Here is a 47,970-nt window from a genome sequence, read left to right on the forward strand (position 1 = left end):
TTTAGGGATATTCATTAAATCCTATAAAATTATCCAACTAATTCATACTTAAAGTATTGCGAATTAGTTGGCTTTTTGTATCTTTAGGTATTCCCCCCTAAAATACGGTTTGACGGCCAAAACGGGGGAAATATCCACACTGATATGGCGAAGATACAAAATATTTCAGAAATTCACCCTACTTTAGGGTTTACAGAATTCGATATTCTGGAAAAATATCGTAAGAGTTTTAATGCGAGTGAACTTGGCAGTCTTCATTCCGTGTTTCCGTTCGAGAGTATAGTCAAAGAGATAGGCCTTTCACAATCCCGCTTGGGTCGCAGGAACAGTTTCAGTCCTTCCGCGAAGATAGCCCTTATGGTACTGAAGGCTTACACCGGATTCTCTGACAGGTTATTGGTAGAACATCTTAACGGAAACATACACTATCAGTTGTTCTGTGGTATCATGATAGACCCGTCCTACCCTATAACGAACTACAAGATAATCAGCACTATCCGTAATGAGATAGCATCCCGTCTTGACATTGACTCCCTTCAGAAAATCCTTGCCTCACACTGGAAGCCTTATCTTGAGAACCTTCACGTATGTATGACCGATGCCACATGCTATGAAAGTCATATGCGTTTTCCTACGGACATGAAGCTCCTTTGGGAAAGCATCGAATGGCTCTACCGGCATATCTGCATACATTGTGAGCAACTCGGCATAAGGCGTCCCCGTAACAAATATACGGATGTTGCGGTATCCTATCTGTCCTATTGCAAGAAAAGAAAGAGGAAGGCTTCGAGGACGATGATGCTGAAGCGTCGCATGATCAGACTCCTGGAAAAACTCATCATACAACGGGATGACATTCACAGAAAATACAGCTCTTCACTCACATATACACAGGATTATCAGAAACGGCTTTCCATCATCAGAAAGGTCCTTGTACAGGAAAAGGAGCTCTTTGAAGACAGGAAGATCAGTGACCGTATTGTCAGTATTGACCGTCATTACGTACGCCCTATCGTAAGGGGCAAGGAGACAAAATCCGTCGAGTTCGGTGCAAAGGTTAATAACATACAGATAGACGGGATCTCGTTCATCGAGCACGTCTCTTTCAAGGCATTCAATGAAGGCATACGTCTGAAAGATTGTATCCGTATGCATCAGAAGTTGATGAATGTAAGGGCAGGGTGTGTGGCCGCCGATTCCATATACGCTAATAATGCCAACAGGAAGTTCTGTACAAAATATGGGATATCAACCTCCTTTGTACGCAAGGGAAGAGCTGCAAAGGACGAGCCGTTGAGGAAGGTTCTCAGAAGTGAACTCTCCAGGGAAAGAGCCACCAGGCTTGAAGGCAGTTTCGGTACGCAAAAACAGCATTATTCGCTATCGAAAGTCAAAGCACGGAACAGGAAAACAGAAATCCTGTGGATTTTCTTTGGGATACATACGGCAAACGCCATATTGATGATTGATGATTGATAAAATCAAAAACAGACAGAAGAAAGCTGCATAGTATAAGTATAAAGAATCTATTAGAAGAAGTCTCAGGTTTCTTCCGGAACATCGTGCCCAAAAGGAGAAGATTTTAGGTCAGAGAGAAAAAATAGGTAATAAAAATGGCATATGAGATGATATTAGCAAGTCATCTTCATATGCCATCTTACTGTTTAAAGACATTTACTGAATATCCCTGTTTATTTGGCTTCTTCGTTGCGTCTGAGGAACAGCCTCTTGAACTCTGCCGGATAAGGCGTTTCGAACTGCATCAGCTCTCCGGTCAGGGGATGATAGAAGCAAAGCTTAAAGGCGTGCAATGCCAACCGTCCGATAGGGTTGATTTCTTCCAGCCCGTACCGTCCGTCGCCTACAATGGGATGTCCCAAGTCCTGCATGTGCACGCGAATCTGGTTTTTACGTCCTGTTTCCAGGTTCAATTCCACAAGCGAGAAGCCGTTGGCACGTTTTATGGTACGGTAGTGAGTGATTGCCTCCTTGCCGCCGTCGTCCGTCGGGCTGGAATACACATACAGCTTGCGGTCGGTAAGCCACGACCTTACCATGCCGGTATTGTTTTCCATTTCACCTGCTACGACGGCTACGTAACGCCGGTCGGTAACGATGTCGTGCCAGTTGTCGCGCAATGTATTCTGTGTCTTTTCGTCTTTGGCAAACATCATCAGTCCCGAAGTATCGCGGTCCAGGCGGTGGACGATATACACACGGTGCTGCCTGCCCGAGCGCTGAACGTATTCGTTCAGTATGGTGTAGGCGGTACGCTCTTTCTGCCTTTCCGTATTGACGGACAATAGCCCCTGCATCTTTTCGACGATGATGATATAGGCATCTTCGTACACAATCTTCAGCAGTTTGTGGTTAAACTCCTTGCGCCCTTTTTCACGGCTGATTTGGACTTTCATCCCCGGTTTCAGGGGGAAATTATATTGCGTGGTGATAATGCTGTCTACATATACGATTCGCTTGCTCAATAACGATTTCAGTTTGGTACGGCTGGCATCCGGCATTTTGGTAGCCAGGAATTCCATTAGTTCCATTGGTTCGTTTACCTTATAGTCCGTATATTGCGTGCGGGCTTTTGTCTTATTTCTTTCTTTTGCCACGGGGATAATATTAACGGTTAATGATTGGTTTCAATTTTAGAACCTCAACTCCTGCTTCCCGAACACCGGCTTCAACTTCCCGGGTATCAATCCTCTGCTTTTAGTGTTCTATCTTGAAAAACTCGGTTTTCAAAACTTAGCCTTCAGCTTTTAGCTTTCGATTCTTAGTTTTCAGTTCTTATTCTCAGTCTTCAGCTCTCTGCTTTCAGCTCTTAATTTTCGGTTCTTATTCTCAGCCTTCAGTTCTCTGCTTTCGGCTCTCAGTTTTCAGTTCTTATTCTCAGCCTTCAGCTCTCTGCTTTTGGTTCTCAATTTTCAGTTCTTATTCTCAACCTTCAGTTCTCTGCTTTTGGCTCTTAATTTTCAGTTCTTATTTTTAGCCTTCCGTTTTCAGCTTTTAGTTTTTAACTCTTAGTTTTCAACTCTCAACTCAAGCAATACCACATTCTCCACATGATGCGTATGCGGGAACATATCCACCGGCTGAACGGCTTTTACTTTGTATTTTACATCGAGCAACTGCAAGTCCCTCGCCTGCGTAGCGGGGTTACAGCTCACATATACGATACGTTTCGGTTCGGCAAACAGGATAACATCAAGCACATCCTGATGCATACCTGCACGGGGCGGGTCGGTGATAATCACGTCCGGTCGTCCGTACTCGTTAATGAAATCCTGCGTCAGCATATCTTTCATATCGCCGGCAAAGAAAAGCGTATTCTCTATACCGTTGATTTCTGCATTGACTTTGGCATCCTCGATAGCCTCGGGCACATATTCGATTCCGATAACCCGGCGTGCCTGCCGGGAAACGAAATTGGCGATAGTCCCCGTACCGGTATAAAGGTCGTAAACGAGTTCGCTGCCGGTAAGCCCGGCAAAGTTGCGCGCCACCTTATATAAATTGTATGCCTGCTCGGAATTTGTCTGGTAGAACGACTTCGGACCTATCTTGAAGCGCAGCCCTTCCATTTCTTCGAAAATGTGGTCTTTGCCTTTGAAAGTATGCACATCGAGGTCTGTAATGGTGTCGTTGCATTTATTATTGATAATGTATAGCAGGGAAGTAATTTCGGGAAAAGTGTCGGCCACATACTGCAACAACTGCTTGAACAAAGCCATTTCCTCCTCTTTCTCAATCTTGCAGATAAGGATAACCATTAGTTCGCCGGTGCTGGAAGTGCGCACGATTAGATTGCGCAGCATCCCTTCCTGCGTGCGCAGGTTGATGAACGAATAATTGTGCTCGTAGGCATAGTCGCGTACCGCATTGCGGATACGGTTGGATATATCGTCCTGGAGCCAGCATTTCTCTATGGCCAGTACCTTGTCGAACGCATTAGGGATGTGGAAGCCCACCGCATTCATCTGCTCGTATACCACATTCTGCCGTACCTCCTCCGCCGTCAGCCAGCGTTTGTTGGAAAAAGTATATTCCAGTTTGTTCCGGTAGAACTCCGTTTTTGCGGAACCGAGTATCGGCGATATTTCCGGAAGCTCTACCTTCCCGATGCGGGTAAGGTTATCCGTAACCTGCTTCTGCTTGTATCTTATCTGCTCCGCATAAGGAAGTACCTGCCACTTGCAGCCGCCGCACACACCGTAGTGCTGGCAGAACGGAACCGCCCTTACCGGCGAGTATCGGTGGAACTTCACCGCTTCCGCTTCGGCATAATGATGCTTTTTTCTTTTGATTTGCAAGTCTACCACATCACCCGGAACGACATACGGTACGAAAACCACCAAATCATCGACCTTTGCAATGGCTTTTCCTTCGGCAGCCACATCCGTAATTTCCACCTTCTCCAATAGGGGAAGTTCTTTTCTCTTTCTTGCCACTTTTACACCAATATAATAAATTCAACGGCAAAAATAGGCATTTTTTCGGGATTTCTCCCTATGAATCCAAATATTAAATTTTGCAATGTCGAAATTGCATTTTACATTAAAGTTTTTTCTTGAAAAGTTTTATAGTCTGCGAAATATACTTAGATTTGCGAACAGAAAAAGAAAAAAATCACAATCAAAAACTTTAAATTTATATTATGGATAAAAAAAGAGTTTACACCTTTGGTAACGGCCAGGCAGAAGGAAAAGCCGGCATGCGAAATCTTTTAGGGGGTAAGGGAGCTAACTTGGCAGAGATGAACCTTATCGGAGTTCCGGTTCCTCCGGGCTTCACGATTACGACAGAAGTTTGTACAGAATATTACGAAATGGGGCAGGATAAAGTCGTTGCCCTGTTGAAGCAAGAAGTAGAAAATGCCATTGCACATGTAGAGACGCTGATGCGTTCCAAATTCGGCGATGTGGAGAACCCGCTGCTGGTTTCCGTACGTTCGGGTGCACGCGCATCCATGCCCGGCATGATGGATACTATCCTTAACCTGGGCTTGAACGACGAAGTGGTGGAAGGGCTGATATGTAAAACGGGCAATGCCCGCTTTGCATGGGACTCCTACCGCCGTTTCGTCCAGATGTACGGCGATGTGGTGTTGGGAATGAAGCCGGTGAACAAAGAAGATGTTGACCCGTTCGAAGCCATTATAGAAGAGGTGAAACATGCTAAAGGCGTAAAATTGGATAACGAGCTGGAAGTAGAAGACCTCAAGGAACTTGTAAAACGCTTCAAAGCCGCCGTGAAGGAACAGACCGGGAAAGACTTTCCGACCTGCGCCTACGAACAGTTGTGGGGAGCTATCTGCGCCGTGTTCAACTCTTGGATGAACGAGCGCGCTATCCTCTACCGCAAAATGGAAGGAATTCCCGACGAGTGGGGTACGGCTGTAAGCGTGCAGGCAATGGTGTTCGGCAATATGGGCGACACCTCCGCTACCGGAGTTTGTTTCAGCCGCGACGCGGCCACGGGCGAAGACCTTTTCAACGGCGAATACCTGATTAACGCACAGGGCGAAGATGTGGTAGCCGGTATCCGTACCCCGCAACAGATAACCATTATCGGCTCCAAGCGCTGGGCGGAACTTGCCGGTATAAGCGAGGAAGAACGCGCCTCCAAATATCCCTCCATGGAAGAAGCGATGCCCGAAATCTATAAGGAACTGGATGCTTTGCAGACAAAGCTGGAAAACCACTACAAAGATATGCAGGATATGGAGTTCACCGTACAAGAAGGCAAACTCTGGTTCCTCCAGACACGCAACGGCAAGCGTACCGGTGCAGCTATGGTGAAGATTGCCACAGACCTGCTGCATCAGGGTATGATTGACGAAAAAACAGCCTTGCTGCGTTGCGAGCCTAACAAGCTGGACGAATTGCTTCATCCCGTATTCGATAAGACAGCCTTGAAGCAGGCTAAAGTACTGACCCGCGGTCTTCCGGCCTCTCCGGGTGCAGCCTGCGGCCAGATTGTATTCTTTGCAGACGATGCCGCCGAGTGGCATGCTGCCGGCAAGCGCGTGGTAATGGTGCGTATCGAAACTTCTCCCGAAGATTTGGCAGGTATGGCCGTTGCCGAAGGCATTCTGACCGCCCGCGGAGGTATGACTTCGCACGCTGCCGTTGTAGCCCGCGGTATGGGTAAATGCTGCGTATCCGGGGCAGGCGCATTGAATATCGACTATAAAGCCCGCACGGTAGAAGTAGACGGTATCGTACTGAAAGAAGGCGATTTCATCTCCCTGAACGGCAGTACCGGTGAAGTCTATAAAGGAAAGGTAGAAACTAAGGCCGCCGAGCTTTCCGGCGAATTTGCCGAACTGATGCAGTTGGCCGATAAATATACGAAGTTACAGGTTCGTACCAATGCCGATACTCCGCACGATGCACAGGTGGCACGTAATTTCGGAGCGGTGGGCATCGGCCTTTGCCGCACGGAACACATGTTCTTCGAAGGTGAAAAAATCAAAGCCATGCGCGAAATGATTTTGGCAGAAGATGCAGAGGGACGCCGCAAAGCATTATCCAAGATTTTGCCGTACCAGCAGGCAGACTTCAAGGGTATTTTCAAAGCTATGGCAGGCTGTCCGGTGACCGTTCGCCTGCTCGACCCGCCTTTGCACGAGTTCGTTCCCCACGATTTGAAAGGCCAGCAGGAAATGGCGGAAACTATGGGTGTGAGCCTGCAATATATCCAGCAGCGTGTCGAGGCTCTTTGCGAACACAACCCGATGCTGGGACACCGCGGTTGCCGTTTGGGTAATACATATCCGGAAATCACGCAGATGCAGACACGGGCAATCCTCGGCGCAGCCTTGGAACTGAAGAAAGAAGGTGTTGAGACACATCCGGAAATCATGGTTCCGCTGACCGGTATCTTGTACGAGTTCAAGCAGCAGGAGGAAGTTATCCGTGCCGAAGCTGCCAAGCTGTTTGCCGAAGCCGGCGACAGCATCGAGTTCAAGGTAGGTACGATGATTGAAATTCCGCGTGCCGCCCTTACAGCCGACCGCATCGCTTCTTCCGCAGAATTCTTCTCATTCGGTACGAATGACCTGACGCAGATGACTTTCGGCTATTCACGCGACGACATCGCATCGTTCCTGCCGGTTTATCTGGAAAAGAAGATTTTAAAAGTAGACCCGTTCCAGGTACTCGACCAGAACGGAGTAGGGCAGTTGGTACGCATGGCTACTGAGAAAGGCCGTGCTATCCGTCCGGATTTGAAGTGTGGAATCTGCGGCGAGCATGGCGGCGAGCCCTCGTCCGTCAAATTCTGCCACAAGGTAGGGCTGAACTACGTAAGCTGCTCCCCGTTCCGCGTACCCATTGCAAGACTTGCAGCGGCGCAGGCTGCAATAGAGGAAGCATAAATAGTATAAGATAATCATTGATTTAGGCTGTAATGGACTGTTTTTCAGACATTACAGCCTAAGTTGTTTTTAGGCGGTTCGTGCATTTGTCCGCAAAAAATGAGCCAAATAAACGGTACTTGCTTACAAATAGCTTACAAAACTGAGAGGGTACGCTTACAAAGAACTTACAAAAGTAAAACAACTGTAAATCAATAAGGTATGGCAACATTTAAGACTATTGTAAGGTATAAGCGAGCTGATGGCTTTTACCAAGTGTACATTCGAGTACTTCATCGTTCAAAATCAGGGTATATTAAAACTGATAAATTCGTTACTGACAAACAGCTATCCAAATCTGGAGAGATTAAGGATGCTGTCATAAATAAATATTGTGCACAGGAAATACTTCGTTATACAGAATTGGTAAATCGTAAAGATGTGTCAGGATACTCTGTAACAGAATTAATAGAATACTTAATGAACTCTGATATGGAAGTATGCTTTAGTGACTATGCAACAAAGTTCATTAACCGTATGGCCTCTGAAGGACATGAACGTAATGCTAAGAACTATCGCCTGGCTGTAAACCACCTCGAAAGATATTTGGGAACAACCAGAGTTATGTTTACTCACTTGTCATCTTCTGTTTTGACAAGATGGATTAATAGCCTTTCGTTGACGAACAGGGCGAAAGAAATGTACCCTACTTGTTTAAGACAGATATTCAAAAGGGCACTTATAGAGCTGAACGATGAAGAACGTGGTATCGTGCGAATCAAATACAATCCTTGGTTAAAAGTATCTATTCCTAAATCTGACAGTACGGTTCAAAGAGCCATCAGTGCAGAGGCATGTAGGGAATTCTTCAATCGTCCCTTACCGGAAACCAAAATGATTTCCTCTCTTCCGGAACTGGGCAGAGACGTGGCACTCCTATCCTTGTGTTTGGGCGGAATAAACACTGTAGATATTTTTGAGCTTAAAAAAGAAAACTATAAGGATGGAGTTATTGGATATAAAAGAGCTAAGACAAAGCACAGTCGGAAAGACGAAGCCTATATTGAAATGCGCGTGGAACCGTTCATTCAGGCCACATTTGACAAGTATCTTTCAGACGAGAATGACGAATATCTTTTCAAATTCCATAAGCGTTACAGTAACCCGGACAGTTTCAATGCCAACGTAAACATTGGAATCAGAAAGATATGTGCCGATATGGGAATGAAGAAGGAGGATTACTACTGTTATTATACTTTCCGTCATACATGGGCTACAATTGCCCAAAATGACTGTGATGCCAATCTGTATGAAGTTGCTTTCGGCATGAACCACAGTCATGGATTGAATATAACAAGAGGTTATGTAAAGATAGATTTTACTCCAGCCTGGGAATTAAATGCCAAAGTGATTGACTTCATTTTCTTCAGCAGCAAGAAGAGCAAGCAAGGCAAGGCACGTGACTTCGAGACACCGGCAGACAAGATGTTCCGCATCACAAAGAAGATGATGATCTATGGCCGTGCATATTTCAAAGGTAACGTAATCGGTGAAATAACAGATATTGGTTTCAGTAATGTGGACCAGGTTATTGACAGACTGGTTGAACAGTTTCCTAAGGATATTCCTACCGGATGTATGGTTCAGTTCCGTCTTATGAATTGTGATTCCAAGAAAGAAGTTGTGTATGAAAGAAGCAAGGGAAAAGGTTTTATGTAATAGGAAAACCTGAACAAGCCATTAACGCAAAGGGAGGATTCTACTTATCTTTATCAGAACCGTACCATTTCTCATATTGGTGCGGTTCTTTCTATTTGTCCGGTTGATTCCAGGGCATGATATCACGACCTATAACTATAGCAAAAACAAGTAAGATAAACTTCCATATAAGTATGACAGTTTTCTTCAACAGCCATACAGCCAGACATATGGCAATCCTTAAAAGCCAGAATACCAGTTTCAGGAGCAGCATACCGATAATAAGTACCGGCAGCAGATATATAATCAACAGCAGTTCAAACATAATGTGTAATATTTATGAGTATAAGAGCTTATTAATTATATAAATATACTAAAAATCAATGAGATACAGAAATTTACGCAACACTATTTTCTTATTATTCGAGTAGATTTTCTACTGATTATCAGTGTTATATCATCATGATAACGAGGTATCCCTAGACTCTGAAAACAAGGTTATTCTGTCTGAATGTTTTTACAATACAAGTTCAGATAAAATAAGATTTCCCGATAGCCATTTCATCAGCTGGATTAGCTGAAAGATTATATTTTCCCTTTTATTGGGATTCCAATAACTTAGATAATCAGGTTACTTTTACCATGCTATCATGGTATCGGGACTACATATTATATTGGATATAGGTTTTATGAGAACAATAGCCATCTATCCCATATAACTATATCTTATGTGTTTTTGAAACTTTGGTTTATCCAACCATAGATAACGGAACATTGTTTACTGATTACTTCGATTTGTATGGTTCTATGATTGAATAATGCTTGTAGCATCTGTTTCAGAACACACTGATATTAGCTTGATAAGTTATAGGACTCTATACAACAATATTCCGCTATGTGGATATTCCAAGATAACCGGATGCTACAGCACATGGTTAACAGGAATATGCCTCCAAAGAATTGTGTTGCAGATTTCGGTTTGCAATGGCATTCTCCAGTAAATTTGGGTGTAATAATCATTCCTGGAAGGTATCTTTCTGCCGTGCAGAGTTTTCTAAGCAAGTTGTACTTTTGTGGCCACAAAACTCCGTTTCGTACTCACAAAAGTAACTTGCCGAATGCAGGTGCATCGGAGCGGCTGCCCGCTGTTTCGCATGGCGAAAGATGGTCTGGGAAACCTATCCACAAATGTATACAAGTATGAAGAATCAGAGAACCAAGTACATCAAGGTAAGGATGACACTGGAGGAAGTACAACAGTTTAAGGAGAAATCTGCCTCCTATTCATCCGTGAGCCATTATATACGCTCGGCACTGGCAGAGTATTCAAATATCGGAATCAAAAGGCAGCTCGAACTGATGAATGATCTCGGTCAGTTTTACCGGAAATATCAGAATGAACTTTCCTGGGCTGGAGGAAACCTTAATCAGTCGGTTAAACGTGCCAATGAACTTGCGGTAGCCGGATTACTCGCACCCGGCTATATTCAGGAAGTTCTGTTACCTGTTATCCTTGAAACACAAGATACATTGAACCGAATAAAGAAAGACCTTGATTCTCTGACACAGAAAGCTGTCAGAATCTGAATTACAGATTACACGGTATTCAATCATTTCAGATATTATTATTGTGTAACCGTAGATTAATGAACTTGAAGTATTTCGGTTTTTCAGTCACTTAAACCTTGATAAATAAAGATTCAATATGATAGCAACCATATTACCGGGAAGTACGAACTTCCATGCTGTCGGTTACAATGAACATAAAGTCTCGAAAGGTGTTGCACGGCTTATCGAGATTCAGAATTTCGGTCCACTCGGAACATTTCACAAACCTACCCAAAGTGAGCTGGTCGGTTATCTCCAGAAGTACAGTTCACAGAACAGCAGAATCAGGAAACCGCAGCTTCATGTGGCCATATCATGCAAGGGACACGAAATGTCGGAAGATGAGTTGCTGGATTTTGCACACCAGTATCTCAAGGAAATGGGATACGGAGAATCCGGTCAGCCGTTGCTTGTTTACTCCCATTATGACACGGAGAATACCCATCTTCATATTATCACTTCGAGAGTGGCACCTGATGGAAGAAAGATTCAGCACAGCCATGAACGCAGACGCTCCCAGGAAGTCATTGACCGTATTCTTGGGAATGACAGGAAAAAGAAAACGGAAGATGATATTGATGCTGCCAAACAATATATATTCTCTTCTTTTGCCCAGTTCAAGGCAATAATGGTTTCCATGGGATATGAGGTCTATCAGAAAGATGGGAATGTATTCGTCAAGCATGGTGGAAAGGTTCAGAAGGAAATTCCTTTTACTGAAATAGAAAGTCTTTTCAAGAGCGGTTATCGGGAAAGGGCTCGTTGCCGTCAGCTTAGAAGCATATTAAAGAAATACCGTGATGTAAGTTCAAACAAGGAGGAACTGCAGAAGGAATTGAAAACGAAGTTCGGTATTGACATTGTGTTCTTCGGCAAGAAGGATACACCATACGGATATATGCTCGTTGATCATGCAAACAAGACCGTCATTCATGGTGCAAGAGTGCTGGCTGTAGAGGAACTTCTGGACTTCGCTACTCCTGAAGAACGGTTCAATCGGATTGAGGACTATATTGACCGATTACTGACACTTAACCCGAAGATTACCCAGAGTGAAATATACAGTAAAATCAGGAAGCAGCGTGCCTATATCAAGAAAGGCATCATCTACTTTGATGGCCAAAGCCGTCCGTTGAAACCTTTTATGGCAGAGGCTATTGACCGTAATAACCGTATAGCCATGGTTGAAATGTTCAACCCGGCAACTGAGGCTGAACGTGATCTGCTCTGCAAAATCTTCAAGGTATCTCGGAAAGGTTTAGTAGATATATCTCTGGAAAGAACACACTACTACACAGATGCAGTAAACCGTCTGCGTGAGATATTCAATGATGAAACTGAAAATTCTATCAGAAGCCAACTTCGTGAAGAGGGCTTTATTATCCGTCAGGAAGAGGATGAAACTTATGCCATCAACTTCAAACAGCATATCATTATAAATCTTTCAGAAGAAAACTTTAATCTTGAACGGTTAAGGACACAGCCGATGAAGCAAATTGAACGATTTAAAATCCAGCAACCAACAAGGCCCACTTCACGTTTATCTAAGAAAGCCAAGTTACGTGATGCAGATGGTGGCAGTCATAGCGAGAAACGTGAGTGGGAAGTTGGACAGAAAGGTAACTATGATGATGTAGATGATGGCAATTCAATAAGAAGATGATTTTTGATTATGCCATTAGGCACTGTCCAGAATTTTTGTTCCTTGATTATCACATGTGACTTGCTGTAATCAATAGTGTTATTATAATTCAATAAAATTATTGACACAGCATTATGCCTACTTGTTTTTTATCCAAATTACATTTCCCCCCTCAACATATTTAGCGCAAAAAGAATAGGTCTTGTAATTATGTAGTGCTGTACCACCAACTATAAGTTGTCGTTCTGCAGAGATAAACCAATATAAGGTATAACCTTTTGTACGGAGAAATTCTTCCAGCACCGTCCTACGAAGATGCAATCCTTTGGGGATGCCTGCGCGATAATGTCCAGTAGAGGCGTAGAAAGAAGCCAATAGGTTGTCTATTCCGTAGGTAAAGCAAGCATGATTCCTGAAATGGAGGTCCATGGTGTTCATAAGTTCTGGGCAAGGCAATATATTCTCTTCTATATATTCATCGCCTAACCCAATAACATTTTCTTGAAGTTGGGTATAGTTACTCACCATCACACTGCATGGACAGTTACCGTCGCCAGCTGATACATCGGTCCAATTTTTATATTCCGTACTGAGATAATGCAACATCCAAGGATATTCAAAGAGACGAATGGCAGAGCTTTGTGTAGAAGTTGGCATATCTCTTCCATTGAAGTTTTGCTTTGAGATCCAATCCTCGAACTTTTGTGCATCTTCATTGCGTACAAAGAATGTTTCGTATGACAAATATGCATCCTTAGATTCCCCATTTGTGGGGAATTCAGAAAAAATACAAAATAGCAATACCCACTTGTTATCTTCGCCAACAAAAAAGTGTTGGCAATCGGTTGTTGTAACTGGTTGTTCTAACCATTCATGATCTTCCATTTGCTTGTCTATCACGAATTGTGATTGCTTATCCAGAACATCATCTATCTCAGCATCATCAATCAACTCCGTGGTCAAGGTGACATCAAAGTCATTTAACGTGGAACTGTACCACGGATAAGGAGGACGCAATATGCGCTTGTTGCCATCCACCTCCTTGTGCCACTTGTCTATTATAGCAAAATGATCCATTAGTTCAGCCTCTACTGCAAACAATGCTTTCCACTGATATTTTTTTCCTATTCGCTCGTATAGATTATCATACCGTCCTGTAGAATACACTTCGTTATCCAGTTCTCCCAATTTATCATTCCAGCCCGAGGATTTAATTTCTTGAGCCACCATAGATTGCAACTGGACTAAGGGCAGCATAGATGGACATCCTCTGTGATCATATGGCGTTAGGGTATAAATCTGACTCTCGATATGTGAGTTAAAGCCTAATATATAACGATGGAAATCAGAAAACTCGCACAAAGAAAACCTAAGTTTTTTGGAACCTTTGGTATGACCGAAGTATTCGTCCCCAACTTCTATCGCTTCATGGATAATTCCTTTTTTAAATGTGTAAGGCGGTAATGATTTAGAAAAAAGATCTATGCCATTTTTCTGCGTCTTAGTGAACAGCAGTATCTTCAATAACCATTCACGTACTCTGACGTCTTCTACCGGTTGTTTGTTCTTAAAATGATAATCATAGATAAGGAGTGATACATTATTGCAAAGAGCATCATCACGCAAGAGCATAAGAGCACCATATATTGAATTATAGAGTCCCTCTAAAACATAAGTGTCTTTGATGGAATGAAAATCGGGTATCAATACTTCTAGCAAATCGCCATGATCACATAGTATTCGGTATAATTTCCGTTTGGCGTGAGCTCTTATTACAGGATGCGATGATGCACAACACCAAACCAATAGATAGGCTTCTGTCTTATATTCTTGTTCGTTAACTCCTTCCGTATAGAGCACCGATTCTTCGTAATAATGATTTACAATATGAGTCCATTTAAGATCTAAATCAGCTTGGCTCAGTGCATTCAAAGACCGATGCAGTGTTTTCAGGAATCCACAAAGAGAATGTAAAGCCACACTGAAAATGAAACGATAGCCTAACGTATTCTCTGCTTCTTGCCAAAACTCATCTAACACTTTCTGTTCAACGGGGTATAAATGCCATTCCAATCCTTCGATGAAACACTGTTGCAAAAGAGTATTATTCTTTATCATCTTTTCTTCTATAATTTCTTCCTTTTCGAATTTTTCAGGCCAAAGGATGGTGAGATAAGTAAGGAATTGATAGAACCCCTCTTCATAAATCGTTTTCCGCTCATAAGACTTGATAAATTCCTTGAGTTGGGCAATTTTTGCTTGCTTATCAGATTTGGTACTCAGAAATACAATAGCTCGTATCACATCTTCCATCTGTTCATACTCAAACTTCACAACAGCCTTTTCATCTATGCTATTTGCTTTAACATTCCAATCTGCTAGCAGCAGACCTTGTGTTATCAAGTTATACAAAAGCGACTTGCTCCATGTGCGGAACCTACAAAGTTGATCAGAAACAGTTCTTGCTTTAGAACGTGTAATAGGATAAAATTTGTAAGTAAATACCGACAGGTGAGCTAATCGACAGAGGTAATGCCAAGTGACATTTCGTTCCGGATCCTCATCTACGGCTTCTGCTATGGCCATTTCACGCATATAGATGTATTGGCGATATAATACCCACAATGATTTTAAACATCTTCTATCGTAATATGGCATCGAAGTGTAAGTCTCACAAAAGATATTTAAGAAAAGCCCATTTTTGAATCCTGAAAGAGTTTTGTCGTAATTGATATGATAGGCCTCAAAATATTTATTTACAACTTCTTGGCTTTTTTCCAGTCCGGGAAGATGCTGCATTTTGTAACCCCATCTGTTCAATCCGTATTTTTCTTGAAATGGTTTCCTCACTGTTACTACCAATGATAAATTGGGGTATTTGTCGAATTCTTCTTTCAATACTTTCAAACTATTGTACCAATAGGAATCATCAAGCCCTTCATTAAGCGCATCAATGATGAATACATAGCGTCTCGTACCAATATATTTTGCATCCGTTTCTGATTTTTTTTGTAACTCCTCTAAATAGTTTTCATTTTCGAAGTTAAAAATTTTGCGAATTTCAGCAATAATGCCATTTTTATTCTTGTTGAACTGAATGCCAAAACACAGATATACATTCGTTTCTTTAATAAGTTGCGAGGCGATACTACAAACATTGTGTGTCTTGCCACATCCAGCAGGACCATAAATACAATAAACTTTTTCTTTTCTGTTCACAACGTATAAAATGCTCTCTTGTATTTGTTTCCAAGACAACGACTCTTCTTTCAAAGCAGCCTTTATCGTCTTCCAACTTATATCATTATGTCTTTTAAAATATTCTACGTTATGTTGTATCTCAATATTATAACTCAAATCCGGCAGTTCTGTATTAGTAGAAGTACCAAATAACTTGGGATTGGATTTTTGTAAGTCAAGAAATACTTGTTTGCTCTTGTGAAGTGTCTCTTCATGTTTTTTCAGATCCCGGATATCCCAAAGATTGGCAAATAATGTCGTTAAAGACTGATTGGGCACATCTAGATCTGGCTTATACCGATTTCCTGCCAATTTTATCTGTTCATGTAGTTTTTTCTCACTCTCATTTCGTCCGTAAGGAACCACTTGAAATTTTGCATAGTCTGATTCAAGAGTAACACCATGAGCTTTCAGTTCTTCTTCGACACTCTTAATGCTAATAAATCCAATATGGCTATCCAATATATTTGTCACAATTCCGATTATCTTATCACTATCGGTATAGACAGGTGAACCTGAGAAACCGGCATATTTTGTAAGATGCTTTTCGTCTTCAAATACGGCATAAGCATCAAAATCACCTCTCAATGGTGCATAAATTTCATCCACCCGTATCTTGATTGACACCCCAATATCTTCACCAATCAGAGTGTTGGGATAGCCCCAAAAACGGAAATGTGTTTTAGCTTCTATCGGCATACTGAGCAACGAGCCATATTGATAGCTTACAGTCTTGTCTTTCTGGATTAAAATGGCAATGTCTTTCCCTGGCTTTACTATTATAAGCTCACATTCATAATTTACCTCTTCGATTTCTACATAGATAGGGTTACCGTTCAGGGAAGAACCAACAACATGGTATGCCGTAAGTAGCCGATGGGCATCTATAAAAAAGGCTGTCCCCCTTTCTGTTCCACACTCTACTTTGTAGGTAATAAACGGTATTTTGCTGATATTGCTCATAATGTTATTTCATTGATTTGTTCTACTTCTATTTCTATTCCTTCTTTTTCTAGTACTGGAACTTTATTTTTCATTTTCTCGAAGATCTTGTTTTTATAATCAAATGAATTAAAACACAGTCTGCGTTTTTGTATGGTATCCAATAAAGGTTGATAGATGATATTGGCAAGAGTATGCAAGTGAGGAGCAGTGCTTGTACATCCACAGAATATCCAGTTCGGACTGTCGATATGTTTCAAAAGCTCTTTTGATAAATTGACATTACTTCCATGATGAGGAACTTTGATCGCATCAAAATAGATTTTCGTCTCTAAAGGGATTTTATTCTTTTTCTTATAAGCCTTAATTCCTTCTATTACCACTTCTGAAGTGGCATCTCCCAAGAGTAAAATTCTTTTATTTCCAGATTCCCAAACAAATGCAATGCTGGATCGGTTAGTCTCAGAGGTGTCTTCTCTATCTGATTTATTGTATTCAGCTTTCATTGTGCCGATAGAACTGGAAATTTTGTTTTCAAGAAGCAATTCCTTTTGATTATACACTAAAGAAAGTAGTTCAAATAATTCCGCTCCCTTTTCTTTTCCTTGCTCAAGCGGATATTTTTCATAAAAGTTCTGTGCAAATTTATCAAGGATATATTTGTTCAATTCATCAATAGCTGTTTGAGTGGGTGACACAATAAACATTCTCCCTAATCCACCCAATGAAAGGTATTCACCATCAATGAATGTCAATTTCTTGTTCCAAGCGTCTGCCCAATTCCTTTGAATCAATGTGGATAGTGCCAGAGCCTCCTTTTTAGCAACTTTATTTTCGGTATTTGGTTTCCATGTAGGGATACAAGCCTTCAGTGCTTCAATTTGTTTCCGTTGAAAATCGTTTAGTGGTTCTACTTGCGCGTCATCTTCTTTTGCAAAAAGGTTGTTGTAGATGATATGGTCTATTCTAAGTTCTGGCATTTGATAAAGCATATTACAAATGCCATTGATGTGGTCAGTGTCAATATGTGTTACTACCAAATAGTCGAGATGACAATGAAGCGTATCTGTAATGATAGCTTTTATTTCAGGGGTGAAACAATGGCAATCCACCATCATCGAATAGTATGTATCGTCTTCCTTATCTATAAGGCAGAATATACAATCTCCGTTACCAGAAGTGGGAAAAAGAAGTTTCATATTATAATTGAATGAGTTCAATATTATTCATTATAATTACATATCATTGGAACTCGGATCTTCCTTTACCAAAATATTTTGTAATATTTTATTCAAAGACAATTCAATGCATTGATTACCAATATCTAATTTACCAATGATTTATATATTCAGTTCTTACTTTTACATATTTAGCCAATTTATATCCTTTTTTTAATTCAATGTAATAGGTTTTCCCAGACAAATGCGCCTTTTCCTGTAATGTCATACAAAATGAATTTATTGAATAAAACTCTTTTTGGCATAATCGAGTTATTTCATCATAATAGATAATCATAAAAAGCTGTGTCATTGCATTTTTATTTTCACCAGAATTGAACATCTTTTCTAGTTTCTGAGCTAATTCATCTATATTCATATTTACTGTTTGTTTTATTGATCTATTCTTTTATTATTAATTTTCCATGAATCTAATGCTAATTCAAGTAAAATACTCTGACGTTTAGAGATTGTTTCAGAATTCCATTCAGAAAAACTATAACCTGTATTAACTTTAAATCTATTTATAGCAGTATTAACACCTATATAGAAATCATTATCTAACATCTGCGTAATAAGAATGGAGGATTTACAGTATTCTGCCTGCTTTTTCTCAAACCAATTATCAGAGAGATCATTACATTTGTTTAAAGCCTGATTGATTGTTCCTTCTATCAGTGTTACATTTCCCAATCTATAAACTTGAGTATAATAAGCTGTCGCATCTTCATAATTAATATAATTCCCATCCTTCGGACTTTGAGGCAAAATATGTTCTATTTGATAATCATAAAAACTATCCTTTAAAGGCAAATTACATTTTGCAGCAAGAGTATTTTCCATTTTTCCTAAAATATATTTTTGACGATATAAAGGATTATATTGATAATGATTAATGTTTAAAAATGCCGTTTTAAAATCAACAAGTTTATCTTTTAAATATGGTAGCATTGTTTCATCCAAAATATCAGCAATATCCTGTATTTCATATTTATTCCTCAATTTTTGAGCCCAACGGACAAATTGTCCTTCATTACTTTTTGCCTGTATGTGCATTGTAACCGTATAAAAGAAAAAACTTTCTATCTGCTTTGCCAGATATTCCAACGCATTTTGACCTGCATTTTGATGTAATGCCAATAAAAGAATCAAATGTTGACGCGATTTTACTTTGTTCACCAATCCAATATGTGATATATTAGGATAGTTACTGCTATATTCTTCAGTAGCACAAACTAAATTTGAATATCGTTCAGATAATGTTGCTAATTCTTTTGCAAACTCAATCGGTTTAGTTTCATATGAGGTAGCTTTCTTCCCTTCAGGAGATATGAGCCACTTATAGATTGAATCTTCACGTAAAATCTCTGTACCAACTATATAACGTGCGATGAAGAAATATCGTAAAAAACGCATTGGCATGTTTTCTTCACCACATTTATGCAAATTCTCGCCTATTTTCTTCCATATATCTTTAATTCTATCAAATTTAGATTCAATAACATTACTAAATAGAAGATTCTTTATTAAATCCATTGCATTCAACCCTGCACCTCGCTGATTGATTGTCTCAAAAATTTTTAGTGCGCTACTTAGATTTTCAGACAAGATCTTAACTAATTCTACTTTTGTTAGGAAATATCGTATATCTTCAATAGTTTTATCAATTCCTAAAGTAGAAATTTTATCAGAATAAAAAGTTCTTATTGTTTTATAAGCTTCTTGCATTCTAATAATAGAAGGAGTTGTCTCTTCATTAAAATTGGTATTAGTTATCAAACTATCTAAGAAATCTTTACTTTCAGGATATTGCAATTCTAATCTCACATTATCTTTACCTGTCTCTAAATCATATTCATATAAAAGACTTTTAATCTTACTTAAAATCTTATCCTGACTTTCATTCAATTCTATTTGAGATAATAAATCTCTAATGGCACACAATGATAAAACAATCGTTGTTAGACGTTGTTGTCCGTCAATTACATCATATTTCCCATTATTGTTTTTTACGATAATTATGGAACCTATAAAATAACTTTGCCCTGACTCAACTTCATTGTCTATGTCTTGAAGGAATTGCTCAACTTCATCATCTTCTTTCCAAACATACTCTCTTTGATAGTCCGGCACTACAAAAAAATAATCACTTAATTTAGCTATTGATAATACTTCTGCCTTAACTTCCATAACAACATGTATATTAATGTTTTTACAAAAATAATCAAATCATTTGAAAATTAATATCTGAGATTCTCTTAAGGAAATGTTTTTTGTAAAATAAGATATTAAGTACTTTTATTTGTAACCATTTTGTCCAAGTTGCCATAATTCCTCAGCACTATCTATACAATGTATTTTAGTTTATCAAACCCAAATCACAAATGTGTTGCACATTTCTTTCCTAAGAATCTTGGTTGATACATTTGTCACAAAATAAATCAACACTTGAAATGATACAGACTCCAGTTATAGTGACATTTGCCAATCAGAAGGGAGGTGTAGGAAAGACTACCCTTTGCGTAACCTTTGCCAACTATCTGGTAACAAAGGGCATAAGGGTTGTGGTGATAGACTGCGACTTCCAGCACTCCATAATAAAATGCCGTAAGGCTGACATCAGAAAATACGGTGAACAGGAAATGCCATACGAGGTATGGGCATATGAAGCCAACGACAAGGCGATGATGACTTCCCTTATGGAAAAGCTTCACAACGATCCTGAAATTGACGTTGTGCTTATGGATTCTCCCGGCAGTCTGAAAGCGGAAGGGCTGATACCCATGTTTGTCAACTCGGATATCATCATTGTTCCATTTCATTATGACCTGGTAACCGTTCCGTCCACGGCCAGTTTCCTCATGTTTGTTGACCGGCTGAAAAAGGCTGTCGGTGAAAGGATGAAAGCCAGACTCTTCATCATACCCAATCTGAATGACGGAAGAATCGGCAAGCGTTCTGAACTGCTTATCTGGGACAATGCAAGGGATACTTTCTCCAACTATGGATACGTCACTGCGAAGATTCCCAAACGTGCGGATATGGAACGGTTCAGTACAATGGCAGCTCTGGATATGCAGGCCGCTATCGTTACACCGGTCTTTGATAAGGTCTATCAGAGTATCTTCGATACACTTCAACCGATAAGGGAAAAAGAACTCAAAGGCATACAGCTGACGGAAAATCTGAATCCCAAGCCTAAGAAAAAGAAGGCACAGCCGTCTGATGAAGCTTCACAGAACAGTAACGAAAATCAGAATAAAGAACCAGAATAATCAGTAAACTTCAATAACCATAGCACTATGAGTAAGGATATACCGGAAATAGATGACCTGACAAAAGGCATCAATGATTCAGAACTTATATTGACGGAAGATACCGCAGGAACGCAGGTTGAGCAAAAAGAAAATAATAATGCAACACAGGAAAAGGATACTGCTGTTTCCCTTTCGGATACAGGATGCTGGAGTGACTTCATGGAATTTCTGACATCTGACGGTTCAGTAACGGATAAAACAGAAAGGCTTGTCTGCAAACTCGACCGTGACCTTGCGGATTCACTGGACGACTGCGATATACATGGCAGATGCCGCTCTGACCTGGTGAATGCCATTGTAAGGGCATTCTTCAAGTCATACCTGCCACGTCTGGCAGAATACAGAAGGGAAAAGAAATCTTTGTTTAACAGCTATAATCTGTAGGATATGAAAAAGACAGACTGGACTGACAGGATGCTGGCCGCTCTTGTCGAACTGTATCCGGTAGAGACCACAGCCTATACCGCTGCCGTTCTCAATCTGAGCGAGTCGACAGTCAAGCTGAAAGCCCGAGAGCTTGGACTTGTAAAAATGGCCAAATCCAGATGGATGGAGCGTGCAGACTATATCAGAAACCATTTCCAGGAGTGTTCCTTCTCTGAGATAGGGAAAGCTCTCGGCATTACCCGGATGAGTGTCGGACGTATAGCCGCTGCACTCGGACTGAAACGTAGCAGTGAAGAGAAGCACCGGATTTCCTCACGTATCCGTACCCAGATGGTAAAGAGGGAAAGACGGCGTATCGTCTTCGGACTGGAACCTGTAACCGGTATCCGTGTCATTTCAAACAGGGCAAAGGTAAGGGTGCGCTCAAACATGAAGTCAAACGGATACATCATCAGTGAGGAACACAACGTGATTTATTATACCGGCACTACGGAACGCAGGGAACGTCTGGAAAGCCGGGGTATCAGACTGGGACTGCATATACTTCCGCTTCCGCAGGACAGTTCCGCTCTTTCATCCAATATCATATTACAACAGCCATGCAGTACGGACAGATAGTATTCCTTCTCTTCGTGGCAATGGTATTCTACTATGCGGCAATGATTTTCATGGACTTTCAGAAGGCAAAGGCTGCACAGAATGCCGAGCAGGACAGCCATAAAGAAGAGGACATAGACATATCGGAAGAGGCACGAAGCTTCAGGCCGATAAGAATAAACCGGGATGAACCTGAATCCAAAGAACAAAGTTCAGAACAGAGTAATACGGAAAATCCCGAATCAAATAATGAAAGTAATAATTCTGACGGTACAGAGAAATCTGCATCCAAATCAGAATCTTCCAGACACGTTTATCGGGAGGCCATCATGACTGACGGCATTCTGGTAGAGAATATCATACAGGAAATTAACCGGCTGGCAGAGACCGGTACCAGTGACCTTGGTGCCGTTATCTTCAGCTGTGAGAATGCCTGATATATATACCGTTCCTTTAGTGACATCTGTTTCTTTGGCGATGAAATCCTTTAACATTATTCAGAAATGCAGATAATAAAGAAAAGTGCCCGGAATCTTACGGAGCGTTTCATCGGTTCAAGTTTTGGACAGAAGTGTGTGGTGGCGGCCATTGCACTGATTATTTCCACATCCAACGTAATGGCAGGAAGCAAAGGTGCAGCAGGTTTTACCAAGGCCACTCAGGAAGTCAGCTCCTACCAGACTCCGGTATCGAATCTGATGAAGGCCATAGCTGCCGTTATCGTTCTGGTCGGTGCCTTCAACGTCTATTTCAAGATGCAGAACGGAGACCAGGACGTGAAGAAGACCATCATGCTTACCATCGGAGGCTGTATCGCATTCATCGCACTTTCGGAAGCTCTTCCGCTGTTCTTCCAGTAATCCTTACCCGACATGACAATGAATCAGGAAGGATACCCTGTGTTCAAGGGATTGCAGAAACCGCTGGAGTTTATGGGCATACGCGGCCGTTTCCTCACTCTGGCAGCGGCAGCCATAGGCGTATCATTCGTAGGCTTCATCGGTTTCTCAATCGCTTTGGGAAAGGTTGCTGGGTTCATAGCCATGATGGTCATGGCACTGGTGGGACTGATAACCATCTACATCAAACAGCGTGGTGGACTCCACAACAAGAAAAGGGCAAGAGGCATATATATCTACAGAAGCCTTAGAAAAGAACAGTAAATCACTTTATACAGTATGGCACACAAAAGGAAAAGAATATTTGACGGACTCTATGCGCAGCTGGAGGAGACGGACGGCAATGTCGTGCTGTTCTCGGCCAGAGGCGAGCCGTCCGTTATCTTCGAAATAACCAATCCGGTTCAGCAGCTCTGTACGGATGCGCAGCAGTACATGTTGTTTCATGACGTGCTATCCAATATCCTTCAGACCATCGGTGAGGGATATGCACTGCAGAAGCAGGATATTATGTGCAGACAGGCATATCACCATGACGTGCCGGATGATGCGGAGTTCCTGACAAGAAGCTATTTCAGATACTTCGAGGGAAGGGAGTTTACAGAGATACGGACTTTTCTTATTCTCACCCAGGAGGCACAGAAGAACCAGTTCATCCAGTACGACCCGAAGAGATGGCTCGATTTCCATTCCAAGGTATCAAAGACGGATGATATTCTGACGGAAAAGCATATCCGGCACAGAAAGCTCGGCAAGGAGGAAGTCAGCGAGTACTGCCACCGTTTCATGGCATTCCAGTTCCGGCACGGACCGTTCTCGATGACCAACTTCAAGGCTTCAGACGAATATCTCAGGACTGGTGACCGGATTATCCGTTCCTATCCGCTGGTGGACATTGACGAGATAAACCTGCCTTCCATGGTAAAGCCGTACACGCAGATGAACATCAACGGCTACGGTATCGCAACAGACCTGCTTTCTTTTCTTACCGGCATCCCCTACTCGGACTGTGTGGTGTTCAACCAGGTCATTCAGATACCTGGACAGAGGAAACTGCTGCGCAAGCTTCAGGCCAAGGCGAAGCGTCACGGTTCTATGCCGGACCCGAGCAACCGTATTGCCAAGGCTGACATTGAGGAAGTGCTGGACAGGCTGGCCGTTGACAGTACCATGCTTGTGTACTGCAACTTCAACATTCTGGTGAGTTGTCCGCCTGACAAGGTTACTCCGGTAACTTCCTTTCTGGAGACCAAACTGTACGAGTGCGGCATCATGCCGTCAAGGACGGCCTACAACCAGCTGGAGCTTTTCATGGACTGTTTTCCGGGTAACGGCTATGCCTTCAACCCGGACTATGACCTGTTCCTGACGCTTTCGGATGCTGCCCTATGCTTTTTCTTCAAAGAGCATCTGAAGGAGTCTGAGGATACACCGTTGACCACATACTACACCGACCGTCAGGGGTTACCTGTATGTATCGACATTACCGGCAAGGAAGGCAAGAAGAAAATGACGGACAATGCCAACTTCTTCTGTATCGGCCCTTCCGGTTCCGGCAAGTCCTTCCACATGAACAGTGTGGTACGTCAGCTTCTGGAACAGAATACGGATGTGGTCATGGTGGACACGGGTGATTCCTACGAAGGCATATGCGGATATTACAAGGGTACATACATAGCCTACTCGAAGGAGAAACCCATCTCCATGAATCCGTTCAAGGTTACTAAGGAAGAATATGAACTCAATTTCGGTGAGAAGAAGAACTTCCTTAAATCGCTGATATTCCTGATATTCAAGGGCAACGCATTTCCTTCCAAGATTGAGGACATGCTGATAAACCAGACCATCGTGGAATACTATGAGGCATATTTCAATCCGTTTGAAAGGTTCAGTGACAGTGAGCGTGAGGCTTTGAGACAGAAACTCTTGGTTGCCGCCAAGATGGAGGATGACTACGAACAGTACACGCACAGCATGGAGGACATCGACAGACAGATAAATACGGAAGAGGTTCAGGAGAAGGCTGAAAGCCGTGCCCTGCTGCTGCCTTCCGAAGTACGCCGCCTGAAGCTGATACGACAGTGCCGCTCACTGACTGCTCTGATAAATGATGAAGCGGCCACAGAATCGGAAAAGGAACGTGCACTTGCCATCATAGAAAAATATAAAAGGGAACTTTATAACAATTCAATGCTGATTAAGATAGACAGGCAGATTGACCACATGGAGGAACAGAAGCGCAGGCTGAAGGTTCAGGAACTATCGTTCAATTCCTATTACGAGTTTGCCCTGGAGCGCATTCCGCAGATTACACAACTGGAGAAGATAAGTTTCAATATACATGACTTTGCGGCCATACTGAAACAGTTCTACCGTGGTGGTGAACTTGAGATGACGCTGAACTCTGACCTGGACATTAACCTGTTTGACGAGCGTTTCATTGTGTTCGAAATAGATAAAATAAAGGATGATCCGGTGCTTTTTCCGATTGTGGTGCTGATTATCATGGACGTGTTCCTACAGAAGATGCGTATCAAGAAGGGACGGAAGGCTCTTATCATCGAAGAGGCATGGAAGGCAATCGCTTCACCTACCATGGCGGAATATATAAAGTATTTGTATAAGACCGTCCGGAAGTTTCACGGCATTGCAGGTGTGGTTACACAGGAACTTAATGACGTGATTGATTCCCCTATTGTGAAGGAGGCCATCATCAACAACTCGGACGTGAAGATTCTGCTTGACCAGACCAAGTTCAAGGACAGGTATGAGGATATTGCAGCCATTCTGGGACTCACTGACATACAGCGTCAGCAGATTTTCACTATCAATGCGCTGAACAACCATGAGGGAAGAAGTTACTTTAAAGAAGTGTGGATTTGCCGGGGACAGCACTCGGATGTGTACGGTGTGGAGGAAGCACCTGAATGTTACTGGGCATACACTACAGAACGTACCGAGAAGGAGGCACTGAAGATTTATCTTGCCCGGTACGGTACGCTGCAGGAGGCCATCACCCGTATTGAGGAAGACCGCAAGGCGGATGGAGGACTTCTGTATCTGGAGTTTGCAAGAAAAGTCAACCAACATCAAAAAGTTATGTCACTATGGTAAGAACAGTATTAAGAATCATATCGGTTATAATGCTTTCTGCATTTGTCTGCATTAATGCACATGCTGCCTGGAGAATCGTATTCGACCGCAACTGCCTGAAGATTGTCCTGGCCAATACCGCTTCACAGAAACTTATCGAGGAGCAGCACAACCAGCGTGTGGATACCATTGCAGCCAAGAAACAGAAGGTGGAACTCTATACGGTAAGCATGGCTACCATGAAGGAACTATACAAGCTGAGCATGGAGAACATATCCGGTTTCGGGACTGAAAGTCTTTATTATAAGGAAATAGGCCTGTGCGCTCTGGATATTCTGCGAAATGTTCCGGTACTTGTCAGTACGGTAAACAGGGCAAAATTTTCAAACAGGCTGCTCTGTCTGAACGAACTCGGCAATCTTGTAGCGGAAACCCAGCAGCTGGTCGGCAACTTCGTCAATATCGTGAACAATGCCAGGATTCCCAATCCGTTGCAGGGACAGGCCACTGCCGAGAAAAAGGATGACGGCTACAACCTGCTGGACAGGTATGAAAGGCTGACACTGGCCAACAGCATCTATACTGACCTGAACAGGATACGCTATAAGGTGGAAGGGATGGTTCTGATGGCACAGTATGCCACTGCAAACGACCTCTTCTTTGCCATTGACCCTGAAGGATGGGCAAATGTGGTGACCATGAAGAATCATGTGGGGAATCTTGTACAGGACTGGAACGGACTGGTTGCTTCAAATTATTAACCCTTAATATGTATGTGTCTGTCATGAGAATCAGGAATATAAGTATCATATCAGCCGGTATTATAATGCTGTTGCTGCCTGTAAAGGCTTCCGCTTTCATCATACCCAAAGACCTGCCGACCATCGAAGCACTCATTGCCCTGCACAAGGCCATAAAGAAGGACGAGGACAAGGCTCTGATAAGGGTGGCCACAAGCTATGGCGAGCAGTCGCTCATTGAGAAAGGTGCGGAAAAGTTCAATGATGTCCGGACCACTCTGGATACAAGGCTGAACAATGCCTATTCATACCTGGTGCTGGCCGGTGCCATTTCTTCAACGGCCAACTCACTGTATCAGCTGGTAACGGAATACAAGGACTTTACCGGTAATACTTTCAGCCATGTATCGAAGAAGCCTTTCGTGGCCTGGTATTATGCCGATGCCAACGTGGCAATATCAAGGGAGATACAACACTGCTACAGACTGTATGCAACCGTGGCCGCTTCGGGTATAAACCTGATGAAGGCTTCCATGGATGAAAAGCTGAATCTGGTAATGACACTGAAGACTTCCATCGACAGGGCAAGGTACATAATAGACAATGCCAATCTGTACTGTTTCCTTGTTACGGACTGCGGATGGAAGCCGGACTATATCTGGGAGATACTGAACTCCAATGTGAAGAATGAGATAGCTGAGCGTGTAATCAATAAATGGAATCAGGGATATGCAGGTTAGAATAATGTTATTGTGCCTGTTCTGTATATCAGTTTCAGGTACAGTCACTGTTGCCAATGCCCAAAGCATAGTCAGTGACAGTGAAAAGCAGAAGCAGTGGAAGTCAATGGAGAACGGTCCATGGGATTTCGCTCCGGACTGGTATTACTTTTTCCTGCATAAGAAATACTCAGGTGCGGAAATGTACTGGAAATGGGACTGGTTCAATTCCGGATTCCGTGTCCGTTTCAAGGAACCCAAGTCTGATGTGAAACGTATCATGCCGGTGCGTGTAACTGCCGAAGAGACGCAGAGGCAGAAAATCAGGAAAGTGGAGAGTGAGCGCAAATATATCGAGGAACTGTATAAGGAAGAACTGGCAAGGGAGGCCGACAGAAATGTTGACCTGATGTATGCCACCTACAAGGACGAGTTCAACCGTATGCAGGACTGTATCACGGACGGACTGCTCTACTGTATGCAGAAGAGTGACGGCAAGCTCCGCTATCAGGTGGACGAACTGAGCCGCCAGAATGAAATACTCTGTGCGGATATAGCCTATATACACAAAACCGGTGTCGGCTATGGGCTGGAGAACGCCAAGCGGCAGAAGGCATACGAGGAAGCCAAATCCAGGATGGCAGAACTGGTCAACAGGACTGCACACCTTTGTGCCGTTGCCGCTACACACTATTAGACACTCTCTATAATTGATAATAATTTAAGTAATAATATTAAACAAATAATATAGTCAATCATGAATTTACTGTTTATTCCGCTGACAATAGGACTTCCGGCCATTGACGAAAGTCTGGAAAAGCTGCTGACGGCCATGGAGACATTTCCCAATGTGGCTGTTCTCGGTGATGCCGTTTCAATGGCAAAGGCTCTCGGCCTGTGCCTGGCCCTGTGTGTCGGTTCATACGAATGCTGGATGATGATGCTCGGAAGGCGTGGCATGGATGTCATGAAACTATTGCGTATCATTGGCATTTCCCTGTGTATTTCATCCTCTTCATGGATATGCTCGGCTCTGCAGGTTCCGGGAAAGAGTCTGGAATCCGCTACATGGGCTATGGCCAAGGCAAAGAACAAGGAAGTGGCGGCCTTCGAGCTGAAGGTGGCACAGAAACAGAGTGAATATCTTGACAGGCTGAGAACCGTGCAGGATTCCATAGCCACGGCAAAGCAGGTGGCCGAAATCGGTCAGGATGCTGCCTGGTGGGACAAACTGATATATAATGTGGAGAATCTGGGCTCGACCATCAACAACTACGCCCAGAGGGCTGCCGTGGCGGCTGAGACGAAGGTCAGTGAATGGATAAACGATGTCATACGTTTTGTCGGGGAACTGATTTTCCAGATGTCGTATTACGGGATGCTCGTGGCACAGAGGATTTTCATGGCCATCATGATGATATTCTGTCCGATCATGTTTGCCCTCTCGCTGGCACCGCCATGGAACTCGGCCTGGAGCCAGTGGATGTCCAAGTTTCTTTCCCTCTCGTTATGGGGATTCGTGACCTATATGTGCATCTATTATATAGATTTCATCCTTCTTTATAACCTGCAGCAGGATCTGGTGGCATATGACCATCTGCTTCATGGCTCGGTCAACTCATGGGAACAGATCGGCGCACTGGGACTGCAGGGAATAGGCTCCAACTGTATGTATGCCATGGGTATGCTCGTGGGTGCCTATATCATACGCTTCGTTCCTGAAGTGGCTTCATGGCTCATTCCGGGAGGTGTAAGTTCGGGTACTGGTTCCGTAGCCGGTTCGGCTGCAATGGGTATCACCACTACTGCAGGTGCCATGGCCGGAGGTGCGGCAGGTTCAACCCTGAAGGGAGCCGGTTCGGCTGTCAGGTCATTAGTCAAATAACTTCAAATCTTTTTACAATATGCTTATTGAATCCCTTGCACAGAAAACCAGACTGGCCATGATGACGGTATTTGCGGTAATCGGAGGCTGCACCGTCATCTGTGCCTTTACCATCTGGTGCTGCATTTCCCTTGTCAACGAGGAAAGGCAGCAGATTTATGTACTTGACGGAGACATTCCGTTTCTTGCCGAGCGTGCACGGCTGGAAGCCAACTTCACCATGGAGGCCAAGGCGCACATACAGTTGTTCCACCAGTATTTCTTCAACCTGCCGCCCGACAACGACTATATCAAATGGACGGTAGGGAAAGCGATGTATATGGCTGACGGGACTGCGCTGAAACAGAAACAGGCCATGGACGAGAACGGTTTCTACTCGGACATCATTTCCTCTTCGGCTGTCTGCACCATCATGTGCGACTCCATTCAGTTTGACGAACATGAACGGAAGTTTACCTATTACGGTACGCAGCTTATCAAGCGCAGGACCAGGGACATCAGACGCTCGATGGTGACAACAGGTTACATCGAGTCCGTACCGAGGACAAGGAACAATCCCCACGGTCTGCTCATTACCGGCTGGAGGACTCTTGAAAACAGGGATTTGGACTATTGATATACTGATATTATGAAATCATTCAGAAAAAAGATACAGGAAAACCGTCTGAGAACGCATCTGCTTATCAGGTCGTGGTTGCAGCCAAGGCTGGGTGTCATCGGTACAAGATACCGTCTGTCCGCAAGGATAAGACTGGCCAACAGATGGGCGGCAAAGCATCCGAAAGCTACATTCGCAGGTGTAACAGGAACACTGCTTCTGCTACTTGTAAGTACCGTAGCCATAGATTCCGGCAACGGGAAACAGAGTGACCCGGATGTCAGTTCGATAGCCGCAATGGAACCGGTGTTTCAGGGATTCCGTACCATCCAGGCAAACAAGGACATTCACCGCAGTGTATTGACGGACATGACGGTAAAGGGACAGTTACTGCGTCATGAACTGGACTCCATGATTGCCATACCAGTAAAGAGCCGTGAGGATTCCTTGCGGATGATCCTCAAATACCGGCAGCTGGAAAATATAGTCAAATCCATTAAAAACAATGATAACCCATGATTAAGATTAATTTCAAACAGCCCAAGTATATCTTTCCGCTGGTCATATTCGTTCCGCTGTGCGCACTGGTATACTTTGTGATGCAGACCTTCTCCGGTGGTGAGGAAACTGCCGGAACGGTAGCTACAGACCGTATCAACATGGAACTTCCCCAGGCCAATGCCGAGGAAGCCGGAGACAAGATGTATGAGATGTCCAGACGTTTCGGTGACGAGGATGCCTTCACAGCCGTAAGCGGTATCGGAGAAGAAAAACAGAAGAAGGAGGAACTGGAACACGGCTACAGCGAGGAGGAACTGAACAGACTGGATGCAGCTGAAGCTGAAAGACAGCGGCAGCAGAGGGAACTTGAAGAACTGGAACGTTCCCTTGCAGAATCAAGAAAGCATATCAATGCATATGCCTACGGTAACGGTCCTTCGGGAAACAGTGAAACGGGTTACGGAGGTATGGGCTATTCCTCACAGGACGAGTTTGCACGTGACCTTGAAGAGATTCAGCGGAGGAGCTATGAACGGCAGAAGGCAATTGAAAGCGGACTGGGTATCAAAGACTCGGAAGCAGAGGAAGCGGAAAGAAAGCACAGGGCTGATTCCATAGCCAGAGTACGTCAGGAGGAAAGGGAACGTAACCGTCCGAGTCTGGTAATCAAGTCCGATGACACCAATGCCGACAGGTTCAATACGGTTACTGCTCCGGATGAATTTGCTGAAAACAAACTGATACGTGCCATGATTGACCAGACTACAAAGGCGCATGAAGGTACACGTCTGCGGTTCAAGCTTCTGGACGATGTGACGGTAAGCGGCACAAAGCTGAAAAAGGGAACTTACCTCTATGGAACGGTAACAGGTTTCGGACAGCAGCGTGTCAGGGCTTCCATAACCAGTATCCTTATCGGCGACAGGTTCATCAAGGTTAAGCTTTCTGTTTTTGACAATGACGGTATGGAAGGCTTCTATGTTCCTGAATCGGCTTTCAGGGATTTCATGAAGGATGCTGGTTCCAATACGGTACAGCAGAATATCAGTTTTGAATCCAGTGACGGTTACGGTACAGGTATTTCTACGGAGGCCATTGCCCTCCAGTCACTGCAGAACATGTATAACTCTGCAACTTCTGCCATATCTTCCAATATCAGAAAGAACAAGGCGAAAATCAAATACAATACTATTGTTTATCTGATAAATTCGGAGGATGCACGCTGATATATCTGAATACAGCAAAGAAAATTATAGTAACATCTTAATATTTCAATATGAAAACCAAAATTATTCTGATAATATGCCTTATCACAGGCATAGCCGTACATCTGTCGGCCAATGAGAAGATATACATCAACCGGGAAGTGACCACGCACATTGTCATGCCCGAGAATATCAAAATGGTTGATATTTCTACAACAAAAATTATAGGCAACCAGTGTACAGACAATATCGTCCGCATCAAGCCTTATCTGGAGAATGATTCCATATCGTCTGAAGGTTACAGCGAAAACGAGCTTCTGGGTACACTCACCGTTATCGGTGAGCGTCATATTGCCCAATATGACATTCTCTATACCGAATCACCGGATTGTGCTTCTACCATCTACAATGTATCCTACAATGAGACGCAGTCCTATATCAATCCGGAGGTTTCCATGCCGATGGCCGAGATTGCACGATATGCCTGGGCTGTCTATGGAAGCAGAAGAAAGTTCAACCAGATTGTATCAGACAAAAACGGAATAAGGGCATACATCAACAACATCTATTCCATCGGTGACTATTTCTTTCTGGACTATACGCTGAAGAACAGGACCAGGATTGCATACGACATTGAGGAAATAAGGGTAAAACTTACTGACAAAAAGGAGACAAAGGCAACCAACTCACAGACCATAGAGCTTACTCCGGTATTCTCCATGAACAACACCCGTAAGTTCAAAAAGGACTACAGGAACGTGCTTGTGATTCCGAAGCTGACTTTCCCTGAAGAGAAGGTGCTCCGTCTGGAGATTTCCGAGAACCAGATAAGCGGACGTGTAGTGGTACTCACCATCGAGTATGAGGACATTCTCAATGCAGACGGCTTCGACTCGGATATTCTGGACGGTGCCGACTATTACCCCTACTATTATATTGATCATTCCATAAAAAGATAGGCCATGAAAAAGATTCTGTTCATTCTGTTGTGCTCGGTTGCATTCATCGGTACATCGGCACAGACCGGAAAGGTTTCCGTCAATGCCGGATTCCTTTTTCCAAGTACTCTGAATGCCACTTTGGGTTATGAGTTTCCGCTTTCATACGGAAATGCGGTCGAAGTATACGGTGAGGTCGGGAATCACTGGCAGAAACCGGTATGTCACAATTTCTGGAAAGGATATTTTTGGGATGGAGGTATGGTTTACAAGCATCGTCTGGCACGGTACAAGAACGGCATGATGCGCCTTCGTCTGGGGCCACAGTTCGGTGCAGTACAGAAGAAGTTCTTCTTCGGACTGGAGGCCGGATTTGAATACAGCTATGTGTTCCGCAGCGGACTGGAGTTCTCTGTCATACAGAAGAACAATGTGAACTTCCTGCATGGGGATACCTTCCGCAACGGTCTGCTGTTGGGTATAAAGGTTCCATTTTAGCAAATTCATATACAGTTAGAGCGTATGGCATTTGAAGAGACAAGGGAACAGCAGCAGATGTACAACTACTTCAGGAGTTGCATCTATATCTTTCTGATTATTGAAATCATCATGAATCTGCCTGTTACGGCAGACAACAGGGTTACGCAGTTCGTACTCGACCTGCTGGCACGGTTCAGGGTATTCAATTCCGTATCGGGATGCAAGGTGGCCGAACTGATATGCATCTGTATTGTCTGTATCGGCACAAAGGCTGAAAAGTCACTGAAGTTCAATGTAAGGACAATGGTCATCTATCCTGTGTTGGCCGGTCTGACACTTGTAGGGCTTTGTTTTGTATTCCACGGCATGAGTTTCGGATTCAGCTGGCTGGGATTTCCGGCCAACAGGCTTATGTATGCAGTCAGTTCGGTAGTCGGTACCATGCTGGTACATCAGGGACTAGACGGTATTGCCAAGTATTACAACTACAAGGTTGGTGAGGACCGTTTCAACTTTGAGAACGAATCGTTCCAGCAGTCGGAAACACTGGTCAGTAATGATTATTCGGTGAACATTCCGATGATATACTATTGGAAAAAGAAGATGCACAAAGGATGGATCAATATCATCAATCCGTTCCGTGGTACGATTGTTCTGGGTACACCGGGTTCCGGTAAGTCTTTCGGTATCATTGACCCGTTCATCAGGCAGCATTCAGCAAAGGGATTTGCCATGATGGTATATGATTTCAAGTACCCGACACTGGCCAAGACGCTTTTCTACCAGTACTGCAAGAACCGCAAGGCAGGCAAACTACCTCAGAACTGCGGATTCCGTACCATCAACTTTACTGATGTGGAATACTCCAACCGCATCAATCCGATTCAGCGGAAATATATCCCGGATCTGGCTGCCGCTTCTGAAACGGCTGCTACTCTTTTGGCCTCGCTCAACAAGGGAGGTGGAGAGAAGAAGGGGGGCTCTGAAGCCTTCTTTACCAACTCTGCGGAAAACTTCCTGGCTGCCATCATCTATTTCTTTGTAAACTTCCATCCGGTCGGATTCAGGAACGGAAAAAAGCTCAGACGCTTTATATCACTGGAGGGAAAGAAGCTGGAGATTGTCATACGCAACTGGGATGACTTCAATGCCATCGACAAGGACGGTAACGTGGTGCTTGACTTCGTGGATGAGAACGGCAATGACGTATCGACTGACGAGGATCGTATGTTTGTTGACCTGAACGGATACAGCTATAAGGACAGGACCGGTAGGAAGATTCTGATTCAAAGGTGCTGGTATGAGGACGAGCATGGCAATGAAGTGGAACCGGATACCGTAACCGGTGAGTTCTCGGACATGCCGCATGTGCTTTCATTTCTCGGTAGGCCGTATGACCAGGTATTCAGTATCCTGATGCAGGATGACAGAATTGCTTCGCTGATGGCTCCGTTCAAGAGTGCTTACGAGAACAAGGCGAATGACCAGTTGGAAGGTATGGTCGGTACGCTTCGTGTGAATGCCGCACGTCTTGTGTCTCCGGAAGCCTACTGGGTATTCACCGGGGATGATTTCGATCTGAAGATTTCAGACAAGGCTAATCCGAGTTATCTGGTGATAGCCAATGACCCGGAAAAGGAACAGGTTATCGGTTCTCTGAATGCCCTGGTTCTGAACCGTCTTATCACGAGAGTGAACTCAAAGGGCAACATTCCGGTAAGCATTATCGTGGATGAGCTTCCGACACTGTACTTTCACAAGATAGATCGTCTTATCGGTACGGCTCGTTCCAACAAGGTTGCCGTAACTTTAGGTTTCCAGGAACTTCCTCAGCTGGAGGCTGACTACGGCAAGGTCGGTATGCAGAAGATTATCACCACCTGCGGTAATATCTTCATGGGTGCGGCACGTAACAAGGAGACGCTGGAGTGGGCACAGAATGATGTATTCGGAAAGGCAAAGCAGACCTCACGTTCCATTTCCATCAATGACCACAAGGTATCAACCACAATATCTGAGAAGATGGACTTTCTGGTTCCTGCAGCCAAGATTGCGGATATGGCTACCGGATGGTTGGCAGGACAGGCTGCACGTGACTTTACGGCTACCGATGACAGTATGCTTGACCATTTTGACATCGAGCAGTCGGAAGAATTCAAGACTACAAAATATTTCTGCAAGACGCATTTTGACATGAAAAAGATTAAGGACGAGGAAAAGCACTATGTGGCTCTACCCAAAATCTATGAGTTCAAAAACGACAAAGAGAAGGAAATCCTGCTCAACCGTAACTTCAAGCGTGTTAATCAGGAAGTGGAGGATATGGTAAAGGAACTTCTCGGTATCAGTTAAATATATAAGCCTATGAATCTGATTTTAAAACCGGCATTCGGACTTAGCGGTAGTACACTGAAAGTCATTGCTTTGATTTCCATGGTTATTGACCATGTTGCTCTTTATCTGATGGAGCACGGTACAATATTATACGGAACGATGCGCTGTATAGGGCGCATCGCTTTTCCTGTGTTTGCCTTCCTGATAGCGGAAGGATTTATCCATACAAGAAGCAGGTACAGGTATTTTTTTACCCTGCTGGGCTTTGCCGTAATCAGTGAAATACCCTGGTTTCTGCTGAATGGTGCTGACGGGACACATAATGTGATGTTTACGCTTGCATTGGGTGTGGCCACGCTTATGGTTCTTGAAAATCTTCTGCAACGTAGTATGGTACTGGGATTCCTTTGGACGCTTGGTATGGCCGGACTCGCTTCTTGGCTTGGAGTGGATTATGAATGGAGAGGGATTCTTGTTATTGTTTTCTTCTATCTTTTTAATGGATTTGAGCACTCTTTACCATATAGTAGAGGTATGCAATTTTTTTGCACATTTACTTTAATGATGCACTACGGGGTAATTGGTGCTGTAATGGCTTGCATGATTTTATATCTGTATAATAGGAAAAGAGGATTTGTGCAGGGAGGCATAGCCAAATATGGTTTCTATGCTTTTTACCCTGTACATTTCATTTTATTTATTCAGATTTGCAATAGGTCTTTTTCCTGAATATTGATGTTTAAACTCTGTAATCAGCATTAATCCAACATCTTCCAACTTGTCTACCGATAAAATTCCTCAATATTACAACAATTCTTCTATGCATTATGTAATAATTTGTGCCAATTTATAATAGTGAACATTATTACCACTGTTGTTAGTAGTTTATGAACATACCAATAAAAATCAATATCTGTATGAACTATGAATTATAGATTCAAATAAATAAATGCCAGTGAGTTTTGTAAAATCTGACTTTTTTATAGGAACTTTAAATTTAATGTAGCTTTCACTTAGAGAAGATACAAGATGGCTTTGAGACATTTCTTTTATTAAATTGATAAAAGAAAATTCATTGAATCCAAATGTCCCCCAAATATATCTATCTGTACTCTCTGTACATTCGTCATTTCCAGGATCCATTGATGAATGAGAAATTATTTCATAAGTACGCTTATATAAATTCTCGGAAAAAAACAATTGCCCTATCTTTGAATCAAAATTGATTGTCATACTCAAAGAAGAAACAAACGAATCACCTGTAACATTTCCTTTTACCTCTTCCCAGTTATATGAAGGTGTTCCCATATAAGATGTCTTTACACCATTGATATAATCTTTCAAGTCTGAAGGACAAAGGAATCTATTCTTAATACTCAGAATCTGTCCCACTTTTGGTACTTTGGTTACTGTAAATTTTTTAGCTATGTCTGATGTTTTAAGAGAAGTAACTATTCCTACAGTTCCATTCCTCTGTAGAGAAATAAAATCCACAGAAAATTCACTATATCCACAATAAGGAAATTGATTCTTAAAACCTCCTTTAATTCGAATAACATCACATTCAAACGGTTCAGTACCGCCAGATATATTAACCGATAGTTGAAAATACGGATACCCTATTATTAGTCCTCTAAATTTTTCAAGTAGTTCTTCACATTCTTCCTTATTTAATATTCCCTTAGTCTCTAAAAATTCTCTTCCACCACTAGTCCTCCATCCAACATTAAGTCTATTATTATCTAATATTATGTTTTTAAATTCGTAGGGTTCTATAACTACAAAAGTATTTTTAATTTCATCAATTGATTGAGTTTCAATAGTGCACAAAAGGGATTTTGCTTTTAAATAGTACATATTGTTACTTAGTAACTCATACTCATTAGAATCAATAATCATGGAAATATAATTAGTATAAATATTATCTTCAAAAGTATAAAAAATCTATGATATTGCAGTAATTACTACAAACTTTATTTTGATTTACAGCTTAATACTTCTCTATTGTTTTTTTCTGATAATTCTAATGTTTCCATAAACTTGTCTTTCTTGTGTCTTAACCAACTTATATGCGAAATACTGTTATCATGCTTGAAATCAAATTTGCCATCCTTATTCTCTTTAAGAGGGTAAACCGCACCATCTATCTTATAGTGCTGTCCGAACCAAGGAGAATAAATGTCTCCATATTATTTTCTCATATCCCAATCTATCAACCAATCTCTTGAATGTATCCATTCTACTGCTCAATGATGGTACACCCATTTCCATTTTTTCTTCATGATAGTCATGGGATATAACTATTTATGCTTTTATTATCTAAATAGTCCAATAATCCTCATGTCTTAAAAAGTGGAGCCGGATTCTTCGACCAAAATATAATGAGCCTTATCATATGACACATAAGATTTTACCCCATTAAAAAGGATTTTTCCAAACTGAATATCCTTTATTGGTGCACTTGCTTCTACACTTTTATCATCATCTGTCTTTATCGTTATCTTTTCCATTTTTACTCTTTACTAAAATCAGTTCGTTTCTAATAACCCTAAAATTACTTTTGAGAATAAGAATATACATAAATTTAATGGCTATTTTGTATTGCATGATATCATCTTTACAATTTCCAGCACACAATATGCCTCAAAGTTACAGATTATAGCTATAATATTAAAAAGGGGCGTGTCAAACTCTCTATTGAGTAATGATACGGCTCTTTTTAGTCTTTTAGGATACTCAAATTTCAAATTATAAGTTCATGTATTCAAAAAATGAGTTTTGACACCCCTTCATTTCTTTTTAATTAGAGTTCATGAAGAAATAGGATACATATTTACCGAGATTCAATATTCTAAAACCATATCCATTCTATTATTTAATTGTTTCAATAACTTTATTATAATTATTATATAATTCGAATCTTCTGCATACCCAATCTCATCAAGCCAAAGCAGATAGTTTCCACCTTTATATTTGTATTGAACTTTAGTATAGTAAGCCCGGACACTTTCTGTCCAATGATTGAATTCATAGTATTTTCCTGTACGTGGATTGGTAAGCCCGAAAAGATTATGCTTGTTCCGGCATACTGATGAACGGAACCATCCGGTCTCTAAAATAGCCTGGGTCAATACGATTTTGGGGTATAGGATTCCGTTTCTTATGATTTCTTTATAAAGATTGTGGATGGTAAGTTCAGGAAGATTGTTTTCTGATTTCGTAATATCATCTGTTTTCTTTTGCTGCCCTGTTTTAAGGGATGTTTTCCTGTCACTATTCCGGCTGTTATTTTTCAATTTCTTCTGATTGTCCGGTCCGACAGTCAGGGTATCCTTTGCCATCATCTCTTTCTTTTTCCCTTCTGTAACATCCTTTCTTGCACAGTTATAAGACTCTTTTTGTCTTTCTGTTGGCAGAAGTGCCGAATCTCTGGTTATCGTATAGAACTGTGCCGATACGCTTACCGGCAGCAGCATCAGCAGCAGTGAAATCAGAATAGTGTTGCGCATTTCTTTTTCAGGGGATTGCCGTGAATACATTTGTGGCATTCAGGCGGTTAGAACCGCAAATATAACAGCTTAATTACAGTAATATGGAAATGCACAACAGAAATCAGTCCGATTTGTTGCCATACGAAAAACTGGCAATACTGGGTATCGACCGTGAAAAGGCGGACAGCTTGCCCATGGAAGTGAAAGAGAAGCTGATGGCAGGTGAAGTGACTCCCATCATGCAGGTATCCATCAACGCAAGGAACGGCAGCATCATCACCATGCCGATGAAACTTCAGATGACTACAGACAAAAACGGTGCTCCGGCTCTGATTACCTATCCGGTACGTGCAGAACTGGATAGGGAACGCAACAAGGTTCTCAACCTCACTCAGCAGGAGGCTGAACGTCTGGCCAGAGGTGAGGTAATACAGAAGGCGGTCAACGTAAACGGTGAAAAGACTCAGCAGTATCTGCAGCTTGATCCGGAAACAAAATCCGTCATTCACAGACGTGTCACAGACATAAAGCTGGAGCAGCGTCTGAAGGACATGGAGAAGGTGAACGACATTGAACTGGGTATGCAGCAGAAGCAGCAGGTACGGGAGGGAAAACCTGTTGAACTGAATGTGGGCGGTGAGAAGGTTTCGGTCGGCATTGACCTGAAGGAGCAGCAGGGATTCAAGCTTATCAAAGGTGACATGAAGGAATGGGAAAGACAGCAGAAGCTCCGCTATGACGAGATTCATCCTGAATACCTTGGCCTTGTCATGACTGACAAGAACCGTTGGGAGTATCAGAAGGTGGTGGACAGACAGTCCGTTGAGCGTACCGTTTCACTCTCTCCATCCCGGAAGGAAACAAAAGCAAACAGCCTTAAACTCTAATACTGATTCCTATGACTAAAAAGACAGATTCAGATAATGATACCGGTATCATACGGCAGTTCAACGAACTGAAAAAGAAGCATCCGGATGCCATGCTGCTGTTCAGACGGAACAGTTTCTATGAACTCTATAAGCAGGATGCCGTCAAGGCTGCCGCAGTGCTTGCCATCAAGATTGCAGACAGGATGCTGCCTGACTACAAGAAACCTGTAAAGGTTGCATCATTTCCACAATCGGCACTTGACGTTTATCTGCCCAGGCTGATACGTTCAGGAATAAGGGTTGCAATCTGTGATGCACTGGACAGTCCTTTGAAGAAGAAGGCCGTACAGGACAAGGCTGAGAATAATGACAGAACCATTCAAAACAATACAGATATGGGAAAGAAGAAAAAGGAACAGGGTATGCAGGAAGCTCCTGACAGAACAGTGGAGAACACTATTGATGTAAAACCTGCAAGGGAAAAGAAGTCGAAGGCCAAAGCCGAAACCAAAGCTGAGACCGGGACGGATAATGAAGTAAAGACCGAAAAGAAGGACGGACAGAAAACGGAAACAGCCCAGGAACGAAAGCCCCGTGAGCCGCAGATGGTGACTGCCAACGGTGAAAAGGTAACTCATGGTCATGCCTACCAGAGTACCACCAATCCTGCCGACTGGTACTTTACCGCAAAAATTGACGGACAGCAGCTCAAGCCGCAGAAGATGGATGCAGCCGACCTTGCGGCCTACCAGAATAAGGAAATGACGGTGCCGCAGCTGATGGAACGCTACTATCCGACAAAGCTGATGCCGAAGGTATCTGAGGAAGCCTTCCGTATGCCAATGGAGATTGCAGGACCGGACGGCTCTATAACCGTAAACAAGTTCAATGTCTATAAGGAGAAGGACGAGCAGCGTCCTGACTTTGGGAAATACAAGTTCTATGTTCAGGTTGGGGATACGAACATGTCTGCCGTGGCTTCACGCCAGGACCTGAATGCCTACTTCGACAGGGTGGCCACTCCAAACCAGCTTATTGAAAAGAACTTCGGGGAACGTCTGCATCTGAAATCCGCATACGAGAAGTATCAGCTTCCTGAAGGTGTTGACCCCAAAGGTGTGCGTGTGGCCAAGGACAGGAACGACAACAAGTGGAAGGTGTCGGTTGACCTCGGAGAGAAAGGACAGACTTCCCGGCATGAAATCTCCTTTGATGACGGCTATTCGCTTTTCAAGACCAAGACGGCCACAAGGGAACAGATTGCGGCCAAGTACCTGAATACGGAAATAACCGGTATGCTTGCAGCCAACACCGCAAAGGTGGAGAAAACGGCTTCTATGAAAATGTAACATAATCAGAGTTGTTTCATCAATTTCATGTAATAAACTAAAGCTATAAGATATGTCAGCTAAAATGAATCATGAGGAGCTTGTGGAGCTCCTGCAGGAGGGCAAGATAGGTTTCCTCCGCTTTGTTATGGACAGTGAGAATGCAGATGATTATCTGGAGTGGTGCCGGTCACACGGTACGGACCCTTCGGATGAATCGGCCGAGTTCTATGTGGAACAGACGGACATCGAGCAGATGGACCGTCAGGTAATGGATGACGACAGCTATGGCATCTGGAACTGACTCTCAGGGAAACAGCGGACAGGCGGCCATAGACCGCTTCGCTGCAATGATGATTGAGCGTATGCAGCAGATGAAGGATACCGGATGGAAACAGGGATGGATTGGCGGTGCATCGGGTTATGCCGGACTTCCGCAGAATGTGGGTGGCCGCAACTATTCCGGTTCCAATTCCTTCTTCCTTCAGATGCATACCGCAGCCATGAACTACCAGCTTCCGGTATATCTGACCTTCAAGCAGGCACATAACCTGAAGGCTCATGTCCTGAGGGGTGAAAAGGCCTTCCCGGTGGTGTACTGGGATATGATGATAAAGGACAGTCACGGCAAGAGGATAAGCACGGAGGAATACCGTGCAATGAGCAAGGAAGAGAAGAAGGATATGGATGTCATTCCTTTCATCAAGTCATTCCCGGTGTACAATGTGGCACAGACCAATCTGGCAGAAGTGCAGCCGGAGAGGATGCAGAAGTTATTGGACAGATTCAAGGTTCCGGAGCTTAGGGATACGGAAGGTATGTACACCCATGCCGCACTCGACCGTATGGTGGAGACGCAGCAGTGGCTTTGTCCGATACATGCCGACAAGCGTGAGAACGGTGCCTATTATTCTCCCTCGAAGGATATTGTGGTGCTGCCCATGAAGGCGCAGTTCAATATCGGTGATTCTCCTGAAGAAACATATCGTGGCGGAATGGAGTATTATTCCACCATGCTGCATGAAATGACTCACTCCACCATGACACCGGAGCGTCTGAACAGGGAGATGGGCGGCAGGTTCGGTGACCCGAAATACGCCAAGGAGGAGCTGGTGGCGGAACTTACGGCTGCCATGATCAGCCATTCCATGGGCTTTGATTCCAGGATAACGGACAACTCGGCTGCTTATCTGGACTCGTGGATTGGTGTACTGAAACAGGAACCGAAGTTTATCGTATCGGTCATGGCTGACGTGAACAAGGCTTCCGACCTGATTCTTGACCATGTGGACAGACAGCGTCTGGCTCTCGGCAAACAGCCTTATCTGGCAAAGAATGATCCGCTGGCTCCAGTCAGTGCGGACGAGGAGATGCCTTTCAAAAATGCGGCCATTGTCAAGACCCGTTCCGGAGACTATGCCATCCGTGCGTCATACGATGGCGTGGAGCTGGGGCTGAAGAAGGTTTCCAGGGAAACGGCCAGGACATTCTTCCAGCTTACGGACTGGAAGGACAAGGAGGCTTTCCTGAACATGACGGCACGGAAGACATACGAACCGGAGATAACCATGATGGGCAGGAACCGGAATGCCGGTACAGGGCTTAGTATATGAAATTCTGTATAACATCTTAAATCGGAAAGCATGAGTGACTACAAAGTTAATTTCAGGGAAATGAAATCCCGTGTGGGAATTGATGACATTGCATATGCCCTGGGCTACCGTCTGGACAGGAAAGCCGGTGTCGGACGTTACATCGAGCTGGTACTCGGTGAAGGCGGTAACAGGAGGGATACACTGATTGTCAGCCATCCCAACGACAAGGCGGCACAGACCTTCTTCCGGCGTGACGGTTCCAAGGGCGATGTGGTGACACTCATACGTGAGAATCTGTCTTCCTTTACAGTATCCGGAAAAGATGAGTGGCAGAAGATAGCCAAGGTCATGGCACGTTTCGCCAACATGCCTGAACCTGAATACAGGGAGGACAGAGAGTATGTTAAATCGGCAGGAAAATCATGCGGTGTGTTTGACGCTTCCAGATATGAGGTGAAGCCGGTTGATACAGGTAAAATACCGGGACTGTTTTTCCGGTGCGGACTGTCCAAAGCGACCGTAACGGCTCTTTCGCCCTTTATTTCCCTTATAAGGGACAGGAACAACGTGAAGTTTGAAGGCTACAATATCGGATTCCCATATACTGACGGAAAGGGAAATGAAGTCAGGGGGTATGAAATCAGAGGACATGGCGGTTATAAGTCGAAGGCTGCCGGTACGGATTCGTCATCCTCGGCATGGGTGGCTGTTCCTTCGGGTATCAGTCCGGACAATGTAAGAAGCGTGTTCTTCTGTGAATCTGCATTTGATGCCATGGCCTTCTACCAGATGAACCGGATACAAATTGGGGACAGTGCAGCTCTGGTTTCACTGGGCGGCACATTTTCCGACCGGCAGATAACCGGAGTTATGGAACGCTTTCCCAATGCACGTGCCTTCGACTGTTTTGACAATGACCTGGCCGGGAGGATATACGGACTGCGCATGATGGCTCTGCAGGAAGGTATTCAGATGAAGATAAGCAGGACTGACGGCGGCATCCGGATTGAAGCGAAGGGAAAGGTATTCGACCCTGACATGAACCGTCCCCTGCTGGCCCAGGTTGCCAGGCAGCTGAACATCCGCTACCGTATGGGACAGTGGCTTCCTCCAAAGGCTTTCAAGGACTGGAACGACTGTCTGCTGAACAGGCCGATGGAGCCGGTGATTTCACCACACAAAGAGGAACGTGAACAGAATCTGAGCGAACAAAGGAATAAAGGACGTAAAATCTGAATGATATGGACAAAATCAAGATAAGAATAATGGTAGTGGCTGCCCTTGCTCTTTTTCTGCTGAAAGGTACAGACACTTTTGCACAACAGACAGACCCGACTCTGACGGGGGCTGTCTTTGCACAGACTTCCACTCTGAAGAATATCTATGACAAACGTCAGAAGGCTCATGAGAAAATCATTGCTGCCGAGACTGCCGTAACGGTCGCTCTCGACAGGGTACACAGTGTGGAGGAGAAGATGCTGGAATATCTTTCCAATGCACAGGGTGCCATGCAGAATCTCTATCAGATTAAGCGTGCCGGGGAACTGGTGGCCACGGAGATACCTCAGAACTGTAGCCTGCTGCTCAAATCGGTCGGCAGTAACCTGAAGGGAACGGCCATTGCTGCAATCGTCTCGGACGAGCTGGCTGATGCCGCAACCCAGATGGCTGCGCTTTATCCGTTCATGAAGCAGCTGGTGACTTCCGGAAGCTATGATACAGGTGGTTCTGACGGAGGCAAGGAGAAGCACAAGGTAAACCTGCTCAGTTCTTCCGAGCGGTATTACATAGCAAACGAGGTACTGACCAGACTGGAGGCTGTTAATACCGACCTCTTTATCCTGGCATGGCAGGTACGCACACTCTCATGGAACGACCTCTGGTTCTCTCTTGACCCGGAAGGATGGGCAAGCGTGATGTCCGGCAAGAACATCATAGGAGGAATCGTTGCGGACTGGAACCGGGGGTTCTCATTCAATTAATTCAAACATTGTAATTTATCAGGAATATGGATTCAGAAAAGAAGATTATAGGACGCTGTCCGTTCTGCGGCGGCAACGTGGTGAAGACCTGTAAGGGGTATCGCTGCGAAAACAACACAGGTGAGCATCCTTCTTGTGTGCTCAACATCAATGCCATCATCGGCAACCGGAAAATGAATGACGGGGAGATTACTGATTTTCTGGAGAAACGCCGTATCCTTCTGGACGGCTTTTCCACCAAGGAAGGAAAGACTTTCCCGACAGTGCTGGAACTTGCCGATGACGGTGCAGTCAATATGCAGTCTGTTATCGGCAGGTGTCCGCACTGCGGCGGCGAAGTACGTGTGGGAACAAGGGCTTTCAACTGTTCAAACTACAGCAACCAGGAAGCACCATGTTCCTTCGCCATATGGAGGAATATAGGCGGCCATCAGCTGACACTGGACGAGGCGAAAGAGCTTTGTGAGAAGAACATTACTTCATCAGAACTGGAAATGTACCGGGAGGACGGTTCCATTTACCGCAAACGCCTCGGTCTGGCTCCGGACAAACTTCAAATCGTAAAGATATGAAACAGGGAAAGAAACTTCTGATACTGCCTGCAGTGGCAGTTCTGCTCGGAATGGGAACCGGCTGCTCGGACAATAGTGAGAATAAGGCACAGGATATGGCCAAAAAGGCACTGATGGCTTCAGTGGACAATCCAGAATCCGTAAAGATTGTCGGTATTAGCAAACCGGATTCTGTATTTGGCCGTGAGTATGTTACCATGAAAGAGAAGATGGCTCTTTCTGTAGCCATGATGAAAATCAGCCGCAGGTTTATGGAGAATACGGATTTTGATAATCCAGATTCAGAATGTCACGGGATGTCCGGACAGATGAAACGTCAGATGGATGCCATGACAGCCCTCCGCTCTCTGATGTTTACAGAAGAACTGAAGCCTGCAGGTGATGAAGCTAGGCAGGAACGCAAGCCGTTCAGCGGTTGGAAGGTAAAGATAGAGTATGAAGCCACTGATTCTGACGGACAACCGTACTGCTCTGAATACTGGTTCATTATGGATAAGGAAGCACAATGTGTTATCAGGTCATTTGAAATCCCACTGTTATGAAGCTGAAAAGATTTTTATTACCGATTCTGGCATGGAGTGGGCTGTTGCTCACTTCCTGTCATTGTGAACATGAAGATGTTACCGAACTGTTATCTTCCCTTCAGGTTGGCAATGTGGTTTGTTCGGACGGAAATATATTGTCCATGGACAAATTCAAGCAATCTGACAAGAAAGCTGTTGCCATAGTTTTCCATGTAAACCGTAGTCCTGATGCTGACAATCTCGGTTATGCAGTTTACATTCATGATATGGAACCGCTGGCTTTTGCCGACAGTCTTGGTATTGATCAGGGTACTTCTGCATCATTGACTGATGAGGACGGAAATGAGAATACCTATTCTTTGTTCAATAATGATGAAGTCCAATCACCAATGGCTATCAAGTCTTTTGATTTGTGGAGTTATGGACAATCAGCCTATATTCCTTCTGTCCGGCAGCTCTCTTATCTGTTCGCTGTCCGGCATCAGATTAATGAATGTATAACTGAAGTCGGTGGAACTCCGATTAATCTGAATCCGGGTGAATGCTGGTTATGGTCTTCTACTGAAGTGGAAGGGCAAAAGAAGAATAAGGCTTGGCTTTATTCCATGCAGTCAAGTACTATTCAGGAGACACCGAAGATTCAAGAGCATAAGTTCAGGCCTGTCATTTCTTTATATAAGACAAAATAGATTAAAAGTCTAAATATAGTTATCTATCGAAGTTCAGATACTATATTTAGACTTTCAACTTTACTGAGATTACATCAATCAAATTATACTACAAATAAATGCTCACTTCTCTTCTATGGATCTCATCCTATAACATATAAATCAGTTCAACCAATTTTCTTTAATAAATCTGACTATCTTATCTCTACGTTCTTCTATCTGTGTTTCATTCCATTGTTTGTCTCTTTTAAGTGTTTCATATATTTCTTTATGTGAATAGAAAATACTATTATACATTTCCATTACATCATTATCTGCAGGATTATGATTTTTCTTGGAAGAGTTATTTCCCCATGTAAGAAGAGACAAATTACCTATATTGTTAAGATAATCATTACAAAATTCATCAGAATATTCTGTAAAATCAGGCGTTTGTGGGGTAATATGGTCTAATGTATTTGATACAGAAACATCACGAAAAACATTAGTGCATTCATCAGGTGACAGTAGAGGCTGACGTGCTTTTACACGTAAATTGTTTTCATATTTATATAGAACATATCTCAAATCTCTATGATAATGATACTTATTTACAGTAAAGTATCGCAAACAATCTCCATTAAAATTCCAGTACCACTTAAATCCGTGGAGACTCTTGTCTGTGAGTTCTGATATGAGATTTTCATATCCATCAGATTTATAATTCTTGGCTATGGTTATTAAATTATTGGTACGATAACTCCCCAGTGTATAAGTCATTTTGAATAATATTTTCTCTACCAATTTCAGCGCATTATCAATTGCCGGAATGTTTTTCAGATTTGTTCCGTTACTATTATAATGACATAATTTAAGTACCAATGGCATAGAATTAGCTTTGTCAAGGATGCATACGTCTGATATAGGACTATTAAATAGGTGCCAAGTACTCTCGATTTCACACATCAAAGAATAGGATCGGCATAATTCACTTGTAAAATCGTTAATCCACTTAGTTTTATCATTTGCACGCAACAAACTATCCCTTATTGCATCTAATGGAGAATCATAACTTGAAAGGAATGCTGAACAATGATAACCTAAAACTGTGTCTTCTTTGGTTTCAAGTTTTTCTATATAATTATAAATTGAAGCAAACTTAGCTTCTATTGAATGGATGTTGCTAATTACATTAGTGGTATTGTTCCTATATATCTGATGCATAAGAAAGGCTTTCAGTTTCTCTAATGTAGTCAACCCTAGGGACATTCAGTAAATAATATAAAATCAGCCAACTAATTCATACACAAAATATTGCGAATTAGCTGGCTTTTTTGTATCTTTAGGTATTCCCCCGCAAATAAGGTTTGAAGGCCAAAACGGGGGAAATTCCCCGACTAAGATATGGCTAAGATACAAAATATTTCCGAAATTCACCCAACTTTGGGCTTCACAGAATTTGATGTTCTGGAAAAATACCGCAAAAGTTTTAATGAGAGTGAGCTTGGCAGGCTTCACTCAGTGTTCCCGTTTGAACGCATGGCAAAAGCCGCAGGCCT

General features: G+C 43.2%; 43 protein-coding genes and 1 pseudogene. 33 read left to right on the forward strand and 11 right to left on the reverse strand.

Annotated features, from left to right (window positions below):
- Positions 1 to 144: 144 nt before the first annotated feature.
- Positions 145 to 1,476: a transposase gene (locus C233_RS22780; protein ID WP_039748061.1), complete on the forward strand. Its 1,332-nt coding sequence runs from the start codon at positions 145 to 147 to the stop codon at positions 1,474 to 1,476.
- Positions 1,477 to 1,691: 215 nt separating this feature from the next.
- Here the strand turns inward: C233_RS22780 and C233_RS0115590 are convergent, their stop codons facing one another.
- Both C233_RS0115590 and rlmD read right to left on the reverse strand, forming a co-directional pair.
- Positions 1,692 to 2,540 (reverse strand): RluA family pseudouridine synthase, encoded by an 849-nt coding sequence (locus C233_RS0115590; protein ID WP_018668495.1) that lies wholly within the window; start codon positions 2,538 to 2,540, stop codon positions 1,692 to 1,694.
- Positions 2,541 to 3,026: 486 nt separating this feature from the next.
- Positions 3,027 to 4,454, reverse strand: a complete 1,428-nt coding sequence (gene rlmD / locus C233_RS0115595; protein WP_026314887.1) for a 23S rRNA (uracil(1939)-C(5))-methyltransferase RlmD — start codon at positions 4,452 to 4,454, stop codon at positions 3,027 to 3,029.
- Between the two features lie 206 nt (positions 4,455 to 4,660).
- On the opposite strand from rlmD, the gene ppdK reads away from it, so the two are divergent.
- Both ppdK and C233_RS0115605 read left to right on the forward strand, forming a co-directional pair.
- On the forward strand, positions 4,661 to 7,384 hold the full coding sequence (gene ppdK, locus C233_RS0115600; RefSeq protein WP_018668497.1) for a pyruvate, phosphate dikinase: 2,724 nt from the start codon (positions 4,661 to 4,663) through the stop codon (positions 7,382 to 7,384).
- 201 nt (positions 7,385 to 7,585) lie between these two features.
- On the forward strand, positions 7,586 to 9,082 hold the full coding sequence (locus C233_RS0115605) for a tyrosine-type recombinase/integrase (protein WP_018668498.1): 1,497 nt from the start codon (positions 7,586 to 7,588) through the stop codon (positions 9,080 to 9,082).
- 91 nt (positions 9,083 to 9,173) lie between these two features.
- Here the strand turns inward: C233_RS0115605 and C233_RS0115610 are convergent, their stop codons facing one another.
- Positions 9,174 to 9,386 carry a hypothetical protein gene (locus C233_RS0115610; RefSeq protein WP_018668499.1) on the reverse strand — a complete coding sequence of 71 codons (213 nt, stop codon included), beginning with the start codon at positions 9,384 to 9,386 and terminating at the stop codon, positions 9,174 to 9,176.
- Between the two features lie 875 nt (positions 9,387 to 10,261).
- On the opposite strand from C233_RS0115610, the gene C233_RS0115615 reads away from it, so the two are divergent.
- A complete protein-coding gene (locus C233_RS0115615; RefSeq protein ID WP_025068981.1) occupies positions 10,262 to 10,648 on the forward strand; it encodes a plasmid mobilization protein in 387 nt (128 codons plus the stop codon).
- Positions 10,649 to 10,766: 118 nt separating this feature from the next.
- A complete protein-coding gene (locus C233_RS0115620) occupies positions 10,767 to 12,332 on the forward strand; it encodes a relaxase/mobilization nuclease domain-containing protein (protein WP_018668501.1) in 1,566 nt (521 codons plus the stop codon).
- Positions 12,333 to 12,449: 117 nt separating this feature from the next.
- Here the strand turns inward: C233_RS0115620 and C233_RS0115625 are convergent, their stop codons facing one another.
- The 4 genes from C233_RS0115625 to C233_RS0115640 all read right to left on the reverse strand — a co-directional run bounded on the left by C233_RS0115625 (position 12,450) and on the right by C233_RS0115640 (position 19,900).
- Complete coding sequence (locus C233_RS0115625) at positions 12,450 to 16,514, reverse strand: serine protease (RefSeq protein WP_018668502.1); 4,065 nt, start codon at positions 16,512 to 16,514, stop codon at positions 12,450 to 12,452.
- A complete protein-coding gene (locus C233_RS0115630; protein WP_018668503.1) occupies positions 16,511 to 17,692 on the reverse strand; it encodes a ComEC/Rec2 family competence protein in 1,182 nt (393 codons plus the stop codon). The genes C233_RS0115625 and C233_RS0115630 overlap by 4 nt, the downstream gene beginning before the upstream one ends.
- Before the next feature lie 130 nt (positions 17,693 to 17,822).
- Positions 17,823 to 18,089 carry an HTH-like domain-containing protein gene (locus tag C233_RS0115635; protein ID WP_018668504.1) on the reverse strand — a complete coding sequence of 89 codons (267 nt, stop codon included), beginning with the start codon at positions 18,087 to 18,089 and terminating at the stop codon, positions 17,823 to 17,825.
- A gap of 14 nt (positions 18,090 to 18,103) precedes the next feature.
- A complete protein-coding gene (locus C233_RS0115640; RefSeq protein ID WP_018668505.1) occupies positions 18,104 to 19,900 on the reverse strand; it encodes a DUF262 domain-containing protein in 1,797 nt (598 codons plus the stop codon).
- A 263-nt stretch (positions 19,901 to 20,163) separates the two neighbouring features.
- On the opposite strand from C233_RS0115640, the gene C233_RS0115645 reads away from it, so the two are divergent.
- The 18 genes from C233_RS0115645 (at position 20,164) to C233_RS0115730 (ending at position 36,132) form a co-directional block, all read left to right on the forward strand.
- The gene (locus C233_RS0115645) at positions 20,164 to 20,985 is read left to right on the forward strand and encodes a ParA family protein (RefSeq protein WP_025068982.1); all 822 of its coding nucleotides are present in this window, start codon (positions 20,164 to 20,166) and stop codon (positions 20,983 to 20,985) included.
- Between the two features lie 27 nt (positions 20,986 to 21,012).
- Positions 21,013 to 21,411 (forward strand): hypothetical protein, encoded by a 399-nt coding sequence (locus tag C233_RS0115650; RefSeq protein ID WP_018668507.1) that lies wholly within the window; start codon positions 21,013 to 21,015, stop codon positions 21,409 to 21,411.
- A gap of 3 nt (positions 21,412 to 21,414) precedes the next feature.
- Positions 21,415 to 22,032: a hypothetical protein gene (locus tag C233_RS0115655; RefSeq protein ID WP_018668508.1), complete on the forward strand. Its 618-nt coding sequence runs from the start codon at positions 21,415 to 21,417 to the stop codon at positions 22,030 to 22,032.
- Positions 22,014 to 22,448 carry a hypothetical protein gene (locus tag C233_RS0115660; RefSeq protein WP_018668509.1) on the forward strand — a complete coding sequence of 145 codons (435 nt, stop codon included), beginning with the start codon at positions 22,014 to 22,016 and terminating at the stop codon, positions 22,446 to 22,448. The genes C233_RS0115655 and C233_RS0115660 overlap by 19 nt, the downstream gene beginning before the upstream one ends.
- Positions 22,449 to 22,514: 66 nt before the next feature.
- Complete coding sequence (locus tag C233_RS0115665; protein ID WP_018668510.1) at positions 22,515 to 22,871, forward strand: DUF4134 domain-containing protein; 357 nt, start codon at positions 22,515 to 22,517, stop codon at positions 22,869 to 22,871.
- A gap of 12 nt (positions 22,872 to 22,883) precedes the next feature.
- Positions 22,884 to 23,174: a hypothetical protein gene (locus tag C233_RS0115670; RefSeq protein ID WP_005649295.1), complete on the forward strand. Its 291-nt coding sequence runs from the start codon at positions 22,884 to 22,886 to the stop codon at positions 23,172 to 23,174.
- 15 nt (positions 23,175 to 23,189) lie between these two features.
- A complete protein-coding gene (locus C233_RS0115675) occupies positions 23,190 to 26,024 on the forward strand; it encodes a TraG family conjugative transposon ATPase (protein WP_018668512.1) in 2,835 nt (944 codons plus the stop codon).
- Positions 26,018 to 26,764 carry a hypothetical protein gene (locus C233_RS0115680; RefSeq protein WP_025068983.1) on the forward strand — a complete coding sequence of 249 codons (747 nt, stop codon included), beginning with the start codon at positions 26,018 to 26,020 and terminating at the stop codon, positions 26,762 to 26,764. The genes C233_RS0115675 and C233_RS0115680 overlap by 7 nt, the downstream gene beginning before the upstream one ends.
- 65 nt (positions 26,765 to 26,829) lie before the next feature.
- A complete protein-coding gene (locus tag C233_RS0115685) occupies positions 26,830 to 27,483 on the forward strand; it encodes a hypothetical protein (RefSeq protein ID WP_018668514.1) in 654 nt (217 codons plus the stop codon).
- 4 nt (positions 27,484 to 27,487) lie between these two features.
- Positions 27,488 to 28,159: a DUF5045 domain-containing protein gene (locus C233_RS0115690; RefSeq protein WP_373278745.1), complete on the forward strand. Its 672-nt coding sequence runs from the start codon at positions 27,488 to 27,490 to the stop codon at positions 28,157 to 28,159.
- A gap of 60 nt (positions 28,160 to 28,219) precedes the next feature.
- Positions 28,220 to 29,347, forward strand: a complete 1,128-nt coding sequence (locus C233_RS0115695; protein ID WP_018668516.1) for a TraJ family protein — start codon at positions 28,220 to 28,222, stop codon at positions 29,345 to 29,347.
- A gap of 19 nt (positions 29,348 to 29,366) precedes the next feature.
- On the forward strand, positions 29,367 to 29,963 hold the full coding sequence (gene traK, locus C233_RS0115700) for a conjugative transposon protein TraK (RefSeq protein WP_025068985.1): 597 nt from the start codon (positions 29,367 to 29,369) through the stop codon (positions 29,961 to 29,963).
- A gap of 12 nt (positions 29,964 to 29,975) precedes the next feature.
- The gene (locus C233_RS0115705; protein ID WP_018668518.1) at positions 29,976 to 30,464 is read left to right on the forward strand and encodes a hypothetical protein; all 489 of its coding nucleotides are present in this window, start codon (positions 29,976 to 29,978) and stop codon (positions 30,462 to 30,464) included.
- Positions 30,461 to 31,672 (forward strand): conjugative transposon protein TraM, encoded by a 1,212-nt coding sequence (locus C233_RS0115710; protein ID WP_018668519.1) that lies wholly within the window; start codon positions 30,461 to 30,463, stop codon positions 31,670 to 31,672. The genes C233_RS0115705 and C233_RS0115710 overlap by 4 nt, the downstream gene beginning before the upstream one ends.
- A 50-nt stretch (positions 31,673 to 31,722) precedes the next feature.
- Positions 31,723 to 32,610, forward strand: coding sequence for a conjugative transposon protein TraN (traN, locus tag C233_RS0115715; protein WP_018668520.1), 888 nt, complete (start codon positions 31,723 to 31,725; stop codon positions 32,608 to 32,610).
- 3 nt (positions 32,611 to 32,613) lie between these two features.
- Entirely contained in the window at positions 32,614 to 33,087 is a 474-nt protein-coding gene (locus tag C233_RS0115720) for a hypothetical protein (RefSeq protein ID WP_018668521.1), read from the forward strand.
- A 24-nt stretch (positions 33,088 to 33,111) separates the two neighbouring features.
- Complete coding sequence (locus C233_RS0115725; protein ID WP_018668522.1) at positions 33,112 to 35,421, forward strand: type IV secretory system conjugative DNA transfer family protein; 2,310 nt, start codon at positions 33,112 to 33,114, stop codon at positions 35,419 to 35,421.
- Between the two features lie 12 nt (positions 35,422 to 35,433).
- Complete coding sequence (locus C233_RS0115730; RefSeq protein ID WP_018668523.1) at positions 35,434 to 36,132, forward strand: TraX family protein; 699 nt, start codon at positions 35,434 to 35,436, stop codon at positions 36,130 to 36,132.
- Between the two features lie 177 nt (positions 36,133 to 36,309).
- Here C233_RS0115730 and C233_RS0115735 read toward each other — a convergent pair whose 3' ends face one another.
- The 3 genes from C233_RS0115735 to C233_RS0115745 form a co-directional block, all read right to left on the reverse strand.
- Complete coding sequence (locus tag C233_RS0115735; RefSeq protein WP_128081954.1) at positions 36,310 to 37,260, reverse strand: hypothetical protein; 951 nt, start codon at positions 37,258 to 37,260, stop codon at positions 36,310 to 36,312.
- Between the two features lie 488 nt (positions 37,261 to 37,748).
- Positions 37,749 to 37,913 (reverse strand): hypothetical protein, encoded by a 165-nt coding sequence (locus tag C233_RS24200; RefSeq protein ID WP_154656076.1) that lies wholly within the window; start codon positions 37,911 to 37,913, stop codon positions 37,749 to 37,751.
- Positions 37,914 to 38,246: 333 nt separating this feature from the next.
- Positions 38,247 to 38,912, reverse strand: a complete 666-nt coding sequence (locus tag C233_RS0115745) for a glucosaminidase domain-containing protein (RefSeq protein WP_025068986.1) — start codon at positions 38,910 to 38,912, stop codon at positions 38,247 to 38,249.
- An 83-nt stretch (positions 38,913 to 38,995) separates the two neighbouring features.
- Here C233_RS0115745 and C233_RS0115750 point away from each other — a divergent pair, with 83 nt between their 5' ends.
- The 9 genes from C233_RS0115750 to C233_RS0115790 are packed head-to-tail and all read left to right on the forward strand — an operon-like array spanning position 38,996 to position 46,453.
- Positions 38,996 to 39,781: a DUF4099 domain-containing protein gene (locus C233_RS0115750; protein ID WP_018668527.1), complete on the forward strand. Its 786-nt coding sequence runs from the start codon at positions 38,996 to 38,998 to the stop codon at positions 39,779 to 39,781.
- 11 nt (positions 39,782 to 39,792) lie between these two features.
- Positions 39,793 to 41,112, forward strand: coding sequence for a MutS N-terminal domain-containing protein (locus tag C233_RS0115755; protein WP_018668528.1), 1,320 nt, complete (start codon positions 39,793 to 39,795; stop codon positions 41,110 to 41,112).
- 52 nt (positions 41,113 to 41,164) lie between these two features.
- Positions 41,165 to 41,395 (forward strand): hypothetical protein, encoded by a 231-nt coding sequence (locus C233_RS0115760; protein ID WP_005837618.1) that lies wholly within the window; start codon positions 41,165 to 41,167, stop codon positions 41,393 to 41,395.
- On the forward strand, positions 41,379 to 42,704 hold the full coding sequence (locus tag C233_RS0115765) for an ArdC family protein (RefSeq protein ID WP_018668530.1): 1,326 nt from the start codon (positions 41,379 to 41,381) through the stop codon (positions 42,702 to 42,704). The genes C233_RS0115760 and C233_RS0115765 overlap by 17 nt, the downstream gene beginning before the upstream one ends.
- Positions 42,705 to 42,734: 30 nt before the next feature.
- Positions 42,735 to 43,922, forward strand: coding sequence for a toprim domain-containing protein (locus C233_RS0115770; RefSeq protein ID WP_018668531.1), 1,188 nt, complete (start codon positions 42,735 to 42,737; stop codon positions 43,920 to 43,922).
- Between the two features lie 5 nt (positions 43,923 to 43,927).
- Positions 43,928 to 44,668, forward strand: coding sequence for a hypothetical protein (locus C233_RS0115775; protein WP_018668532.1), 741 nt, complete (start codon positions 43,928 to 43,930; stop codon positions 44,666 to 44,668).
- Positions 44,669 to 44,694: 26 nt separating this feature from the next.
- Entirely contained in the window at positions 44,695 to 45,240 is a 546-nt protein-coding gene (locus C233_RS0115780) for a topoisomerase C-terminal repeat-containing protein (protein ID WP_018668533.1), read from the forward strand.
- Positions 45,237 to 45,782 carry a hypothetical protein gene (locus C233_RS0115785; RefSeq protein WP_018668534.1) on the forward strand — a complete coding sequence of 182 codons (546 nt, stop codon included), beginning with the start codon at positions 45,237 to 45,239 and terminating at the stop codon, positions 45,780 to 45,782. Before C233_RS0115780 ends, C233_RS0115785 begins: the two co-directional genes overlap by 4 nt.
- Positions 45,779 to 46,453, forward strand: a complete 675-nt coding sequence (locus C233_RS0115790) for a hypothetical protein (RefSeq protein ID WP_025068987.1) — start codon at positions 45,779 to 45,781, stop codon at positions 46,451 to 46,453. The genes C233_RS0115785 and C233_RS0115790 overlap by 4 nt, the downstream gene beginning before the upstream one ends.
- 141 nt (positions 46,454 to 46,594) lie before the next feature.
- On the opposite strand, the gene C233_RS0115795 is transcribed toward C233_RS0115790, so the two are convergent.
- A complete protein-coding gene (locus C233_RS0115795; RefSeq protein WP_039748074.1) occupies positions 46,595 to 47,635 on the reverse strand; it encodes an HNH endonuclease family protein in 1,041 nt (346 codons plus the stop codon).
- 180 nt (positions 47,636 to 47,815) lie between these two features.
- Here C233_RS0115795 and C233_RS23740 point away from each other — a divergent pair.
- Positions 47,816 to 47,970: pseudogene (locus tag C233_RS23740) on the forward strand (DDE transposase); the annotation flags it as partial.

The organism is Bacteroides gallinarum DSM 18171 = JCM 13658, from assembly GCF_000374365.1.
GTDB classification, from domain to species: domain Bacteria; phylum Bacteroidota; class Bacteroidia; order Bacteroidales; family Bacteroidaceae; genus Bacteroides; species Bacteroides gallinarum.

Coding starts and splice junctions, on each gene's coding strand:
- C233_RS22780 (WP_039748061.1), top strand. CDS start 145: ATGGCGAAGATACAAAATATTTCAGAAATTCACCCTACTTTAGGGTTT.
- C233_RS0115590 (WP_018668495.1), bottom strand. CDS start 2,540: ATGGAATTCCTGGCTACCAAAATGCCGGATGCCAGCCGTACCAAACTG.
- ppdK (WP_018668497.1), top strand. CDS start 4,661: ATGGATAAAAAAAGAGTTTACACCTTTGGTAACGGCCAGGCAGAAGGA.
- C233_RS0115605 (WP_018668498.1), top strand. CDS start 7,586: ATGGCAACATTTAAGACTATTGTAAGGTATAAGCGAGCTGATGGCTTT.
- C233_RS0115610 (WP_018668499.1), bottom strand. CDS start 9,386: ATGTTTGAACTGCTGTTGATTATATATCTGCTGCCGGTACTTATTATC.
- C233_RS0115615 (WP_025068981.1), top strand. CDS start 10,262: ATGAAGAATCAGAGAACCAAGTACATCAAGGTAAGGATGACACTGGAG.
- C233_RS0115620 (WP_018668501.1), top strand. CDS start 10,767: ATGATAGCAACCATATTACCGGGAAGTACGAACTTCCATGCTGTCGGT.
- C233_RS0115625 (WP_018668502.1), bottom strand. CDS start 16,514: ATGAGCAATATCAGCAAAATACCGTTTATTACCTACAAAGTAGAGTGT.
- C233_RS0115630 (WP_018668503.1), bottom strand. CDS start 17,692: ATGAAACTTCTTTTTCCCACTTCTGGTAACGGAGATTGTATATTCTGC.
- C233_RS0115635 (WP_018668504.1), bottom strand. CDS start 18,089: ATGAATATAGATGAATTAGCTCAGAAACTAGAAAAGATGTTCAATTCT.
- C233_RS0115640 (WP_018668505.1), bottom strand. CDS start 19,900: ATGGAAGTTAAGGCAGAAGTATTATCAATAGCTAAATTAAGTGATTAT.
- C233_RS0115645 (WP_025068982.1), top strand. CDS start 20,164: ATGATACAGACTCCAGTTATAGTGACATTTGCCAATCAGAAGGGAGGT.
- C233_RS0115650 (WP_018668507.1), top strand. CDS start 21,013: ATGAGTAAGGATATACCGGAAATAGATGACCTGACAAAAGGCATCAAT.
- C233_RS0115655 (WP_018668508.1), top strand. CDS start 21,415: ATGAAAAAGACAGACTGGACTGACAGGATGCTGGCCGCTCTTGTCGAA.
- C233_RS0115660 (WP_018668509.1), top strand. CDS start 22,014: ATGCAGTACGGACAGATAGTATTCCTTCTCTTCGTGGCAATGGTATTC.
- C233_RS0115665 (WP_018668510.1), top strand. CDS start 22,515: ATGCAGATAATAAAGAAAAGTGCCCGGAATCTTACGGAGCGTTTCATC.
- C233_RS0115670 (WP_005649295.1), top strand. CDS start 22,884: ATGACAATGAATCAGGAAGGATACCCTGTGTTCAAGGGATTGCAGAAA.
- C233_RS0115675 (WP_018668512.1), top strand. CDS start 23,190: ATGGCACACAAAAGGAAAAGAATATTTGACGGACTCTATGCGCAGCTG.
- C233_RS0115680 (WP_025068983.1), top strand. CDS start 26,018: ATGGTAAGAACAGTATTAAGAATCATATCGGTTATAATGCTTTCTGCA.
- C233_RS0115685 (WP_018668514.1), top strand. CDS start 26,830: ATGCTGTTGCTGCCTGTAAAGGCTTCCGCTTTCATCATACCCAAAGAC.
- C233_RS0115690 (WP_373278745.1), top strand. CDS start 27,488: ATGTTATTGTGCCTGTTCTGTATATCAGTTTCAGGTACAGTCACTGTT.
- C233_RS0115695 (WP_018668516.1), top strand. CDS start 28,220: ATGAATTTACTGTTTATTCCGCTGACAATAGGACTTCCGGCCATTGAC.
- traK (WP_025068985.1), top strand. CDS start 29,367: ATGCTTATTGAATCCCTTGCACAGAAAACCAGACTGGCCATGATGACG.
- C233_RS0115705 (WP_018668518.1), top strand. CDS start 29,976: ATGAAATCATTCAGAAAAAAGATACAGGAAAACCGTCTGAGAACGCAT.
- C233_RS0115710 (WP_018668519.1), top strand. CDS start 30,461: ATGATTAAGATTAATTTCAAACAGCCCAAGTATATCTTTCCGCTGGTC.
- traN (WP_018668520.1), top strand. CDS start 31,723: ATGAAAACCAAAATTATTCTGATAATATGCCTTATCACAGGCATAGCC.
- C233_RS0115720 (WP_018668521.1), top strand. CDS start 32,614: ATGAAAAAGATTCTGTTCATTCTGTTGTGCTCGGTTGCATTCATCGGT.
- C233_RS0115725 (WP_018668522.1), top strand. CDS start 33,112: ATGGCATTTGAAGAGACAAGGGAACAGCAGCAGATGTACAACTACTTC.
- C233_RS0115730 (WP_018668523.1), top strand. CDS start 35,434: ATGAATCTGATTTTAAAACCGGCATTCGGACTTAGCGGTAGTACACTG.
- C233_RS0115735 (WP_128081954.1), bottom strand. CDS start 37,260: ATGTACTATTTAAAAGCAAAATCCCTTTTGTGCACTATTGAAACTCAA.
- C233_RS24200 (WP_154656076.1), bottom strand. CDS start 37,913: ATGGAAAAGATAACGATAAAGACAGATGATGATAAAAGTGTAGAAGCA.
- C233_RS0115745 (WP_025068986.1), bottom strand. CDS start 38,912: ATGCGCAACACTATTCTGATTTCACTGCTGCTGATGCTGCTGCCGGTA.
- C233_RS0115750 (WP_018668527.1), top strand. CDS start 38,996: ATGGAAATGCACAACAGAAATCAGTCCGATTTGTTGCCATACGAAAAA.
- C233_RS0115755 (WP_018668528.1), top strand. CDS start 39,793: ATGACTAAAAAGACAGATTCAGATAATGATACCGGTATCATACGGCAG.
- C233_RS0115760 (WP_005837618.1), top strand. CDS start 41,165: ATGTCAGCTAAAATGAATCATGAGGAGCTTGTGGAGCTCCTGCAGGAG.
- C233_RS0115765 (WP_018668530.1), top strand. CDS start 41,379: ATGGCATCTGGAACTGACTCTCAGGGAAACAGCGGACAGGCGGCCATA.
- C233_RS0115770 (WP_018668531.1), top strand. CDS start 42,735: ATGAGTGACTACAAAGTTAATTTCAGGGAAATGAAATCCCGTGTGGGA.
- C233_RS0115775 (WP_018668532.1), top strand. CDS start 43,928: ATGGACAAAATCAAGATAAGAATAATGGTAGTGGCTGCCCTTGCTCTT.
- C233_RS0115780 (WP_018668533.1), top strand. CDS start 44,695: ATGGATTCAGAAAAGAAGATTATAGGACGCTGTCCGTTCTGCGGCGGC.
- C233_RS0115785 (WP_018668534.1), top strand. CDS start 45,237: ATGAAACAGGGAAAGAAACTTCTGATACTGCCTGCAGTGGCAGTTCTG.
- C233_RS0115790 (WP_025068987.1), top strand. CDS start 45,779: ATGAAGCTGAAAAGATTTTTATTACCGATTCTGGCATGGAGTGGGCTG.
- C233_RS0115795 (WP_039748074.1), bottom strand. CDS start 47,635: ATGCATCAGATATATAGGAACAATACCACTAATGTAATTAGCAACATC.